The sequence below is a fragment of the Streptomyces sp. NPDC007983 genome (assembly GCF_042958345.1).
GTDB lineage: Bacteria > Actinomycetota > Actinomycetes > Streptomycetales > Streptomycetaceae > Streptomyces.
Map to the genome: position 1 here is coordinate 896,629 of NZ_JBIBJI010000001.1, position 54,453 is coordinate 951,081.

The following is a 54,453-nucleotide window of genomic DNA, read 5'->3' on the forward strand; positions in this document are numbered from 1 at the left end:
AATCTGCTGGACCGCATCTGCAAGCGGGGCTGACGGCGCCGCCGGGAGGGCGTGGGGGAGAATCGTGGTGGCTTGGACAGAACCACCAGGAGGAAGCGTGTCCGGATTCGTCGAAAAGCCCGAACCGGTGCAGGTTCCGGGCCTTGAGCACCTGCACACCGGCAAGGTGCGCGACCTCTACCGGACCGAGCGGGGCGAGCTCGTCATGGTCGCCAGCGACCGGATGTCCGCGTACGACTGGGTGCTGCCCACCGAGATCCCCGACAAGGGCCGGGTCCTCACCCAGCTCTCCCTGTGGTGGTTCGACCTGCTCGCGGACCTGGTCCCGCACCACGTCCTGTCCACCGAGCTGCCCCCCGGCGCTCCCGCCGACTGGCAGGGCCGCACCCTGGTGTGCCGGTCGCTGCGGATGATCCCGGTCGAGGCCGTGGCCCGCGGCTACCTCACCGGCTCCGGCCTCGCCGAGTACGAGCACAACCGCACCGTCTGCGGTCTCGCCCTGCCCGAGGGGCTGACCGACGGCTCCGAGCTGCCCACCCCGATCTTCACCCCGGCGACCAAGGCCGAGGTCGGCGAGCACGACGAGAACGTGAGCTACGAGGAGGTCGCCCGCCGGATCGGCGCCGAACCCGCCGCCAACCTGCGCCAGATCACCCTCGCGGTGTACGCCCGGGCCCGCGACATCGCCCGTGAGCGGGGCATCATCCTCGCCGACACCAAGTTCGAGTTCGGCTACGCGGAGGCGACCGCGGGCGCGGACGGCGCCGAGCTGGTCCTCGCCGACGAGGTGCTGACCCCCGACTCGTCCCGCTTCTGGCCCGCCGACACCTGGCAGCCGGGCCGCGCCCAGCCGTCCTTCGACAAGCAGTACGTCCGCGACTGGCTGACCTCCCCGGCCTCCGGCTGGGACCGGCACGGCGAGCAGCCCCCGCCGCCGCTCCCGGCGGAGGTCGTGGAGCGGACGCGGTCGAAGTACGTGGAGGCGTACGAGCGGCTGACCGGCATCAGCTGGTAAGACCCCGGGCACGACAAGGGCCCCGGTCGCATCGACCGGGGCCCTTGATCCGGAGCGGACGACGAGGCTCGAACTCGCGACCTCAACCTTGGCAAGGTTGCGCTCTACCAACTGAGCTACGTCCGCCTGCGCCACCGGTTTCCCGTTAGCGCGCCTCTACTATAACCAAACCTCCGGCCGCCGCCACCACCACCGGGAACAAACCCCCACATTCCCGCATGATCGGCCGCTACAGCCAGCCCCGCTCGCGCGCCCTGCGGACCGCCGCGTGGCGGTTCTCGGCGTGCAGCTTGGCCGCCGCCGCGGACAGATAGTTCCGCACCGTCCCCGGGGACAGCGCCGCCCGCCGGGCGATCTCCGCGATGGACGCCCCGTCCGCCGCCAGATCCAGCAGCTCCGTCTCGCGCGCGGTGAGCGGGGAGTCGCCCGCGCTGATCGCGTCGGCCGCCAGGTCCGGGTCCACGTACCGGCTGCCGCCGTGCACCGCCCGGATGATCTCGGCGAGCTGCCGCGCCGAGGCGGTCTTCGGCACGAACCCGCGCGCCCCCGCCTCCAGTGCCCGCTTGAGGTGCCCCGGTTTGCCATGGCTGGTCACGATCATGGACCGGCAGTCCGGCAGCTCGGACCGCAGCGCCGCCGCCACCCCGACCCCGTCCGTGACCGGCATCTGCAGGTCCAGCACGGCCACATCGGGCCGGTGCGCCCGCGCCATCGCCAGCGCCTCCGGACCGGAGGCGGCCTCGGCGACCACCAGCAGGTCGTCCTCCAGAGACAGCAGCGCGGCGAGCGCACCGCGGATCAGATGCTCGTCGTCGGCGAGCAGCACCCGGATCACCTCGCCGTCGTTCATACGGCGCCCTCCAGCGGGAGTTCGGCCCGCAGCCGGTACGTCCCGGCGCCGTCGCCGGGACCGGAGTCCAGCGTGCCGCCCAGCGCCGCGAGCCTCTCCCGCAGCCCCTTGAGCCCGCTGCCCTCCCCGGTCCCGGTCCCGGCTCCCGCCCCGGTGCCGGCTCCCGCCCCGGTGCCGGCCCCCGTTCCGGTCCGGAGTCCCGTGGGCACCCCGTCGTTCTCCATCTCCAGCACCGCCGTCCCCGCGTGCACCCGGACGCGGATCGCGCACCGTTCGGCGTCCGCGTGCCGCAGCACGTTCGTCGTCCCCTCCCGGACCACCCACCCCAGCGCGGACCGCACCTCCTCGGGCAGCGGCGTCCCGCCGCCGTCCTCGGGCGGGCCGTCGACGTGGCAGTCGACCCGGGCCGCGCGCAGCACCGAGCGCGCCCCGGCCAGCTCCACCTGCAGATCCGCCTCCCGGTAACCGCGCACCACGCCCCGGACCTCCATCTGGGTCTCGTGCGCGATCCGCTGCACCTCCACCATCTGGGCCACCGCCTCGGGCCGCTCCCGCCGGGCCAGTTGCACCGCCAGCTCGCTCTTGAGGGCGATCACCGCCAGGTTCCGTCCCATCACATCGTGCAGGTCCCGGCCGAAGCGCAGCCGTTCCTCCGCGACCGCCAGCCGCGCCTGCACCTCCCGGTTGGCGCCCACCTCGTACATCACCTGCACCATCCACCCCGAGCAGCGGACCGTGAACAGACACAGCGCCCCCGTCCCGGCGACCCCGAGGACGGCCCCCAGCGGGGCGGCGAGCCCCGGCCGGACCACCGCCTCCGCCACGGCCAGCGCCGCCGCGATCCAGATGTGCACGACGGCGAAGGTGCGCATCGGCAGCAGCAGCGCGTACGGGATGGCGAGCGGCAGCAGGGTGAGCGTGACGGTCCGGGCGGCCGTCCCCGGCTGGTGCAGCCCGCCGGTCGCCTGGAGCGCCAGCCCGGCCGCCAGCCCCGCGGCGGCCAGGACGGCGGCGAGTCCGGGCAGCCGGGGGTCCACCGGGCGGCCGTGCAGATAGTGGTCGAGGCCGCGCCGCAACAGCGGGAGGGCGAGCGCGCTCTGCACCATGGACAGGCCCAGCAGCGGCCACTTCAGCGCGGGTGGCGTGTCCCGTAGCGCCACCGCCAGCGGTCCACACATCCCGAGCTGGTAGAACCACGGCAGCGTGTACAGCATCCACCGGGTGAACAGCTCCACCCGTGTCAGCCGCGCGGCTCCGCGCCATCGCCGTATCACGAACCCGTTCCCCCTCGTCCGGTCAGCGCCGCGGTTCCCAGCGGAACCGCTTGCGCACGGCCCACCCTGCCAGCACCGTCCAGGCCAGCGCCGTCGCGAGGGTGCCCAGGACGTCGGCCACGCCCATGTCCCCGGTCCAGCCTGCCCGTACGAGATCGACCACCGAGGTCAGCGGCAACAGCTCGCACACCGACGCCACCTGGTCCGGCATCACGTCCAGCGGCACGAACAGACCGGAGCCGACCATCGACAGCATCATCATCGGCACCGGTGTCAGCTGGGCGGACTCCGCGGTCTTGGTGAACGCGGCGGTCGCGGCGGCCAGCATCACCATCTGCACCACGCCGACCGCGATCCCGACGACGGCCAGATACGGGGCCTTCGGCGCGGACACGTCGAGCGCGACGCTCACCCCGCCCACCAGCAGCACGCATTGGACGAGCCCGAGCAGGACGGCAGGGAGCGCGGACCCGGACAGGATCTCCGGATCGGTCAGCTCCCCGGCGCGCAGCCGCTTGAGGACCAGGCCCTCACGGCGGATCACATAGACGCCGACGAGGTTCATGTAGACGGCCAGCACCAGGGCCATGCCGATCGAACCGGGCACCAGCAGCGTGCCCAAATCCAGCCCGGTGCCCTTGAGGTCGACGCCCTCGACGCCCGTCTTCATGCTGTACGTGAGCATGCCGGGCAGTACCAGCGCGTACGCCAGCGCGGCCTTGTTGCGGGCCAGCAGGGTCAGTTCGCCGCGGGCCAGCGCGAACACCCGCCCCCGGGCGGCGGTCGGTGCCATCGTGCTCGTACCGCTCACTGTGCCACCCCCTGTGTCGTCTGTGCTGTCTGTGCCGTCTGTGCCGTGTCCGCCGTGTCCGCCGTGTCGACGGTGCTCGCGATGTGCAGGAACGCCTCTTCCAGCGAGGCCGACCGGGCGTCGAGCCCGCTGAGCCCGATCCGCCGCTCCCGCGCCCACAGCAGCACCTCGGTGGCGGTGTGCTGGAGGTCCCTGGTGCGCAGCCGTACGGCCCGGCCCACCGAGTCCCGTTCGAGGGCGCCCAGCGCGGCGGGCGGCGGGAGGTCGTCGGTGGAGGTGCCCTCGGGCAGGGTGAAGGAGAGGTGCGAGGGCCGTGCGGCCACGATGTCCGCGACCCGGCCGGAGGTGGCGATCCGTCCCGCGTGCATGATCGCGAGCCGGTCGGCCAGCGCCTCGGCCTCCTCCAGGTAGTGCGTGGTCAGCAGCACCGTGGTGCCCTGGTCGCGCAGCGTCCGCACCAGCTCCCAGGTGTCCCGCCGGCCCTCCGCGTCCAGTCCGGTGGTCGGCTCGTCGAGGAACAGCACCTCGGGGCGGCCGAGCAGGGCGAGCGCCAGGTCCAGCCGGCGCCGCTCGCCGCCGGAGAGCATCTTGACCCGTACGTCCGCCCGTCCGGCCAGCCCCACCAGCTCCAGGCCCTCCCGGACCGGCCGGGCGCCGCTGGTGCACCCCGCCCACATCCGCGCGGTCTCGGTGACGGTCAGCTCGGGCGGGAGCCCGCCTTCCTGGAGCATCATCCCGATCCGCGGCCGCACCTTCCCCCGCTCCCGGTACGGGTCGTGGCCGAGGACCCGCACCGTGCCGCCGGTCGGGGCGGCGAGCCCTTCCAGCAGTTCGACGGTGGAGGTCTTGCCCGCGCCGTTCGTGCCCAGCAGCGCGAACAGCTCACCGCGCGCCACCGAGAACGAGATGCCCCGCACCGCGTCGAACCCCCGGGCCCCGCTCGGCCCATATCGCCGCCGCAGTTCGTCGACCGCGATCGCGTTCTCTGTCACATCCATGACTCCAGGCTTTCGCCGCCCGGGGGAGCCTTGTAGTGCGGGCTGTCATCGGCCCCGATGACAAATGTCATCGAGAGGGTGAGCCGGACAACAGAAAGACCTGGGGCGCCAGTCGATTCGACTGGCGCCCCAGGTCTCCATGGAGCGGACGACGAGGTTCGAACTCGCGACCTCAACCTTGGCAAGGTTGCGCTCTACCAACTGAGCTACGTCCGCATGCCTCCGACCGGCTTTCACCGATCGGCGCGCGCATCACTCTACTGGATCTCCCGAAGGGGAACGAAGAGTGATGAGAGCGGGTGACAGGGATCGCACACTGCGCCTCCCCCTTGGAAAGGGGGCGCTCTACTACTGAGCTACACCCGCATGGTGTGTTCCTCGGGGCTTTGGCCTTCCGGCCTCGCCCCTCGGCGTGCTCCAGACTCTAGCGGACCACCCGGGGTGTTGTGCAACTCGGCTGAACGCCGCCTGAACGAGCGGTTCAGCGGGACTCGTTGAAGGCCTCGTAGACCTTCTTGGGGATGCGCCCGCGCGGCGGCACCTCCATGCCGTGCGACCGTGCCCAGGCGCGGACCGCGGCCGGGTCCGGGGCCACGGAGGTACGGCGGTAGGTCTTGCCGGAGCGGGACCGCTTGCGGCCCGCCTCCACGAACGGGGCGAGGGTGTCGCGGAGTTTCGATGCATTGGCGGCGGTGAGGTCGATCTCGTACGACTTGCCGTCCAGGCCGAACGTGACCGTCTCCTCGGCAGCCCCTCCGTCGATGTCGTCGGAGAGCGTGACTACTACGCGCTGTGCCACGGATATCGGTCCTTTCGGGCTGCATCGTTGCGTTGACGTGCAAAGATGTCAGCTGTCCAGTTGTTAGCGAACAATGCTTTTTCATTTGTACAGCGACCGGCATTGCATTGTGAAGCCCCGGTAATTCCGTCAGCGTGTCACATCACAATCCGGACCATGCGTTTTTGCTGGATCTTTCCCTGGTGGTTGTCGCGGATGGGTCGTGGCTGATGCGCGCGTGTGACCCCGAAGAGATATCTACTCGCGTAGATTTTTGCTCGGGGTAGGCTTGCGCCACCGCCTTACGCACCAGCACCACACCATCGGGAGTGCCAGTGGCACGCGTCGTAGTCGACGTCATGCTCAAGCCGGAGATCCTCGACCCCCAGGGCCAGGCGGTGCAGCGCGCACTGCCCCGCCTCGGTTTCGAGGGCATCGCCGACGTCCGTCAGGGCAAGCGCTTTGAACTCGAAGTGGAGGGCCCGGTCGATGACGCCGCCCTCGCCCGTATCCACGAGATCGCCGAAACCTTCCTCGCCAACACCGTGATCGAGGACTTCGATGTGAAGGTCGAGGCCGCCGGTGCCGACGCCACCGCAAAGGCGGAGTCGTGACCGCACGCGTCGGAGTCGTCACTTTCCCCGGAACCCTCGACGACCGCGACACCCAGCGCGCGGTCCGTACCGCCGGTCTCGAAGCCGTACCGCTGTGGCACCGTGACAAGGACCTCAAGCAGGTCGACGCGGTGATCCTGCCGGGCGGCTTCTCCTACGGCGACTATCTGCGAGCCGGAGCGATCTCCCGCTTCTCCCCGGTAATGGAGACCGTCATCGCCCAGGCGAAGGCGGGTATGCCGGTGCTTGGCATCTGCAATGGGTTCCAGGTTCTCACCGAGACCCATCTGCTGCCCGGTGCGATGCTGCGCAACAACCATCTGCACTTCATCTGCCGCGACCAGAAGTTGCGAGTGGAAAACGCGGAGACCGCCTGGACGCGCTCGTATGAGCAGGGCCAGGAGATCAACATCCCGCTGAAGAACATCGACGGCCGCTATGTCGCCGACGAGCGCGTCCTCGATGAACTCGAGGCCGAGGGGCGCGTCGTCTTCCGCTATCAGGAGCTGAACCCCAACGGCTCCCTGCGCGACATCGCCGGGATCTCCAATGCGGAGGGCAATGTCGTCGGCCTCATGCCGCACCCCGAGCACGCCGTCGAGCCGCTGATCGGCACCGGTCGCACCGACGGGCTCGGATTCTTCACCTCGATCCTCAAGAGGCTGGTCAGCGCATGACCCTGGACACCACCAAGCACGCCGCCCAGACCCCGGACACCGCGCAGCCCTGGGCCGAGCTGGGGCTGAAGCAGGACGAGTACGAGCGCATCCGCGCCATCCTGGGCCGCCGGCCCACCGGCGCCGAGCTGGCCATGTACTCCGTCATGTGGTCGGAGCACTGCTCGTACAAGTCGAGCAAGGTCCACTTGCGGCAGTTCGGCGAGAAGGCCCCCGAGACCGACGCGCTGCTCGTCGGCATAGGTGAGAACGCGGGCGTGGTCGACGTCGGCCAGGGGTACGCGGTCACCTTCAAGGTCGAGTCGCACAACCACCCCTCGTACGTCGAGCCCTACCAGGGCGCGGCCACCGGCGTCGGCGGCATCGTCCGCGACATCCTCGCCATGGGCGCCCGCCCGGTCGCCGTCATGGACCCGCTGCGCTTCGGCGCCGCCGACCACCCCGACACCAAGCGGGTGCTCCCCGGTGTCGTCGCGGGCATCGGCGGCTACGGCAACTGCCTGGGCCTGCCCAACATCGGCGGCGAGGTCGTCTTCGACCCCTGCTACCAGGGGAACCCGCTGGTCAACGCCCTGTGCGTGGGCGTCATGAAGCATGAGGACATCCACCTGGCCAAGGCGTCCGGCACGGGCAACAAGGTCATCCTCTACGGCGCCCGCACCGGCGGCGACGGCATCGGCGGCGTCTCCGTGCTCGCCTCCGAGACCTTCGACGCTGCGGGCGATAGTGCCTCCGGCACGGGCAAGCCCGCCAAGCGCCCCGCCGTCCAGGTCGGCGACCCGTTCCAGGAGAAGCTGCTCATCGAGTGCACCCTGGAGATCTTCAAGGAAGACCTGGTCGAGGGCATCCAGGACCTCGGCGGCGCCGGTCTGTCCTGCGCCACCAGCGAGCTGGCCAGCGCCGGCTCCGGCGGCATGCGCGTCGAACTCGACACCGTGCCGCTGCGCGACTCCTCGCTCTCCCCCGAGGAGATCCTGATGAGCGAGTCGCAGGAGCGCATGTGCGCGATCGTGACGCCGGAGAAGGCCGACCGCTTCCTGGAGATCTGCGAGAAGTGGGACGTCATCGCCACCGTGATCGGTGAGGTCACCGACGGCGAGCGGCTGGAGATCTTCTGGCACGGCGAGCAGATCGTGGACGTGCCGCCGCGCACCGTCGCCCACGAGGGCCCGGTGTACGAGCGCCCCTACGCCCGCCCCGACTGGCAGGACACCCTCCAGGCCGACGACGCGGGCAAGCTGCCCCGCCCGGCCACCGGGGACGAGCTGCGCGAGCAGGTGCTGCGCGTGATCTCCTCCCCGAACCAGGCGTCCAAGTCCTGGGTCACCGACCAGTACGACCGCTTCGTGCAGGGCAACACGGTCCTCGCCCAGCCCGAGGACTCCGGCATGGTCCGGGTCGACGAGGAGACCGGGCTCGGTGTCGCCGTCGCCACGGACGGCAACGGCCGGTACGCCAAGCTCGACCCGTACGCGGGCGCGCAGCTGGCCCTCGCCGAGTCGTACCGCAACGTCGCCGCGTCCGGCGCCAAGCCGCTCGCGATCTCCAACTGCCTCAACTTCGGCTCGCCGGAGGACCCCGCGGTCATGTGGCAGTTCGCGGAGGCCACCCGCGGCCTGGCCGACGGCTGCCAGACCCTGGGCACCCCGGTCACCGGCGGCAACGTCTCCCTGTACAACCAGACCGGGGAGACCGCCATCCACCCGACGCCGGTCGTCGCCGTCCTCGGCGTGATCGACGACGTCGCGCGGCGCACGCCGATGGCGTTCGCCGAGGAGGGCCAGTTGCTCTACCTGCTCGGCGACACTGCCGAGGAGCTGGGCGGCTCGGCGTGGTCGCAGGTCATCCACGACCACCTGGGCGGGCTGCCGCCCAAGGTGGACCTGGAGCGCGAGCGGCTGCTCGCGGAGATCCTGATCTCCGCCTCCCGCGACGGCATGGTGGACGCGGCCCACGACCTGTCCGACGGCGGTCTGATCCAGGCCGTGGCCGAGTCGTGCCTGCGCGGCGGCAAGGGCGCCCGGATCGTCGTCCCCGACGGCGTGGACCCCTTCGTGCTGCTGTTCTCCGAGTCCGCCGGGCGCGCCGTCGTGGCCGTCCCGCGCAGCGAGGAGATCCGCTTCAACGACATGTGCGGCGCCCGCGGGCTTCCCGCCACCCGGATCGGGGTCGTGGACGGCGAGACGATCGACGTCCAGGGCCAGTTCTCGATCCCGCTGGCGGAGCTGCGGGAGCCCTACGAGGCGACCATCCCCGGCCTGCTGGCCTGAGCGCCCGTCGTGTGGCCCCGCCCCGGTGGGCGGGGCCACACGCGCGCTCCGGGGTCACTTCCCCCAGAAGGCGTTGGCGGCGTCGATGTCCTCGACGCAGTAGTCGATGTCGCTGATCTTCCCGCCGACGATGGTGAAGAACAGCCCGGTCTTCATGTCCAGCGTGCGGTTGCCGCGCTCGGCGCGGCAGTGCTGGCCGAGGATCACATGCCCGCGCCCGTCGGGCAGCACCGTCTCCACCTCGACCCGCAGCGTGCCGCCGGTCTCCTCGTATTCGGTGCGGTACAACCGCATGCACGCGTCCCGGCCCTTGTGGTGCCCGGAGAGCATGTGGTCACCGGGCACATGCTGGACGACGTCCGCCGTCAGCAGCGTGCCGAGGGTGTCCAGGTCGCCTTGCTGGAACGCGGTGGCGGCGCGGCGCACCACGGCGGCATCGGGGTGCTCGCCCATGGCCATTCACACCTTTCGTATCGATAGATACCTCTCTATCCCCTTTCCTTCATCCTCCGTCGGGCCCGCCACCGTGTCGATACGCTCGGCGACATGCCGCCTCGCCCCCGCGCCCGTACGTACGACCCCGCCAAGACCCGCGCCGCCGTGACCGCGCAACTGCGGCACGTCCGGGACGCCGTGCGCGGGCTGGACGAGGAGCGGCTGGCCGCGCCCACCCGGGTCGGCGGCCGGTCGGTCCGCGAGCTGATCGCGCGGCTGCCGGCGGAGGCCGCGGCGGCCGACGAGGACGCCCGCACCCTCGCGGCCCGCTGCGCCGAGCTGGTCGTCCGCAGCGACGATCTGGCGGCGGCCACGGGCCTGGCCGTGCCGTACGACCGCCAGGCGCTGGCCACCGCCGTCCGGCTGCTGGCCGACGGCCTCGCGGCGAAGGCGCCCGGCGGGTCGGTCGAGCTGCGCATTCCACCGTTCGCCGTCGTGCAGTGCGTGGAGGGCCCCCGGCACACCCGCGGCACCCCGCCGAACGTGGTCGAGACGGACCCGCTGACCTGGGTCCGGCTGGCTGCCGGCCGGATCGGCTGGGCCGAGGCGCTGGAGGCCGGTGAGGTGACGGCGAGCGGCGAGCGCGCGGACCTCGCCGCACACCTCCCGGTGCTCGGCGGAAACCAGGGCGACACGGTGCCGCGCCAGGTGTGATCCATGCCCCAGCCACGGATGCCCGCCACCGGCCGGACAGGCCCGTCAGCAGGCCGGATCCGGGGTCGGGGCGGGCCGGGAGCGAGCCTTTCGCAGATGTGACATACGCCCCCCATCGGGTCCCTCGTTCGGCCGCACCGCGGAACTGGCCTAGACTCGATGCCGTGCCACGTGGTGACGGACGACTCAGCCACGACCTGCTCCCCGGTGAGAAGGGCCCCCAGGACGCTTGCGGCGTCTTCGGAGTCTGGGCGCCGGGTGAAGAGGTCGCCAAACTCACCTATTTCGGGCTGTACGCGCTGCAGCACCGCGGTCAGGAGTCCGCGGGCATCGCAGTGAGCAACGGCTCCCAGATCCTCGTCTTCAAGGACATGGGCCTGGTCTCGCAAGTCTTCGACGAGACCTCCCTCGGCTCCCTGCTGGGCCACATCGCGGTCGGTCATGCCCGCTACTCCACCACCGGTGCCTCGGTGTGGGAGAACGCGCAGCCGACGTTCAGGGCGACCGCCCACGGCTCGATCGCGCTGGGCCACAACGGGAATCTGGTCAACACCGCCGAGCTGGCGGAGCTGGTCGAGGCCCTGCCCAGAGACAAGGGCCGGGCCACCCAGGTCGCGGCCACCAACGACACCGACCTGGTCACCGCCCTCCTCGCGGGGCAGGTCGACGAGGACGGCAAGGCGCTGACCGTCGAGCAGGCCGCCCCGATCGTGCTGCCGAAGGTCAAGGGCGCTTTCAGCCTCTGCTTCATGGACGAGCACACGCTGTACGCCGCCCGGGACCCGCAGGGCATCCGCCCGCTGGTGCTCGGCCGCCTGGAGCGCGGCTGGGTGGTGGCGTCCGAGACGGCGGCCCTGGACATCGTGGGCGCGTCCTTCATCCGGGAGATCGAGCCCGGTGAGATGGTCGCGATCGACGAGAACGGCCTGCGGTCCACGACGTTCGCCGCCGCCCGCCCCAAGGGCTGCGTCTTCGAGTACGTGTACCTGGCGCGCCCCGACACCGACATCGCGGGCCGCAACGTCTACCTCTCGCGCGTCGAGATGGGCCGGCGGCTGGCCAAGGAGGCCCCGGCCGACGCCGACCTCGTCATAGCGACGCCGGAGTCCGGCACCCCGGCCGCCGTCGGGTACGCCGAGGCGAGCGGGATTCCGTACGGCTCCGGGCTGGTCAAGAACAGTTACGTCGGCCGGACCTTCATCCAGCCGTCGCAGACCATCCGGCAGCTCGGCATCCGGCTCAAGCTGAACCCCCTCAAGGAGGTCATCCGGGGCAAGCGGCTGGTGGTCGTGGACGACTCGATCGTCCGCGGCAACACCCAGCGCGCCCTGGTGCGGATGCTCCGCGAGGCCGGTGCGCTGGAAGTGCACATCCGGATCAGCAGCCCGCCCATCAAGTGGCCCTGCTTCTTCGGCATCGACTTCGCGACCCGCGCCGAGCTGATCGCCAACGGTCTGTCGACCGAGGAGATCGGCAAGTCGCTGGGCGCCGACTCGCTCGCGTACATCACCACCGACGGCATGATCGAGGCGACCACGATCGCCAAGCCGAATCTGTGCCGCGCCTGCTTCGACGGCGAGTACCCGATGGACCTGCCGGACCCGGGGCTGCTGGGGAAGCATCTGCTGGAGTCGGAGACGGAAGGCGGGAGCAGTGCCGACGCCGATGGCGTGCGGACGCTGACCGCCGGTGTCGGTGGCGCCGACGCGCTCCGCCGCCCCTGAGGCCCCGGCCCTCGTACGCGCTCTTCCGAAACGAAAGAACTCAAGGTCACATGTCTGAGTCCACTGGTGCCAGCTACGCCGCCGCGGGCGTCGACATCGAGGCGGGCGACCGCGCCGTCGAGCTGATGAAGGAGTGGGTCAAGAAGGCCTCCCGGCCCGAGGTCGTGGGCGGCCTCGGCGGCTTCGCGGGCCTCTTCGACGCCTCCGCGCTCGCCCGCTACCGGCGCCCGCTGCTGGCGTCCGCGACGGACGGCGTGGGCACCAAGGTGGACATCGCGCGCCGGATGGGCGTGTACGACACGGTCGGCCACGACCTGGTCGGCATGGTCGTGGACGACCTGGTGGTGTGCGGCGCCGAGCCGCTGTTCATGACCGACTACATCTGCGTCGGCAAGGTCCACCCGGAGCGGGTCGCCGCCCTCGTCAAGGGCATCGCCGAGGGCTGCGCCCTCGCGGGCTGCGCGCTGGTCGGCGGCGAGACCGCCGAGCACCCGGGGCTGCTGGGCGCCGATGACTTCGATGTCGCCGGGGCCGGTACGGGCGTCGTCGAGGCGGACGCGGTACTGGGCGCGGATCGCATCCGTACGGGGGACGCGGTGATCGCCATGGCCTCGTCCGGACTTCACTCGAACGGGTACTCACTCGTCCGCCATGTGCTCTTCGACCGGGCCGGCTGGGCGCTGGACCGCGAGGTGCCGGAGCTGGGCCGGACGCTGGGGGAGGAGCTGCTGGAGCCGACCCGGATCTACTCGCTGGACTGCCTGGCCCTCACCCGCACGACCGAGGTGCACGCCTTTTCGCACATCACCGGCGGCGGGCTCGCCAGCAACCTGGCCCGGGTCATCCCGGAGGGCTCGCGCGCGGTGGTGGACCGCTCGACCTGGACCCCCGGGCCGATCTTCGACCTGGTGGGGCGGCTCGGCTCGGTCGAGCGGCCGGAGCTGGAGAAGACCCTCAACATGGGCGTCGGCATGATGGCCGTCGTGCCGGGCGAGTCGGTGGACGTCGCGCTGGCCACCCTGGAGGACCGCGGGGTGCACGCCTGGGTCAGCGGAGAGATCACCGACCGCACGGCCGGTGACACGGAAGCGGTGACGCTGACCGGTGACTACGCGAGCTGAGCCGGCCGCGCCCGGCGCGCGGACAGCACAGAAGCCGGTCCGAGGCGGCTGCCCCGGACCGGCAGAGGTGCGGCGATTGCCGAGCGCCTGGAACGTGGTGGAAGGATCAACCCCGCTGCTGCGGGGACCACATTTCAGGCACGGCGACGTTGCACGGACGAGTCCGACCGGTCGTCGTCCTCGTCATCGTCGTCGTTGTACAGATCCGCGTACTGTGCGTACGGGTCATCGTCCAGCTCATCGTCCTCGAACGGCTCGCCATTCGGCGGCTGGCTCGATGTCGATGCGCCCAGCTCCTCGGCCAGGCGTGAGAGGTCCGTCCCACCGCTGTTGTACTTCAGCTGGCGGGCGACCTTCGTCTGCTTGGCCTTGGCCCGGCCGCGCCCCATGGCTCGACCCCCTCAACGACGGGGCTCGACGGCCCCAGAGTCTTGACACGCGTTCACGTTCATGAATCGGAGCGGACTCCCCAAAGAGAGACCGGTCCGTAGGGCTTCAACGGTACCTGCTTCTGTGGCCATACGGTACGTCGCCCACACGACGTGCCACGAGGCAGAACCCGCGAGGCGCCCCGTCCCCGCTGGTCAGCTGCGATTTTAACCTGTCTCGGGGGCCGACCCGCCGACGGGCCGTGAGGGATCTCTCGCCAGGGGGTCCCATACCGGTCGGTACGGCGTGCTCCGAGGGGCTTTACCCACTCCCCGCACGGCCTGTCGCGGCGGCTCATCGCGTCCGTCCAGCGGCGATCCGGCGGCGGTCGAGCGACGTCCGGGCGACGCCCAGGTGGCCCCCGGGCGGCGCTCAGACGGTGCTCAGGCGGTGCTCAGGTGTCCCTCAGGTGGCGCCGTGGCCCTCCGCCATACGGTGTTCGGCGAGCCGATCGGCGGCGGCCGCGGGCGGAATGCCATCGGCCCGGGCCCGATCAAAAATGGCCAAAGTCGTGTCAAAGATCTTTGACGCCTTGGCCTTGGCCCGCTCGAAGTCGAAGCCGTGCAGTTCGTCCGCGACCTGGATCACACCGCCCGCGTTCACCACGTAGTCCGGCGCGTAGAGGATCCCGCGGTCGGCGAGGTCCTTCTCGACGCCCGGGTGGGCGAGCTGGTTGTTGGCCGCGCCGCACACCACCTTCGCGGTCAGGGCGGGCACCGTGTCGTCGTCCAGCGCGCCACCGAGCGCACACGGCGCGTAGACGTCGAGATCGGCGCGGATCAGCGCACCGGTGTCCCGGACCGCCTCGATCCGGGGGTGGCGGGCCAGCACCCGGTCGACCGACTCGGCGCGCACATCGGTGACGACGACCTCGGCGCCGTCCTCCAGCAGATGCTCCACCAGGTGGTGGCCGACCTTGCCGACGCCCGCGATGCCGACCCGGCGGCCGCGCAGCGTGGGCGCGCCCCAGGAGGCCTGGGCGCTGGCCCGCATGCCCTGGAAGACGCCGTAGGCGGTCAGCACGGAGGAGTCGCCGGCTCCGCCGTTCTCCGGGGAGCGGCCGGTGGTCCAGGGGCACTCGCGGGCGATGACGTCCATGTCGGCGACGTAGGTGCCCACATCGCAGGCGGTCACGTAGCGGCCGCTCAAGGAGGCCACGAAACGGCCGTAGGCGAGCAGCAGCGCTTCGGTCTTGATCTCCTCGGGATCGCCGAGGATCACGGCCTTGCCGCCACCGTGGTCGAGCCCGGCCAGCGCGTTCTTGTAGGACATGCCGCGGGCGAGGTTGAGCGCGTCGAGGACCGCCGCTTCCTCGGGGTGCTCCTCGGCGCTGTAGGCGTGGAAGCGGGTGCCGCCGAGGGCGGGGCCCAGGGCGGTCGAGTGGATCGCGATGACGGCCTTCAGGCCGCTCTCCCGGTCCTGGCAGAGCAGGACCTGTTCATGGCCGCCCAGATCGGTCCGGAACAGTATCGACAGGGGCGAGAGAGGGTTCGGCACGCGACTCTCCGTCGGACCGTCGACGCTGACGGTGTGACGTACGTCGGTCACGGTGGTGACTCCCATAGGTCGGGTAAGGCGCCCTCCGTGCTGGTGGGGAGGGCCGGTGGGCACGAGGGTAAGCCCTGGAAGGGCGCGGGAGCGGCCATGTCCCCGCCGAGTCTGCATGGTGGTCGTGGGACGATGCGGTGAGCAGGGGGTAGGCAACTCCTGGCGGTGGTATCGGCCTTGAGGGAGCGCGTGTGACCTTGGCGTCTTCGGTGATTGTCCCGTATGCGGCGTATCTCCGCGTCTATGAGCCACTGGGCGCTTTTCCCGAACCGGAGCGCACGCACTGGGCGACCTACGCCAAGCGCGACGAGCTGCCCGGCGCCCAGGACGAGCTGCGGCGGTCGCTCGCCGACCTGCTGCCGGTGCCTCCGGTGCCGGTTCCGGTGCACGAGAGCGCGGACGCCTTTGTGGCGGTCGTGGACGGCGTCACATGCGTCTGTCCGTGGCGGACGCGGCTGCGTGGCTGGTTGGCCCTGGAAGAGCTGCCCGAGCGCCTTCCCGGCCCTCTCCTGGACGCCGCGCTGCCTCCCGTGGTGCGCCGGCAGGCCGCCTCGGACTACGAGCAGTGGCTGGAGCGCAACCCGGACGCCCGTCCGTGGATCCGCTCGGCGACCTGGCATGTCCCGGTCCGCTGGTTCGTGCTCTTCGCGGACGAGGAGCGCGAGTGCACCAAGGGTGACGACGGTCTCATCCTGCGTTACCGCACCCCGATGGTCCAGGCCAGGCGGCGAGTGGCGCGCGGGCTTAAGGTGCTCAAGGAGGCTCTTGGCGAGGGGCCGCTCATCGACGGCCTGGTCGACGTGGGCCGGTGGCTGGAGGAATTCCATCCGCGGTCGCTGGTCGAACTGGACTACGGCGGTCTGGTGCACGTGGTGCCCGCCGGGCAGCTGGAGGACGACCGTTCGGCGGCGGACGTGGCGGAAGGGCTTGCGGCACTGAGAGACGGGGACGGGGAGCGTGCGGGCAGCGCATATGAGCGGCTGACCGATCGGTGGAGCGAGATCCGGGGACGGCAGAACGCCAGCTAGGCGGGTCGGTCCGGGGAAAGCGGATCCAACGGGCGGCCGGGTGCGTCAGAGCCGGAGCGGGGGGACGTAGGTCCCGATCCGGGCCATTACGTCAATCGTGATCTAAAGCACTGACTTCGGGTCTTGCGGCAATCCCCCACCCTCGTGTCAAAATAGGACAAGGAGTCCGGGAAGTTCTCCTTCCGCCCAAGTATGGGCGGATTCATCGGTATTGCACTCCTTGGCGGATCTGATACCCCTGATCCTGTTGTGACTGATCGTCACGGCCACGTGACTGTCCGTTATGGCATGGTCCATCGGCTTCCGTCGAGGTTGGACACCTGAGAGGGCAATTCCATCGGTTTGGCCGACGGGGCTGGACAGATGGTGTAGTTGTAGTGCCGAGGACAAGCCGTTCGTCCTATAACCGACTCGGCCCGCGTCCGCCATTTCGGGCAACGTGGGTCAAGGTGCAGAATTTAGAGGAAAGAACCGTGATGGTTCGGTTCTCCCGAGGAGGCCGCTCATGACCGCTCGCACCCCTGATGCCGAGCCGCTGCTGACCCCGGCTGAGGTTGCCACCATGTTCCGTGTGGACCCGAAGACGGTCACGCGCTGGGCCAAGGCTGGCAAGCTCACGTCCATCCGCACGCTCGGAGGGCACCGGCGCTACCGCGAAGCGGAGGTCCGTGCGCTTCTGGCGGGCATCCCGCAGCAGCGCAGCGAGGCCTGAACAACCGCATAACCGGGCATATCCGGGCCCCCCAGCCCGGCTTTCGCCTGTATGGCTCCACCACGACGGGTGCCTGCCCCAACAGGCCATCACCGCTCGACATGGGTGCGTCGTCGATCGCGCTGGACTCCGCCGGGTCCAGCGCGATCTTTTTTATGCCCTCCCGGGCCCCCTCGCCGGGCGGCCGACGGCCGCTCCGGCAGGCATCGGGGCGCGGCCCGGACGACCCTCTGTGATGCCCTCCGGGGGGCCCGGACAGAGGGTGCAATTGCACATATTAAATTGACCTGTTGTGAGGCGGGTGTAAGTTCCCCCACTCACCAAAACTCATTCGGTGACTCCCGTCACACGGTTCGGCGCTTGTCGATTTCCGCAGAACCGCGGTAAGGGCTCACCGAGTTGACGAGTCGTCGGAGAGTGATCCCTCGGCGGGTGCCGGCTCCGCCGGTGGCGGCGACGGCTCCATCGCCAGCCGCAGCAGCCGATGGCAGACCGGGCAGTGCCGGGTGAAGTGGCGGTAGCCGGAGGCGGCCGCCAGATGGGCCCGCAGCAGGGCCCTGGTCTCATGTTTCGCGGTCGTCGTCATGTGCCGCACCTCCCGGCCACCCCCACGCCACCTTCTAGTCTGGGTACCGCCGGGCGCGGGCTGCCGTCAAGACGACCGGAGGCCCGGATCCTTGCGCGGATCCGGGCCTCCGGTGTATATGTGCGGTCCTGACGGGATTTGAACCCGCGGCCTCCACCTTGACAGGGTGGCGAGCACTCCAAACTGCTCCACAGGACCATCAGTGACGCCCCACAGCCTGTTGGCTGTGTGCTTCGCTGTGGTGCGTCACAGACTCTACAGCAGGTCAGGGGGTGCGGTCGAACTCGCGCCCGCCCGGCCCGTCGGGCGGCACCGGACGGGCCCTGGACCTACGGCGCCACCGCGTCGATCGCCTTCACGATGCGCTTGTCGGAGACCGGATAGGCCGTGCCCAGCGCGTGCGCGAAGTAGCTGACCCGCAGCTCCTCGATCATCCAGCGGATCTCCAGCGCCTCCGGGGGCACCGGGCGGCCCGCCGGGAACTGCTCCAGCAGCCAGGCGTACTCGTCCCGCATCTCCTTGACCTTCGCCATCCGGGTGCGGTCCCGCTCGGCGTTGGTGGGGAGCTGCTGGAGCCGGCGGTCCACGGCGACCAGATAGCGCATGAGGTCCGGCAGGCGGCGTACCCCGTGCGCGGTCACGAAGCCCGGCTTCATCAGCTCCGAGAGCTGTTCCCGGACGTCCGCGAGGGACGGCAGCAGCACCGGGCTCTTGATGCCCTTCAGCCGGCGCTCACACGCCTGCCAGGCCGCCAGTACCTCCTGGACCTTCCGGACGGTGTCCAGCGTGGCGTCCGCGATGTCGGCCCGTACCGCGTCGAAGAGCTTGCGGAACGACTCCTCGTCCCACGCCGGGCCGCCGCGGGCCGCGATGAGCCGGTCGGCGGACGCGGACACACAGTCCTCGAAGAGCGCCGCGATGCTGCCGTGCGGGCTGCTGGAGAGCGCCAGCTTGGCCTGGTTGGTCAGCTTCCCCTGCGCGAACTTCGCCGGGTTGGACGGCAGCTGGAGCAGGATCAGCCGCCGGGTGCCCCGCCACATCGCCTGCCGCTGCTCGGGCTCGGTGTCGAAGAGCCGCAGCGCCACCGACGCGCCCTCGTCCACCAGCGCCGGATACGCCTTGACCGGCTGGCCGCCGCGGCGGGTCTCGAAGGTGCGCGGCAGCGTGCCGACCGTCCACGTGGTCAGCCCGCCGCGCTGCTCGATGCCGACGGCCTCCTTCGAGGACTCGAACGCCTTGGAGATCGCGGCCCGGGTCTTCGGCTTCAGCCGCTGTTTGAGCGCTTCCAGGTCCTTGTCCTCGGCGAGCTTGCGGCGCCGCTCGTCGACCACCCGGAAGGTGATCTTCAGATGGTCGGGGACCCTGTCCGGGTCCCAGTCCTCCGGTTCGATCCGCACCCCCACCATCCGGTGCAGCTCCCGGCCCAGGGCGGCCGTCAGCGGCTCCTGGAGCGGCACCGCGCCGTCCAGGAAGCGCTTGGCGTAGTTCGGCGCCGGGACGTAGTGGCGGCGCACCGGCTTGGGCAGCGACCGGATCAGCTCGGTGACCAGGTCCTCGCGCAGCCCCGGGATCTGCCAGTCGAAGCCGTCCGGGGTGACCTGGTTGAGCACCTGGAGCGGGATGTGGACGGTCACGCCGTCCGCGTCCGCGCCCGGCTCGAACTGGTACGTCACCTTGAACTTGAGCTTCCCCTGGCGCCAGGAGTCCGGATAGGCGTCCTTGGAGACGTCCTGCGCCCGCTCGTTGATGAGCATCGACTTCTCGAAGTTGAGAAGCTCGGGTTCGTCGCGGCGCTTGTGCTTCCACCACGAGTCGAAGTGCGCCCCCGACACCACGTGTTCCGGGATCCGCTGGTCGTAGAAGTCGAACAGCGTCTCGTCGTCGACCAGGATGTCGCGGCGCCGGGCGCGGTGCTCCAGCTCCTCCACCTCGCCCAGCAGCTTCCGGTTGTCGTGGAAGAACTGGTGGTGGGTGCGCCAGTCGCCCTCGACCAGGGCGTTGCGGATGAACAGGTCGCGGCTGGTCTCCGGGTCGATCCGGCCGTAGTTGACCTTCCGCTGGGCGACGATCGGCACGCCGTACAGCGTGACCCGCTCGTACGCCATCACCGCCGCCTGCTTCTGCTCCCAGTGCGGCTCGCTGTAGGTGCGCTTGACCAGGTGCTGGGCCAGCGGCTCGATCCACTCCGGCTCGATCTTCGCGTTGACCCGCGCCCACAGCCGGGACGTCTCGACCAGCTCCGCCGACATCACCCAGCGCGGCGGCTTCTTGAACAGCGCGGAACCGGGGAAGACGGCGAACTTGGCGCTGCGCGCGCCCACGTACTCGTTCTTCTCGGTGTCTTTCAGCCCGACGTGCGACAGCAGCCCGGACAGCAGCGACGTGTGGATGTGGTCCGGTGCCGCGTCCTGCTCGGACAGCTGGATGTCCATGGTCTTCGCGACCGTGCGCAGCTGGCTGTAGATGTCCTGCCACTCGCGTATGCGCAGGTAGTTCAGGTACTCGTTGCGGCACATGCGGCGGAACGCGGACGAGGACAGCTCCTTCTGCCGCTCCCGGATGTATTTCCACAGGTTGAGGAAGGCCAGGAAGTCGCTCGACTCGTCCTTGAACCGGGCGTGCTGCTGATCCGCCTGCTGCTGCTTGTCGGAGGGGCGCTCGCGCGGGTCCTGGATGGACAGCGCCGCCGCGATCACCATGACCTCGCGGACGCAGCCGTTGCGGTCCGCCTCCAGCACCATCCGGGCCAGCCGCGGGTCCACCGGCAGCTGGGCCAGCTTCCGGCCGACCTGGGTGAGCCGCTTGCGCGGGTCCTTCTGCTTGCCGTCCAGCGCGTGCAGCTCCTCCAGGAGCTGGACGCCGTCCTTGATGTTGCGCCGGTCCGGCGGGTCGATGAACGGGAACTTCTCGATGTCGCCGAGCCCCGCCGCGGTCATCTGGAGGATGACGGAGGCCAGGTTGGTACGGAGGATCTCGGCGTCCGTGAACTCCGGGCGGGTGAGGAAGTCGTCCTCGGAGTACAGCCGGACGCAGATGCCGTCGCTGGTCCGGCCGCAGCGGCCCTTGCGCTGGTTGGCGCTGGCCTGGGAGACCGGCTCGATGGGCAGCCGCTGGACCTTGGTGCGATGGCTGTAGCGGGAGATCCTGGCCGTGCCCGGGTCGATCACGTACCGGATGCCGGGAACGGTCAGCGAGGTCTCCGCGACGTTCGTCGCCAGCACGATCCGGCGGCCGCTGTGTCTCTGGAAGACCCGGTGCTGCTCGGCGTGCGACAGCCGGGCGTACAGCGGCAGCACCTCGGTGGACCTCAGCTGCTTCTTGTTCAGCGCGTCGGCGGTGTCCCGGATCTCCCGCTCGCCGGAGAGGAAGACCAGGATGTCGCCGGGCCCCTCGGCCTGCAGTTCGTCCACCGCGTCGCAGATGGCGGTGATCTGGTCCCGGTCGCTGTCCTCGCCGCCCTCCTCCAGCAGCGGCCGGTAGCGCACCTCGACGGGGTACGTACGCCCGCTGACCTCGACGATCGGCGCGTCCCCGAAGTGGCGGGAGAAGCGCTCCGGGTCGATGGTCGCGGAGGTGATCACGACCTTGAGGTCGGGGCGGCGGGGGAGGAGCTGGGCCAGATAGCCGAGCAGGAAGTCGATGTTGAGGCTGCGCTCATGGGCCTCGTCGATGATGATCGTGTCGTACTGGCGCAGCTCACGGTCGGTCTGGATCTCGGCCAGCAGGATGCCGTCCGTCATCAGCTTGATGTGGGTGTCCGGGCTCACCTGGTCGGTGAAGCGGACCTTCCAGCCGACCGACTCGCCGAGCGGCGTCCCGATCTCGTCCGCGATGCGCTCGGCCACGGTGCGGGCGGCGATCCGGCGGGGCTGCGTATGACCGATGAGCCCTTTGACGCCCCGGCCCAGCTCCATGCAGATCTTGGGGATCTGCGTCGTCTTCCCGGAGCCGGTCTCGCCCGCGACGATCACCACCTGGTGATCGCGGACGGCCGCGAGGATGTCGTCCTTCTTCTGGCTGACCGGCAGCTCTTCCGGATAGGTGACGTCCGGCACGGCAGCGCGGCGGTTCGCGACCCGCGTTTCCGCCCGCTCGACGTCCTCGGCGATCTCGCCGAGCACGGCCGCACGGGCCTCGGGCTTGCGGATCCGGCGGGCGCCGTCGAGCCGGCGCCCCAGTCGCTGCTGGTCGCGCAGCATCAGCTCGGGGAGCCGCTCCAGGAGGGCGGGCAGGGCGGGGGCAGGAGTCGTGGACATACGGACCCCAGGATCTCACCTCGGCAAAACGACTGGCGAACCATTTCCGCCGGGTGTTGTCCGGGCCACGTCGTGCCCTATGCCGGGATGGTCCGTTCTAGCGTTACGCGCATGGCGGACGACGACTCCCCGCGGGCCCGGTCCCCGTGGGCCCGGTTCAAGCGCGGCCCGTATCTCCCGGCCTCGGTCATCGTGCTGATCATCTCGGCGGGCGCGGGGCTCTTCGCGGGCTCGTACACCTTCGCCTTCGCCAACCCCACCCCGCGCCGGATCCCCGTCGCCTTCGTGAGCACCGACCAGGGCGCCGGCCCGCCGCGGCGGTTCGTCGCCGGGATGGAGAAGGCCCTGGACGCCTCGCTGCGGCCGCGCCGGGAGCCTTCGTACGGCCGCGCCCGCTGGGCCGTCGAGGAGCAGCAGGTCTTCGGCATCCTGCGGACGCGCGGCCGCGGCGTCGAACTGGGCCTGTCCTCGGCGGCGGGCGCCGGCGTCGCCCAGGTGCTCGCCTCGGCCGGTACGAAGGTGGGCCGGGCGGTGGGCGTGCCCGTCGCCGTACGGGACCTGAAGCCGCTCCAGCCGGGCGATCCGCGGGGCCTGGCGGTCTTCTACATCTCACTGGCCGCGGTGATCATGGGCTTCCTCGGCGCCGTCCAGCTGAGCGTGAACGCGGCCGCTCTGAACCCGGCCGAGCGGATCGCCTTCACCGCCGCGTACGCGATGCTCGGCGCCTTCGTCATCGCCGCGATCGTCGACTGGGGGCTCGGCGCGCTGGATCTCCCCTTCGCCGGGTCCTGGGCGATCCTCGCCCTGACCATGTTCACCTCGGGGATGGTCTTCTCCATGTTCAACGTCCTGTTCGGACGCTGGGCGCTCATCCCCACCTGGGGGCTGATGGTCCTGCTCGGCAATCCCTCGTCGGGCGGCGCCGTCTCCTGGCCGCTGCTGCCGTCCCTGCTCGGCACGGTGGGCCGCTGGCTTCCGCCGGGTGCTTCCGTCAACGCCCAGCACACCGCCGTCTACTTCGGCGAGCACCAGCACGCCTTTCCGTTCCTGGTGCTGGCGGGCTGGTCGCTCGTCTCCGTCGTGGTCTTCTGGACCTGGCGCCACCGCCACCCGGGGGGCCGCCCGGGCCGGGCGACTCCGGCCTCCTGAGCGCCCTCGACCAGGGCGCGGACGCGAAGAGGCCCCTCCTGGAATCAGGAGGGGCCTCTTTCATGGAGCGCCGAGCAGGCCTTGCACCTACATCCCTCGTTTGGAGACGAGTATCTTTCCTTAGACGACCGACGCATCAACTTCAGCCCGTCAGGGCGGCGTTGCAAGATCTACTTTACCCCATCCGGTTCGTTGTTGATGCGCCGGGCCTCTTCGAGCTGATCTTCCAGAGCGACGATGCGGCATGCGGCGTCGATCGGGGTGCCCTGATCGACCAGCCGGCGGGCGCGGGCGGCGACCCGTAGCTGCTGGCGCGAGTAGCGGCGGTGGCCGCCCTCCGAGCGCAGCGGCGTGATCAGACCGGCTTCGCCGATGGCCCGCAGGAAGGCCGGTGTGGCGCCGAGCAGATCGGCGGCACGGCCCATGGTGAAGGCGGGATAGTCGTCATCGTCGAGCCGGCTGTGCTGTTTTTCTTCGGCCATCGACACCTCATCTTCCATGTCGTCGGTCACGTCACATCGGTCGCGCGTCGAGGGGCCCTGGAGCCGATTCGGCTCCAGGGCCCCGAGGGGTTCAACACCATTTTCCGCGGACCCGTCTGTAACGACAGGTGTGCGGGGATCGCGGATATCTGACCGGGGACCACCTTCCCTTCCGGGGCGTGCGGTACCCGAGCGGACTCAACTCCTCGCCCGGGCGATCCTGATGGTGTCCGCCTCCTTGCTGTCGGTGCCTGCCGCGCCCTCGTCGGGGCGCCGTGACTACGACAGGGAATCTACCCCCCGCGGGCTCCTCATGTCTACAGTCGCCGCGATAGATTTACGCCAGTGTTGAAGCCAGCCAAGCGTGCGGGGCGCAAGAGTGGGCACACGAGCCTCTGCAAAGCGGGATATCCGAGGTAACCAGGGGTGTACGCGCATGAACGGCACGAAGATCGCCAACACTCGGCCCACGGCCTCGACCGTGGTGCGGGGGGACAGTTTTGGCGGCATTCACCGCGCCCGCGCCGTCACCCGGGCCTTCACCAAGGGGCTCACCCCGCCACCGCAGCCGGACGTGGCCGACGCCATCCTTCTCGTGGTGTCCGAACTCGCCACCAACGCGCTGCGCCACGGGGGCGGCCAGTACACCCTCGAACTCTCCGCCGACTCCGACACGGTCACCGTCGCCGTCAGCGATCCGAATCCGGCGGCTCCCCGGGCCCGTCCGCCCGACCTGAACACCGGTACCGGCGGCTTCGGCTGGCACATGGTCCGCCGTCTGGCCCGCGAGGTGACCATCACTCACGGCCGCGGCAAGACGATCTACGCAAGCCTCTCCCGCTGAGCGCGCCGGCCGTACAGGGCCTCGCGCACGCGGCGCGCACACGCAGAAAATCCCTCCCCTGGATCAGGAGAGGGATCTTTCATGGAGCGCCGAGCAGGCCTTGCACCTACATCCCTCGTTTGGAGACGAGTATCTTTCCTTAGACGACCGACGCATCAACTTCCGCCCGTCAGGGCGGCGTTGCAAGATCTACTTTACCCCATCCCGGCACCTCGCCGTCACCCCGCGGCCTTCGCCGCCCGCGCCAGCCGTAACGGGGCGGGGTCGCCGTCCGTCGCGAGACGGTCATCCACCGCCTCCCGCAGGGCCGTGAGCAGCGCCTCCACCGCGGGGGCCCGCCGCGTCTCCGCCCTCAGCAGGGCGTGCACGCGGCGCGGCGGCCAGTCGCGGAGGGGACGGGCCACCACCCGTGGGTCGGGGTGCGGCGGCAGGGCCAGGCCCTCCGCGACGGCCGCGCCCACGCCGTGGGCCACCAGGTCGTGGGCGGTGGTGGGGTCGTTCGTGATGGCGACGGTACGGGGCTCGAAGCCCGCCCGGGCGCAGGCGGCGGTGAACTCGTCGCGGTCCTCGTCCAGCACCCAGGCCTCGTCGGCCAGCGCGCTGAGGGGGATCGTCCGCAGATCGGCCAGCGGGTGGTCGACCGGGAGCAGCACACAGCGCGGATCGCTGATCAGCGGCAGGTCCACCACCTCGGCCTCGGGCGCGACGGGCCGCGCCCCGGTGCCGGGGATATCGGAGTCGGGGTCGAGGTCCGGGTCGTCCGGGCGGCAGCCGTCGCGGACGCTCACCAGGGCCACGTCCGTCCGGCCGTCCCGCAGCGAGCGGTACGCGTCCGGGGAGGTGGCCCGCTCCAGGACGATCTGCACATCCGGCCGGGCGGACCGCAGCCGGGCCACCGTGCCGGGCAGCAGCGAGGCGCAGGCGCTGTGGGTCGCGGACACCCGCACCGTGCCACGCGCGTGGGCGGCGTACGTACGGAACTCGTCCTCGACGGCACCCAGCGCGGACAGCACCGCCTCGGCGTGCTGGGCCAGCCGGCGGCCCGCCGGGGTCAGTCGCACCCCGCGCCCCGACCGGACCGCGAGCTGGACGCCGATGGTCCGTTCCAGCGCGCGCATGCGGTAGCTGACGGCGGGTTGGGTGTAACCCAGTAATTCGGCCGCGGCGGTGTAGGAACCCGCGCGTGCCACGCCTGCTATGACCGCTAACTGATGGATGTCGAGCACATGAGCACTGTAAAAGGTGTTTATGGATGCCGGGAAGATCCTTATTGGACGTAGGTCCCGGAGCCCTCCACACTCAGGGAGACGGCCGAGTGACGGCCGCTGTCAACGGCTTGCTGGGCCTGTCGAGCTTATTTTCGTATTCGCCGCCGCCTCCACCACCGACCGCCCCCCATCATTCGGTGCGCTGCCGATCCAAACCTTGCGGGATTTCCCTAGAATTTCCGCGGATTGGAATGGAACATGTCTGACAAAGACGGCTGGAACAGAATGCAGCCGGTGCTCGCACAGGGCGCCGTACAGCATCAGATGTCGCTGAACGAGACCTGCCATCCACCCCTTCCCGCCGTCCTGCGGGCCGTATCGGAAACCGCCGCCGAAGCCCACCGCACCCTGGACGCGCTGGGCATGGGCCTGTCCCGGACGATCGCCGAGCACCTGGGGGTGCCGGCCGGGGACGTCGCCGTCGGGCCCGGTTCCGGCGCGCTGCTCCAGCTGCTGTTCTCCGCCCACACCGGACCGGACACCCACACCGTGCACGCCTGGCCGTCCTGGGAGGCGTACCCGATGATGGCGGCCAACGCCGCCTCCGGCACCGTGCGGGTGCCGCTGCGGGACGAGACGCACGACCTGGAGGCGATGGCGGCCGCCGTCACCGACGAAACGCGCCTGGTCATCGTCTGCAACCCCAACAACCCCACCGGCACCGCCGTCGGCGAGGCGGCCCTGCGGCGCTTCCTGGACCTGCTGCCCTCCCACGTCACCGTGCTGCTCGACGAGGCGTACATCGACTTCGCCGACGCGGACGCCGCCGCCGTCGCCCACGGCGTCGAGCTGTACCGGGAGGACGAGCGGGTGTGCGTGGTGCGCACCTTCTCCAAGTCGTACGGCCTGCTCAGCCTGCGCGTCGGCTACCTCGTGGGGCATGAGCGCGCCCTCGCGCCGCTGCGCGGCGCCCTGATGTTCTACCGGGTCGGCGCGGCCGCCCAGGCCGCGGCGGTCGCGGCGCTCGCCGAGTCCGCCGCGATCCGGCGCCAGTGCGAGGAGACCGCCCGCGAGCGGGAGCGGCTGTACGGCGTCCTGACCGAACAGGGCTGGCAGGTGACGCCCAGCCAGGCCAACTTCCTGTGGCTGCCGATGGAGGCCGGGGTCGAGCGCTTCACCCAGTTCTGCGCGGACCACGGCGTGGTGGTGTGCGGCAAGCCGGGCGAGGGCGTACGCGTGACCATTGCCGAGCCCGCGGCGAACGACGCGTTCGCGTTGCTGGCCGCGAAGCTGCGCGACGCGGACGGGCACACCGGCCCGGAGGCCCACGGTGGCGCGGACGGGCACACCGGAGGGGCGGCCCGCGGCGGCGAGGAGACCCCGTGACCGCCGCCCCGCACACCACGGCGACCGCCCCCGCGGATCCGCTCTCCGCCGCCCACCCCACCCTCGCCCGGCTGCTGCGCGACCTCGAGTCCCGCTGGCCCACCGACGGCGAGCGCGTCCACCGCATATCCCGCTACGCCCTGCTGCCCGCGGGCAAACTGCTGCGCCCGCTGCTGCTCGTGGAGTCGGCCAGGGCCGTGGGCGGCGGCTACGAGGAGAGCCTGCCCGCCGCGCTCGGCGTGGAGTACCTGCACGCCGGGTCGCTCGTCCACGACGACGTCATCGACGGCGACGCGCTGCGCCGCGGCCGCCCCACGGTCGTGGCCCGGTACGGCGTCGCGGACGCCGTCGTCACCGGCGACGCCCTGATCATGGGCATGTTCGCCGCCGTCGCCGAATGCGCCGACCAGGGCCTGCCCGCCGACCGGCTGCTGACCGCCGTACGGGTGCTGGCCCGCGCGGGGGTCGACCTGTGCCGCGGCCAGGCGATGGAGGCCGAACTGTGCGGGGACGTGGCGTGCGGGCTCGACCGCTACCTCACGATGATCTCGCTCAAGACCGGCGCCCTCTTCCGCGGCGCCTGCCAGGCCGGGGCCCTCCTCGGCGGCGGCGACGCCACCTGGCAACGGGCCCTCACCGGCTACGCCGAACACCTCGGGCTCGCCTTCCAGATGCACGACGACCTGCTGCCGTACACCAGCGAAACCGCGGCCACCGGCAAGTCCGCGCTGAGCGACACCGCCAACGGACGCCCCACCTTCCCCGTCCTCATGGCGTACGAGCGAGCCGACGCCGCCGAGCGCGAAGCCCTGCGGACCGCACTGCGCGGGACGCTGCCCGCTCGGGACGCCCACGACGCCGTACGCCGCGTCCTGGACTCCACCGGCGCGCTGCGGGCCGCGCGGGAACGCACCCGGGCGGAGGTGGCCCACGCCAAGGACCGCCTCGCGGAGCTTCCGCCGACCGAGGGCTCCGCCGTGCTCGCCGCCATCGCGGACTTCTCCGCCGACCGGGAGCGGTGACCGTGCCCGGGGCGCGTTTCGCCACCGGGTTCGGGGCGCACCTGCAGACCTGGCGGCCGTACACCCTGTCCTACCCCGGCCTGGTCGGCCTGGCCGGTGCCGCGCTCGCCGACGGCTCACCCCCGGCGGCGCACCTGTGGGCCGCCTGGGCCGTACCCACCCTGAGCTGGATCGCCGGGCACTACCTCGGCGACTACTTCGACCGCGACCTGGACGCCATCGGCAAACCCCAGCGCCCCATCCCCTCCGGGCGGCTGAGCCCCCGCGCGGCCGTCGCCTCCGGGATCCTGTGCGCCCTCGCGGCCGCCGTCGTCACCGCGCTGGCCGCCTGGACCGCGCTGCTGCTCGTCGCGGCGGGCATGGCGGGCATCGTCGCGTACAGCAAGGTGTTCAAGGGCCGCGGGCTGTCCGGCAACGCGGTGCGGGGCGCGCTGACGGCCCTCACCGTCGTCTTCGGGGCGATGACGGCCGGAACGGAGCCCCGCTGGCCCGCGGTCCTGCTGGTGGCCCTCGCCTTCTGGGCCCACGACACGGCGTCCAACCTGGTCGGCACCCTCCGCGACGTCGAGGGCGACCGCAGCGGCGGCTACCACACGCTCCCCGTCCTGCGCGGCGTCCGCTACGCGGCACGCACCGCCGCGCTGCTGTACGCGGCCGCGCTCGTCACCGCCGCGGCCTGCGTACCGCTCACCGCCCCCGGCGGCCGGGCCGCCTTCGGCGCCCTCCTGCTCGTCGCGGCGGCCTGCGGCCTCCACGCCTTCACCCCGCTGCTGCGCGGCGCGGCCCCGCTGACCCCCGTACGGGCGCTGCGGGCCCACGAGGTCCTGGTCGCCGAACGCCTCATCCTGGCGGCGGCGGTGCTCGCCGGTGGCCGGGGCCTGATCCCCGCCCTGGCGGTGCTGGTCCCGCTGCTCGCCCTCAGCGTCCTGACCCAGGCCAGGCTGCGCGCCCGCCACGAGTTCCCGCCGGACGACGGGGAGGCGGAGGGGAGCCCCGAAACCGCCCCGCGCCCGGCCCGGCACCTCCATCCGGTCCCGGACCCGCACCCGGGCCCGCACCCGGACCCGTCCCCGGAGCGCGCCGGTCCCGTCCCCGGGGAGGCGCCGCGCGGCCGATCCTCCGGTGCCGACGACCCGCCGCAGCCCGTTCGCGCCGTACTACGGAAGGACCGTCCGAGCCCATGGTGACCTCACCCTCGACATCCTTGACCGGCCGAGTCGACGCCGCCGTCACGGCCGGGGCCGAGGCGCTCTTCGCCCGGCGGCGCCCGGACGGGGTGTTCGCTCCCGACGCGGCGGAGGACCGGTTCTCCCCGGCGAACACCGCCCTCGCCCTCATCGCCCTCCACCTCGCCCAGGCGACGGGCCCCGACACCGCCCGCGGCGTCGACCGGCTGATCAAGGCGCAGCGCGACGGCGGCGGATGGGCCATGCGCGGGGTGCCCGACGAGGTGCTGACCACCGCCGTCGTCACCGACGCGCTCGACCTGGTCGCCCCGCGCGACGCGGCCGGCGCCGCCCACGCCGTACGCGCCGGACGGCGGCGGCTGGCCGAGCTGGGCGGGCCCGAGGCGCTGCCGGAGCCGGTGATGGCGGGGCTGATCCGGCAGTTCGACGTCCTCGCGGGCCGGCTGGACGAGGCGGCGCTGCCCCGCCTCCCGCTGGAGGCGCTGCTGCTGCGCGGGCCCGCCCGGCGGCTGCTCAGCCTGCGGCTGCCGATCCTCGCGAGCATGGCGCTCGGCCAGGCCACGGTGCGCCGCCGCACCCAGGGGCTGGTACGGCGGCGGCTCAACGCGCTGGCCCGGCCCGCCGCGCTGGCCGTCGTCCGCGAGGCGTACGAACGGGAGGGCGGGTGCGGGGCGTTCAGCACCGACCCCTGGCTGACCGGCCTCATCTGCGTCGGCACCACCCGCTCCGGCCTCGCCCCGGACATCGTGCGCGCCGCCACCGCGTGGCTGCGGTCGGCGGCCGGTGCGGACGGCGGGTGGGAGCTGATGCCGCTGGACGTCACCTGGTCGAGCTTCGCCGCCTCCGCCCTCCTGGAAGCGGGGTACGCACAGGACCCCCGGCTGACGCCGACCCGCGCGATGTTCCACGAGCGGCAGCAGAACACCCCCTTCGCCGCCCTCGCCTGCCCGCCCGGCTACTGGGGCTTCTCCAGCGCCCACAGCTGGCCCATGGCGCTGGAGACCGCGGAGATCAGCTCGGTGCTGCTGCGCCTCCCGGGCGGCGGTGACGATCCGCACGTACGGCGCGGCATCGACTGGCTGACCCGGATGCAGGACTCGGCGGGCTCCTGGAGCCTGGCCGTACGGAACAGCAAGCCGGGCGGGTTCGGCCCCTGCCCGCAGATGACGGCCAAGGCGGTCCGCGCGCTGCTGGACCACGGCGCGGGCGCCGACGACCGGCGCGTGGTGAAGGCCGTGCGCTGGCTCATCTCGCGGCAGCGGGCGGACGGTTCGTACGAGGCCCTGTGGTACCGGGGCCGTACGGCGGGCACCTCGGTGGTGCTGGAAACGCTGTGCCGCACGGTGGGCGCCGCGCATCCGGCGGCCGCACGGGCGGGCGCGTGGCTGCTGCGCCGCCAAGCCGACGACGGCTCCTGGGACGGCGGCGAACCAACCGAGGGCGACCCCGAGGATGCCGGCACCGTGGAGGACACCGCCTGGGCCCTGTACGCGCTGCTCGCCGCGGGCCACGACCCCGCATCGCGGCCCGTGACGGCCGCCGCCCGCTATCTGACGGACGCCCAGCGGCCGGACGGCGGCTGGGCCGGATCGCCGGTGAACGAGTACATCCGCTTCTGCTACCGCTACGCGGACGACACGATCGCCTCCGGCCTCGCCCTCCGCGCCCTGGCCAGGCTGCGCACGGCATCCCTTGGACCGGCGGAGGGCGCCGCATGAGCGGGACGGGCACGCGGTACGACGCCGTCGTCTGCGGCGCGGGCGCCGGAGGACTCGCCTCCGCGCACGCCCTGGGCGCGCTGGGCCTGCGCGTCCTCGTCGTCGACAAGCAGCCCAGGATGCGCCCGGTCGCCAAGGGCGAGGTGCTGCAGCCCGGCGCGCTGCGCGTGCTGCGCCGCTGGGGTACCGAGCGGCTGCTGGAGCAGCGGGCCGGGGTACGGCTGGGCCGCCTGGTGGTCCGGGACCCGGCCGGGGCGCCGCTGATGGCGCTGGACTACGGCAGGCTCCCCGAGGGCGACCGGTGGCTGCTCTCCCACGACCACCTGGCCATCCTGGACGCGCTGGCCGAGGGGCTCGGCCCGACCGTGGAGGTGCGCCGGGGCGCCCTGGTCGAGGAGGCCCTGCGCGACGGCTCGGGCCGCGTCGGCGGCGTGGCGATCACCGAGGGCGGACGGCGGTACGAGGTCCGCGCGCCGCTGACGGTCGCCGCGGACGGCATCTCGTCCCGGCTGCGCCGCGCCGCGGGCATCGACGCCCGGCGCGTGGACTACCCGCACCGCCTGGTGTCGTTCGACCTCGCGGGCGCGCCCCGCCCGGACGACTTCTCGGCGTACCTCAGCCCGCGCGGGCTGAGGCTGGTGTACGCGCTGCCCGGCGACCGGGTGCGGCTGTACGTACAGACCGCGCCCGACGAACTGCGCGGCGGCCGCGACCGGTCGGCCCTGGCCGCCTGGGCCGAGGGGGTGGTGGCGGAGGTACCCGCGCTGGAACCCCTGTCCGGGCCGCTGCTGGCCGGTCTGGACAGCAGGCAGATGCTGCCGGTGTCCCGTTTCCTCTCGCCCCGGCTGGCCGTCCCCGGGATGGCCTTCGTCGGCGAGGCCGCGTACGCCGTGCACCCGATGGCCGCCCAGGGCATGAACACCGCGATCACCTGCGCGGCCTCCCTGGCCGACCACCTCGGCCGCTTCGGCGTCGCCGACGGCGCGCCGTCACCCGCCACCGTGGACGCGGCCCTCCGCGCCTACCAGGCGGAACGGCGGCCGATCCTCGCCCAGGCCGCCACCACCAGCGACAACGCGGCCCGCATGGTCACCGACCTGACCTGGCGCGGCCGCGTCGTGGGGCGGCGGGCGGTCCGCTTCACCGGTCGCAATCCGCGGCTGCTGCACACCGTCACGTACAACATGTCCGGCCTGGGCCCCCGGCCGATGACGTTCCTGGACCGCCTCCACCAGCTCGGCGTCCTGCCCGACCCCCGCGCCCACCGCGTCCCCCAGACCTGAAAGGCCAGTGTTCATGCAGAAACAGGAAGCAGTCGTACGCCCGGTGTCCGGCGCCCTCGGCGCGGAGATCTTCGGGATGGACCTGACGGACATCAATGACGCCGACTTCGAGCGGATCCGGGAACTCCTGCTGCGCTACCTGGTGATCTTCTTCCCGGACCAGTCCCACCTCACCCCGGAGGCCCACATCGCCCTCGGCAAGCGCTTCGGCGAGGTGGAGGTGCACCCGTTCCTGCCGAAGGTCGAGGGCTATCCGGAGCTGGCGCTGATCGAGTCCGACAAGGGCGGCAAGGCCGATGAGTGGCACATCGACGTCACCTTCAGCCCCAACCCGCCGGTCGCCTCCATCCTGCACCTGGTCACCTGCCCGGAGTCCGGCGGCGACACGATGTGGAGCAACCAGTACCTGGCGTACGAGACGCTGTCCGAGCCGTACCGCGAAATGCTCGACGGGCTGACCGCCGTCCACGTCCTCAAGGCGCCCGAGGTCGGCGAGATGAAGGCCGAGCACCCGGTGGTGCGGATCCACCCGGAGACCGGGCGCCGCTCGCTGTACGTCACCCGCATGTGGACGTCGCACATCCCGCAGCTCAGCAGGCACGAGAGCGACACGGTCCTGCAGTTCCTCTTCGAACACTCCGAGCAGCCCATTTTCAACTGCCGCTACCGCTGGCAGCCGGGCGCGGTGGCCATGTGGGACAACAGGGCGACCCAGCACCTGGCCATCAACGACTACTCCGCCTACCGCAAGGGCCAGCGGGTCACCATCCTCGGCGACCACCCGACCGGCGACGCCCCCCGCTGGAAGAACTACGAGCGGCGCGGCGACGAGCGCTACTACCCGCGCCGCGTCAACGCCAGGGCGGGCTACTGACGCTGCCGCTGTACGGCCCCGGGCCGCCCCGGGGCCGTACAGCGAGGGCGACGCCTCCTACACTCCCAGCGCCCGCGTCCCCGCCGCGACGCTCTCCCGCAGCGCGGCCAGCTCCTCCGCCGGCAGCCGCTCGGCGCTGCCCCGCCGCCCGCCGTCCAGCAGCACCCGCGCCCCGGCCAGCCATCCGTCCAGCGGCTCGACGCCGAGGTGCTCCGCCAGGCGGATGAGTTCGGCGTCGGGGGCGTCGAGCAGTGCCTCGTACGACAGCGGCAGCACCAGCCCCCCGGGCAGCGCGTCGAGGTACCGCAGCCCCTCGATCACCGTGTCCGACCACAGCCGCCCGAAGGCGGCCAGCGGCACGGGCCGCGTCAACAGGGGCTTGACCTCGGCGCTTTCGTCGCCCATCAACGCGGCCAGCTCGCCGGGGACGTCGCCGCCCTCCCGTGTCAGCTGGATCATCCGGAAGCCGGGGTGGCGGCTCATCGACAGCGCGCAGTCGGCCCCGTCCCGGTACAGATGGACGAACCGCGCCTCGGGGAACACCTCCCGCAGCCGGGGCACCAGCCGCAGCGAGTACCCGGACCGCTCCACCACCGCCCGGCTGCCGAACCGCTCGGCCAGTGCGTCGAACAGCGCCCGGTGATGCTCCCCGACCGGCCCCCGGGGCCGCCCGCACACCACGGGCCGCAGCGCGTCGAACAGCGCGTCCGGATCGTCGCTCAGATGCGGCAGCGTCGTCATCGCCACCGCCGGAATCCCGACCCCCGCCGCCGAGAACCGGCCTCCCGAGCCGGGATACGTGTGCTCCGGCAGCCCGAAGCCCTCCCGGATGAGCCGATTGGCGAACGCGGGCGGGGTCGCCAGGATCTCCCAGAACTCCTCCCCGGACAGCGCCCCCTCGGGCAGTGCGCTCGGCTCCAGCGAGGCCATCAGCTCACTCAGGCTGAGGATGTGGGGGTGCAGACGCAGCACCTCCGACAGGGCGGTGGAACCGCACCGCCCGGTTCCGACGACGAAGGTCAACGGCCGTGCTGCCATGTCTCTCCCGGAGCGTTGAGGGGACGCCGGGACCAACTGTTTTCGGCCCCGGACTCCTGCGCGCCCCGTACCCACCCGCACCACCCGTACCCCTGCCCCCATCCCTTACCAGGGCGATCACCACACTGGCGGGTTGAGCCGGGCGAATCCTTCCTGCCGCTGGTAGGGGAAGTACGGGTAGGGGGCCGTCCTGCCGCTCGCCGCGTCGAGCTTCGCCACCTGGCCGGGCGTGAGTTCCCAGCCGACGGCACCGAGGTTCTGGCGGAGTTGTTCCTCGTTACGGGCGCCGACGATGACGGAGGAGACGGTCGGCCGCCGTAGCAGCCAGTTGATGGCGATCTGCGGTACGGCCCTCCCGGTCTCCTCCGCGATCTCGCCGAGGGCGTCGACCACGCGGTAGAGGTGTTCGTCGTCGACGGGCGGCCCGTAGTCGGCCGTCCGGTGCAGTCGGCTGTGCGCCGGTAGCGGCGCGCCCCGCCGGACCTTTCCGGTGAGCCGTCCCCAGCCCAGCGGGCTCCAGACGAGCGCCCCCAGCCCCTGGTCCAGCCCGAGGGGCATCAGCTCCCATTCGTAGTCGCGGCCGACGAGGGAGTAGTAGACCTGGTGCGCCACGTAGCGCTGGTGCCCGCGCTCCTCGGCGATGGCGAGGGACTTCATCGTCTGCCAGCCGGAGAAGTTGGAGATCCCGGTGTAGCGGATCTTTCCTGCCCGGACGAGGTCGTCGAGCGTGGACAGGACTTCCTCGATGGGCGTACCCGCGTCGAAGGCGTGCAGCTGGAACAGGTCGATGTAGTCGGTGCCGAGCCGGCGCAGGGCGTTCTCGCACGCGGTGATCAGACGCGAACGGGAGGTACCGGCGTCCCCCGGACCGTCGCCTGTCGGCAGGCCGGTCTTGGTGGACACGATCACCTGATCCCTGCGGCCCTTGATCGCTTCCCCCAGCACCTCCTCGGAGGCGCCGTCGGAGTAGACGTCGGCGGTGTCGAACATCGTGAGCCCCGCGTCGAGGCAGATGTCCACGAGCCGGCGTGCCTCGTGCGCGTCGGTGGTGCCCCAGGCGCCGAACAGCGGCCCCCGGCCGCCGAAGGTGCCGGCCCCGAAGCTCAGGACCGGGACCTGGAGCCCGGATGCGCCCAGCCGTCTGTATTCCATGACCAGCCCCTCTAATGGTTCTGTTGTTCCGTTAAGCTGAACCTAGCAGAGGGAAGACGGCTAACGGAACAGGAGTCCCGTTATGGGAGACGGTGAGGCGGATCCGGGGACGGTCCGCCCGGGAGGACGCACGGCCAGGGTCAGGGCGGCGGTCCTGCGGGCGACCGGGGACACCCTGGCCGAGCAGGGCTTCGCCCACCTGGACCTCGCGGACATTGCGCGCCGCGCCGAGGTGGGCAAGACGACCGTCTACCGCCGCTGGGGCACCGTGACCGCTCTGGTGGCCGACCTGCTGATGGACATGGCCGAGCAGTCGCTCCCGCGTACCGAGACCGGCTCGCTGCTCGGCGACCTGACGGCCAACGCCCGGCTCGTACGGCGGACCTTGACCGACCCGCGGCAGGGAGCGCTGTTCAAGGCGGTGATCGCGGCCGCCACCTGCGACCCGAAGACGGCCGAGGCCCTGCACCGCTTCTACGAGATCCGGGTCGAGGAGTGGGCGCCCTGCGTACGGCAGGCCATCGACCGCGGCGAGATCCCCGAGGGCACCGACGCCCACGAGGTGGTCCGGGCCGTCTCCGCCCCCCTCTACCACCGCCTCCTGACCAGCGGCCTCCCCCTGGACGAAGCGGCCGCCGACCGCGCCGCCGAGGCCGCAGCGGCCGCGGCGCGGGCCGGGGCGTACGCGTAGGCCTTCACCTCTCCACGGAGGGGCGAAGGCCTGCCAACCGCCGGTCAGACGGCCTCGGTTTCCGCCTCGGCCTGCCGCTCCCGCGCCGGGGCCTCCCGACCCTTGAGCACGTTCGGATTCGTCTCGGGAGCGGCAGCCACCGCGATCACGGTGACCGCGCCCATGCCGATCAGGAACAGCGCGATCGGCCAGGACGCCCCCGCCCAGGCCAGCAGCGCGGTGGCGACGATGGGGGAGAACCCGCCGACGATCATCGACGCGAGCTCGTGCCCGAGGGCGAGTCCGCTGTAGGCCACCCGGCTCGCGAAGAGTTCGGTGAAGAACGCGGGCTGGGTGCCGATCATCGCCCCGTGGCCGATCACGACCGCCACGAAGATGGCCACGAAGATCAGCACCGGATTCCGTGAGTCGAACATCGCGAAGAACGGGTAGGCCCACACGATCACCGCGACCGCGCCCCCGATGTACACCGGGCGGCGTCCGAGACGGTCGGAGAGCGCCCCGAACATCGGCATCGCGAACGACTCGGCCAGCATCCCCACCACGACCGCGGCCAGCACCACCCCGTTGCCCACGCCGATCTTGGCCGCGTAGGACAGGCTGAAGGTGAGGAACAGATAGCTCGCACCGGTCTCCGCGACCCGCGCCCCGAAGGCGATCAGCACGGACCTGGGATGCGTACGGAGGACGTCGAGGATCGGCGGCGCGGACTTCTCCGGCTTCGCCGCGGCCTTCCGGAACGCGGGGGTCTCCATGATCCGCAGCCGGATCAGCAGCCCGACGGCGGTGAGCAGGATGCCGACCATGAACGGAACGCGCCAACCCCAGGCAAGGAACGACTCCTTGGTGGTCACCCCCTGGGCCAGCGCGAACACCGAGGCCGAGAGGACGAACCCGAGCCCCACACCGGTCTGGCTCCAGGCCGAGTAGAACCCGCGTCGGTGGCTCGGCGCGTGTTCGCTGACGATCAGCACACCCCCGCCCCACTCGCCGCCGACCGCGATGCCCTGCACGACCCGCAGCACCACCAGCAGCACCGGCGCCCAGACGCCGATGGCGGCGTACGTGGGCAGCAGGCCGATCAGGAACGTCGCGACGCCCATGATCACCAGAGTGATCACCAGCATCGACTTACGCCCGAGCCGGTCACCGAAGTGCCCGAAAATGATGCCGCCGAGCGGCCTGGCGAGGAAGCCGACCGCGTTGGTGCCGAAGGCGGCGATCGTGCCCACGAGCGGGTCGAAGGTGGGGAAGAACAGGGTGTTGAACACGAGCGCGGCGGCCGTGCCGTAAAGGAAGAAGTCGTACCACTCCAACGCGCTGCCGAACAAGCTTGCGATTGCTGCCTTGCGTACCTCGCGCGGGGCGCCCGTCTCGTCTGCCATGCCGACTCTCCTCAGGTTGCGGCTCGGCTTTGGTCGGGGATTGTTCGCCGTGGCTTCCGCGGCGGGAACGAAGGCGTTCCGTTCACCGGGACGAGGTGCGCTCGGGATCTCGGGATCAGGACGGCGTCGTGGCGACCTTGACCCCGAACCCGATCAGGACGACACCGGTCACCCGGTCCAAGGCGCGCCGCACGGCGGGCCGTTCGAAGAAGCCGCGGGCCTTGGCCAGCAGCATCACATAGCCGCCGAGCCACACGGCGGTGATCGTCGCGTGCAGCAGCACCAGGATCGCCATCCCCAGGTGGGGAGAGAGCCCGGCCGGGGCGAGCGTCGGCAGCAGCCCCGTATAAAACACGGCGATCTTCGGATTGAACACATTGCTGACCAGCCCCGTCCGCCAGGGGTTCCCCGCCGGAGCGGCCGCGACCGCCGCCGGAGCACCGGCCCGGCCACGCAGGCTGCGCAGCAGCGACTGCACCCCGAGCACGATCAGATAGGCGGCTCCGGCCAGTTTGACCACGGTGTACGCCACGGCCGACGCGGCCAGCACCGCCGCCAGCCCGACCAGCGTGAGCACCCCCCACACCAGCAGCCCGGCAGTGATCCCACCGGCCGTCCGCAGGCCATCCCGCCAGCCACAGGAGACGGCCCGCTTCGTCACCACGGCCATGTCCGGCCCGGGAACCACGGTCAGGATGGCGAGCACCCCGGCGGCGGCGAAAAACTGTACGAACATGGCACGCATCATCGCACTGGTCTGGACCGTTGTACGGCGGCCACCAGCACCACAGTGACGCTGACCAGCAGAGCCCAGGCCCCGAACTTGTCCACCGCCACCGGCTGCCAGCCGTGCATCTGATTCGGGTAGCGCCACGCGCCGCATACAGAAACCCGCCGTACAGCGGCACCCCGGCGAACTTGAACACCGCGGGCTCCGGATAGCTCCACGACCCGAGCGAGACCTTCACCAGCTCGAAGGCCAGCCCGATCACATGGCACACGGCGATGATCGCCACGTCCCGCCCGGTCTCCCACCCACACAACCGGAAGACCGCCGTGAGCAGCAGCCCATACAGAAGCAGCAGGTCATACCGAGCCACCGGCAAGCGCGGCACCACCCCGGAGCCGCGACCCCGGCGAGCAGGGCCACGGCAAACGCACAGCTGCGCGTCTGCAACCGGGCGAAGCGCAGCAGCTGCTGGACAAGGGCAAAAGCAACGGCTATGGCCCCAAGGACGTCCCACCCCCGCCCCGGGTTGCCCCGTCAGTCAGCCGAGCTGCAGCCGCATCCGTACGTAGTCGACGCCCCGAGGCCCGCCCCGCCGCTCACCGTCCTCCCGCCAGCCCCGCCGGACGTAGAACCTCCGCCCCCGCGCGTTGGCCTCCCACGCCTCCAGCACCCCACCTCTGAACCCACCCGCCATCAGGTGCTCGGTGAACGCGTCGTGCAGGGCGCCGCCCGCCCCGCGTCCCCAGAAGTCCGGATGGACATGGATCTGGAACAACTGCCGGTAGAGCGCCCCATCGATGTCCGCGTCCTTAGGCGCCCCCATCGCCAGAACGCCGACCATCCCCTTGCCCCGGACCTCGGCGCACAGGCCGGTCAGGCCGGGCGACGCAATCACCCGCGCCCACGCGGCCTCCCGTTCGGCTAAGGCGGCCGGGTCGTCCGAAGCCTCTTCCGTCGCGCCTCCCGCCACGTAGTAGGCGGACCGAGCCCGAGTATGAATGCCAGCCATAGCCCCCGCCTCCCCGGCAGAAGCCCCGCGCACCCGAATGCTGTCGTCCATGGCCCGTATGACGCCGACCACCGGGGGATCCGGTTCCGCGGAGCCCAGGCGGCCGGTTCCCACGGCGGCGAGGGAGTGCCCGGATACGAGTTGGTCTCACTGCCCAACGAGAACGTCCCGAACTTCGAGCGGCGCACGGTGTACTGCCCCGACGGCAAGAAGGTCCTCGGCGGCGGCGCCGAGGCCCGCGGCAACACGGCCATCCTCGTCGGCAGCTTCCCCACCGATGACGGAACCGGCTGGATCGGCCTGGGTCGGCAGACCGACACCGACAACGTGGGCATCAGCGTCTTCGCCATCTGCGCCGACGTCTGATCGACGCATCCGCATCCGCATCCGCATCCGCATCCGCATCCGCGTCCACGGCCGCGCATCTGCGTGCACAAAAGGCCCCGATGGACGATGCCATCGGGGCCTCTGGGCCTGTCACTGTGCCGCTGTCACTGACTCCGCTGACCAAGGACACAGAACTCGTTACCTTCGGGGTCTGCCATGACAACCCACGGCTGGTCACCCTGGCCAATGTCGACACGCTTCGCGCCAAGAGCCTCAAGGCGAGCCACCTCGGCGTCCTGGTCATCAGGCACGAAGTCGAGATGCAGCCGGCTCTTGGCCTTCTTGCTCTCATCAAGCAGAACGAACTCCAACCCTGGCGAGCGATCCGGCTCCGGGCGGATGGCGAACTCCACATCAGAGGTGTGGACCACAACCCAACCAAGAGCCTCGGCCCACCACTGCCCCAGGGCCGCCGGATCCGCCGAGTGAACGATGACATTTCTCCATTCCAAGGCCATCAGCCGAGCATAGAGCGGCCAGGCCTTGGAGAGCAGGCGCTTTTCCGTATGAACCTGATCAGCGCTGCCGAGCGGAAGGCGGACGCCCTGGAGCCGTCGACGCGGGGCGGTACGAGCGCGCAGTACGCGGTGTTCGGAAATCTCCTCGTGGCCGCGGCCGCGGCCACGCCCGTCGCGCGACGGGACCGTAACAACTTCGCTGAGGCTGCGGCCGTACGGTCCGGCCGGTGCTCGTGTACGGGACGGCGTTCTCCTCGGCCGACGTGAAGACGCAGATCGTCAACGTCGCCATGGCGGGCGCCGCTGGCCTTCTTCGTTTCTGGAAGAACCATCCACGGGCATCGAGCCGGTGGATCCGGGGTCAGCGCACCAGGCAAGGGTGGCCCTCCCAGTACCTGTATCACCAGGGCCTCCCAGACGTCCAAAACGCCTGTCAACATGGATACGCACTGCGGCTTTACCCCCATCAGTTCAATTCAGCTGCCCCGAATGCGCGACCGTGCTCGGCGCATTCTTCCACGGCAGAAGGGACGGAGACCAATGGCGGACAACCAATTTACCACTCACACAGAACTTTTCGATCTGAGTGGGAAGTGCGCCCTTGTCACTGGCGGCACCAAGGGCATTGGGATGATGATAGCGCGCGGCCTTCTCCAGGCGGGCGCCCGCGTCGTCATCAGCTCACGCACGGCAGACACGTGCGCGGAGGCACAGCATCTGCTGTCCGAATTCGGCGACGTTCAAGCAATTCCCGCCGACCTGTCCAGGCACGACGAGTGTCAGCGCCTCGCTGATCTTGTCAAGGTCGAATCGGAACGCCTGGACATCCTTGTCAACAACGCGGGAGCGATGTGGCGCGAGCCGCTGGCGACGTTCCCGGACGAGGCCTGGGACGCAGTGATCGACCTCAACCTGAAGTCGCCGTTCTGGCTGGTGCAGGCGCTGCTCCCCGCACTTCGCAGGGCGGGCACCGCCGATGATCCCGCGCGGATCATCAACATCGGCAGTATCGCCGCCATCCACGTCGCCCAGTCGCCCAATTACTCGTACGCCAGCAGCAAAGCGGCACTCCATCAACTCACCAGAGTGCTTGCCAGAGAGCTGGGCCCACAGCACGTCACGGTGAACGCGGTAGCACCGGGACCGTTCCCGTCGCAGATGATGGCGTCCACGCTCGATGCCATCGGCGACACGATCGCGGAGGCGGCCCCTCTGCGCCGGCTCGGCCGCGACGACGACATGGCGGGTATCGCCGTGTTTCTCGCCAGCCGGGCCGGGTCCTACCTCACGGGCACCATCATCCCGGTGGACGGCGGCATCGCGACGACCGCATCGGGTACCCCCTAGACTGCGGGACGGGCTGACGGTGAGGGGATGGCCACGATGGATCTACGCACCGAGATCCGGGAGTTTCTCAGCTCGCGTCGCGACCGCATCGGACCCGAGCAGGCGGGCCTGCCCGCTTACGGCGGCAACCGTCGGGTCAAAGGTCTGCGCCGCGAAGAGGTAGCGCTACTGGCGGGGGTATCGGTCGACTACTACGTGCGCATGGAGCGCGGCAGCCTCGCCGGTGCCTCCGATGGCGTGCTCGACGCGTTGGCCTCTGCCTTGCAACTCGACGAGGCCGAGCGCGACCACCTGTTCCACCTCGCGCGCCAATCCAGGGCGCCCAGCGCCCCACGCCGGCGTAGGCCTGCCGTGACGGTGCGCTCGACGCTGCAGCAGGTGCTCGACGCGATCTCCGATGCGCCGGCCTGGATCGGTAACGGCCGTTATGACGTGCTCGCCATGAATCAACTCGCTCGCGCGCTGTATTCACCGGTGCTGGCCGATCCGCGACGGCCCGCGAACACAGCGCGGTTCGTCTATCTAGCTCCCGAGGCGGCCAGAGATTTCTTTGTCGACTACGACCAAATTGCCGGTGACGCGGCCGCGAAGCTACGCATGGCAGCCGGCCGTAATCCGCACGACGAGGAGCTGATCGCCCTAGTCGGCGAACTGTCAACGTGCAGTGAGCTATTTCGGCAGCGGTGGGCATCTCAGGACGTGCGGCTGCACCGGTCCGGACGTAAGCGTGTGCGCCATCCGATTGTGGGCCAGCTCGACTTGGACGTCGAGTCCCTGGAACTGCCCGCCGAACCCGGCCTGCACCTCAACGTCTACACCGCACCCGCGGGCACACCGACCGCTGACAATTTAGCGCTCCTGGCGTCGTGGGCGGCCACCCAACAGACGCTGGCGACCGAGTTCGAAGCACACAACGGATAGTCCAACCCCTTCAGCCGTACTAGTCAGCGGACCATGACGTGGGGCAACAATCTGCCGGAAAGTAAACACGGGAGTGAGACAAAAATCAGTGTGGACACGCGCGTGAACCGTTGAACTGAGTGTGCGGCCCGGACGGCGGCCGGGCTGGAGCGGGGCGGAGGCAGGAGCGCAGGCCCGGCCGGGGGCCGGGCCGCGCGCGGTGAGCGGAGCGAGCCGACTTGAACCTGTGGAGAACGTTGTAACTCACCTCTTGGGGCCGGGCTTGTCCTGTTTCGGTTGATGGTTGACACTGTGGCTTCACCTGATGCTTGACACCGTTTGCCCCGGTTCCGGTGAGCGCACAGGGATGGATGCAAGCCGACGCCCTCTCTTGCGCACACCTCGACCCCGCGAGGGTGCTCTTCGTGTGCGGCACCGCCCGATTCCGTTCGCCAGGCGTACCGTGGCTGAAAGACCGTCTGGTGGGGGTGTGCACCATGAGTGACAAGACCATTGGCGACCGCCTCGGCGAACTCCGTGGGTACCGTGATGTCACCCAAGAAGGGCTGGCAGAGCGGTCCGGGGTGCACGTCGACACCATCCGGAAGCTGGAGCAGAACATCCGGCAGTCGGCGCGCCTGTCCACGCTCCGGGCCTTGGCGAGGGCACTCGACACTGAGCTGGACCGACTCCTGGGGCAGCCCACCGTGACCACGGAACTCTCCGACGACGGCGGCCTGCTCGCTCTTCGCGACGCCATCCAGGACATCAGCGCGCTGCCCGGTGTCCCCGCTGACGGCCTCGAAGAGGACCCGCCCCCGCCGGAGGTGTGGATGGACCAGGTCCGCGCGGCCACATCGCTCTACTGGAAGGGCGGATACAGCAAGCTCGCCAGCTCGTTGCCGCTCATCCTTCGCGATGGGCGCGCGGTTGCCCGGGAGACGACCGGTTCGCTCGTGGAGCAGGTCTGGAAGCAACTCGCGCTCGCCTACCAGCTCGCGGCCGGCCTTGCCGCGCAGGCGGGCCACCCCGACTGGGCTTTTGAAGCTGTGGCGAAGCAACTGGACGCGGCGCAGCGGGCGTCCGATCCGCTGATGGAGGGCATGGGCGTGTCCACGCTCTCGTGGGTGCTGCTACGGCAGGGGCGCTGGGAGGATGCCCAGTCGGTCGCCGAACGGAAGGCGGACGCCTTGGAGCCGTCGATGCGGGGCGGCACGAGCGCCCAGTACGCGGTGTACGGAAATCTCCTCGTGGCTGCGGCCACGCCCGCCGCTCGCCGGGATCGTAGGGATGAGGCGGAGCAGTTCCTCAACTTCGCTGAGGCTGCAGCCGTACGGTCCGGTCCAGTGCGTGTGTATGGGACGGCGTTCTCCCCGGTTGATGTGAAGACGCAGATCGTCAACGTCGCCATGGCGGGGACTGAGCCGGACCCGGCGGGGGCGCTGGAGGCGTCGGAGGATGTGCGTCACGAGTTGATCAAGCGGCCGGTGCATTTGGCTGCTCACCGGCTCGACGTGGCCCAGGCGCAGTACCAGACCGGTGACAACGAGGGAGCGCTGGAGACGCTGCTGGAGGTGGAGGCCGATCAGCCTGAGTGGATCCGGTATCAGACGCTCGCGAGGGCCACTGTGTTGGAGATGCGCGAGGAGGAGAGGCGGCGCAACACCCGACTGCGCGGACTGGCTGCCCGACTCGGAGTCGAGCCTGCGCTCTGACCAGGACGTCACGTCCTAGCCGTTCCATATTGCCCTAGTATCTGGTGTACCACGTCACTGTTACGTGATCGTGCACACACTTAGCGTGAGTTGCACGATGGCGTCGCCGGCCTCATGCCCATAAGGGCATTGGTCTGCGATGCTCCGCGCAGACCGCAGGAGAGACCGACGTGACGACCCGAGCCTTGTCGTGGACACCGCCGAACAATGTGGACGTGGAGGCGTTACCGGTAGGCCGCTGGTGGGACGCCGTGCGTGCGACCATCGCCGTGGGAGACCGAGCCCTGGAGGTGCTCGGCGAGGCGTCCGGTGCCGTCATTCAGGACGATGGGTACGGCACCTTGTACTGGCTGATCGAGACGGGCAGCGCCAGGAGCTGGCATCTACGCCAAGTCCGCGTCCTCGCCGCACTGGCCGACGAAACCACCCTGCTGGGCGTGCCTCCAGCGCACTGGATCAACGGACACCGGACCTACTGGCGGGTGCCCCTCGCCGACGATCGGTGCCTGACCGACCCCGTGCGGCTGCACGAAGCGTTGGCGCAGGCGGTCATGGATGTCCTGGGTCCCATCGCGGGCGGTCGGCAACTCTGCTACCGCTGTCAGCTACCGACCGACGAGCCGGTCTTGGTGGCGATGGAGCACGGAGGCAGCGTCGGCGGGCCGCCGATTCATGCCTGTCCTCGGCATGCGTCCAGCTTCGCGCAACAGCGCGACCCATGGACCGGACGTGCCGCCATGAACCAGTCCCACGAGCGGGGGACGGCCTGATGCGGGCCTGGCGCCGTTTCCTTGACCACAGCGTGGCCTGCCCGGACTGCCTCGCCGACCGAGAGTGCCCCACGCAGGACGCGCTGCACCGCAGGTACCGCCTCGTCCGTTGCGGTCGGTCGCGCCGGCGTCAGCCGTAGGTGTCACCGGCAACGAAGAAGCCCCCTCCGGGCGAACCGGGAGGGGGCTTTCGGCGGTGGCCGGGGCCGGGGTCGAACCGGCGACCTTCCGCTTTTCAGGCGGGGTGCGGTGGCTGCCGGGGGCCGTTTCGCCTGGCTAGGCGGTCCGCTGACGTCCGCTGCTGGCGTCGGCGTACGCGGCCGTTGGCGTCACGGCTGGTGTCAAGCGACCGCTTGGTCTCGAAACTACGGACGGGACGGTCGCTAGTTCGGTGTCGTTGGAGTAGCAGGATATCGCCTTGGGGACGTGCGACACCTCGGACAACTGGCAAGTCCTATACGTCAGGCTCACAGGCGAGTTGGCCACTTGGGCTGTTGACGCAGACTGCATCGTCGGATGCGGCCGTGTACCACTCGCTGGAGTAGGACTTCGCTGTGGTGACGTAATGACGCCCTCGTGTTGGGGCATCTGGAGTGTTGTTGACGATCCACGCTTCGCAATACTTGGAGCCGCCGCGGGTATACCAGCGGATCTGGCTGTGGGCCTTCTGGGCGTAGATCCTACAGTCATCTACTTGCACGAGCCGTGAGCCGTCGCTACTGATAGTAGCGGGATCTCGGGGGCTGGCGGCGGAGCCCTGTCCATCGCGGGTCGTGTGGCCCGTGCTGGATGACGCGCCCTGCGTCTTCGGGGACTCGTCATGGGCGGTGCATGCCGTGAGGCAACAGGCCGCAACTGCCAGCGCTAACCAGCCGCGCCTATTTCGGAGGCTCATTGCAAGCATCGCTGTCCTTGAGGAGGGGGTGAAGACTTCCGGTCTTGAGTGTCTGGCGACCGATCAGGAAGGCGGCAATCCTAGCGTCACAATCGGCTGAGACGTTCGGGGTGCAAGGACTGTCCCTTGCACCCCGAAGCTAGCGAAATGTCTGATTCGCCTCAGTTGATCGGGCCGCAGTCCATCTGGCCGCTGTCGTTGTTCGCGCAGACCTGCATTCTGTGACCCGGGCCGTCATAGTACCAACTGCTGTAGTACGAGCCGGTGGTGGTTATGAAATGACGTCCACGGACAGTGCTGCCATCAACGATCCATGCCTCGCAGTACTGAGAACCGCCAGTGGTGTACCAGCGCATGTAGTCGTGCGCGGGGCTGCCCTGTAACTGCACCTGCTGCTTGATCTTGCAGCCGGAGACAGGCACGCTCCATGTCCCCTGAGCGGCCTGGGCCGGCATGCCGAGCGCTAGCACTGCAGCGCCCGTAAGGCCCGCAACCGTGGCAGCCTTGCGAATCGTCCTCATTTGACCCTCCTTGACTTGGTTAAACGGCATGCATACCCGGAGAGGGTGAATCTTCCGGGGGTGCAGTCTGATCATGATATGTAGCAACTGTGTGCGATTCCAGGGAGGTTGAGGGCATAATCAAGTCAAACTACCGACGGGTTACAGCACCTGCTCGCCCCGTAGCCGCTGGGTGTCGGCGGCCTCATCGACGGCGTACACGCCAGAAATACCGAAGGGCTCACGTTCGCAACGGATTCGTGGACAACGCCGGGCGCACGCCTCGCACCACCGGAGATCCGTCGTCTGCTGGCAATCGAACCCGTGTCATCGCGCTCGCCGCGACCACGCCGTGAACTCCTCACGACCGCGCAGTCTGGTCAAGCGGTCCGTCGAATTATCTACGCCTTGCGGTCGGTGCCGACTACCCACTTCGTGCGCCTGCTGGAAGTCGGTGGAACGGGTTTGGGCGGTGGCCTGCCCGGTTCGGGGTCGGGCATGGTCAGGGGGCCGTACGCTGGCCCGGCAACTCGGGCAGGCTTTGGACCTGCCCGGAATTAGCACGAGTGGCCCCCTGGCCTTGCCCGACGCGGGACCCGGACCGGGGAGGTGCCTAAAGCCGTGGAGCCGACCCCCAGCCACGACCTACCCCCTTCTCTGACGTCAGCGGCTGATTGCTGTGCGCGCGGCGCGGACGGCGGCCGGGCTGGAGCGGGGCGGAGACATGAGCGCAGGCCCGGCCGGGGGCCGGGCCGCGCGCGCCGCGCTTGCGCGGCGCCTTGAACCCGTAAAGAAGGTTGTAACTCAGTGCTTGCGCTTGGCGCGTTCGTGCTCGGCGATGCTGATGATGGTCTCGGCTCCGTCGAGTTGGTGGCGGAGCTTGTTGAGCACGTCGGTGCGGGCTGACTGGATGAGGTGGTCCGTCGTCGGGGCGGTGCCGGTGCTGGTACCGGTGGGGGTCCAGAAGGTCTTGTGGCTGCACTCGCGGATGATGTCTTGGCACGTGCGGATCACCCAGTTCATCGCCACGATTATCTCGTCGCGGTGGAGCTGGTCCAGGTCCCAGCCGTCGTTGCGTTCGGGGCGGTGGGTCATCGGTCCGCCTTCTGCTGGGCTACGAGCTGGGCGGTGACGGTGCGGCCGTGCTGGTTGCCGGTGATGTCCACGCGGCAGGCCAGGGCCATGACGATGCTTAATCCGCGGCCGTGGGTGTCGTACGGGTCGGCCTCGGTGGTGTGGGGTTCGGGGCTTCCGCCCGAATCGCTGACGGAGATCGCGACGGTCTGAGGTGACAGGGTCAGCGTGAGGTGGAACGTGCCGAAGTCGGCGCCGCTGGCGGTGTGGTTGAGGGCGTTGCTCCCCAGCTCGCCGACGATCAGTTCGGCGTCGTCCACGCAGGGGTGTCCGCTGAGGATGTCGCGGGTCCAGCGGCGGGCGCGAGTGACCTCCTCTCGGAAACCTGGGCACATCAGCCCCCAGACTCGTGGACTGCTCGTATACTCGTCCATACAAGTTCCTTCGTGCTGGTAGGGGCTATGGACCGTGGGTTAGTGCTAGACGAGTCGCACGCCGTCGTGGGCGCGGACGGCCGGCGGGCTGGAGTTGTCGATGGCGTCCAGGACGCGGATTGCGTATGCCTCGTCGGCAAGCTCGGTGACCTCGTCGCGGGTGACCCAGCGCAGGGCGCGGGTTTCCGCTCCGGTGGTCGGGACGCCGTCGATGGCCTCACAGCGGAAGACCATGGAGACGATCAGGCCGGTCATGTTCTTGTAGACGCCGGTGAGGGTCGCGGGAAGCGCGATCTTGATGCCGGTCTCTTCGAGGACTTCCCGCTGCAAGGCGTCCGGGATGGTTTCCTCGCGTTCGAGCACGCCGCCGGGTGGTTCCCACTTACCGTTGTCCCGTCGCTTGATCAGCAACGCACGGCCAGCGTCGTCAACGATGACTCCGGCGACGCTCACGGAGTGCGGGCGCTCAGCGCTCACGTTCCACGCACCTCTCGGCTGGCTAGGCTTTCCACCGTAGCAACACCGCTTAGCCGCTCGTCTAGATACCTAAAGGAGTATGTGCATATGCCTTCCCTGACCTCTGTTCTGGGTGTATTGGACCCCACGAGCGACCGGGCCGTGTTCCGGCAGATCGCCGACGCGCTGCGGGAAGCGATCGACAAGGGGCGCTTCCGGGAGGGTGACAAGCTGCCCTCGGAGACCGAGCTGGTGGAGCACTTCGCGGTGTCGCGAATGACCGTGCGCAACTCGTTGTCGCTGCTCCAGCAAGAGGGGCTGGTGGTCTCCGAGCATGGCAAGGGGGTCTTCGTCCGGCCACGACCTCCCGTTCGACGGCTGGCCTCGGACCGGTTCGCGCGACGCCATCGTGATCAGGGAAAGGCGGCCTTCACGGTGGAGGCCGAGGCTGCGGGGAGTCGTCCTGAGGTCGACGGCCTGGAGGTGAAGGAAGAGCGGCCGTCGCCGGACATCTCCGCCCGGCTGGGCTCACCGCGCAAGGTACTGGCCCGGCGGCGCCGGTATCTGCTGGACGGGCGGCCGGTGGAGTTCGCCACCTCGTACCTGCCACTCGACCTCGCGCGGAACACCCCGATCGCCCAGCCCAACCCCGGGCCCGGCGGCATCTACGCCCGGCTGGAGGAGCTGGGGCACCGCCTGGACCACTTCGATGAGGAGATCCGCGCCCGGATGCCCTCGCCCGCCGAGGTGCGCACGCTTCAGCTCGCCTCCGGCGTCCCGGTGATCTCGCTGATCCGTACCGCCTTCGACTCCGAGGGGCGCGCGGTCGAGGTCTGCGACACCGTCATGGCCGCTGACGCCTACGTCCTCGCCTACAAGCTTCCCGCTACCTGACGGACGGGCCGGATGGCGCGCTGTGCGGCCGTCGCGGGCCGCTTCTCTCGACTCGTACACACGCAGACACATACTCGTATAGACGAGTGGCCGAGTGGTGTGGCATGGTGGTGATCGTTCCCGGCGCGACCGGGTTCGACCACTGGTACTCATCTAGACAACTAGGTGGGCAATGTTGCGAGAGAAGGAGAAGTAATTGCGTTCCATCCGTGTCGAGACCTCCGGTGCCACGGTCCTGCTGACTGAGGCACCGGAACCCAAGGTCAGGGACCGGCAGACCGGTGAGATCGCCAAGGACGCTCAGAGCGGTGAGACGCTGATGCGCCTGGGCGTCGTCTACATCGACGGCGGTGAATCCTCCCTGCTTCAGGTCACCGTGCCGGAAAGCGGCGTGACGGAAGGGCTGGCGCTCGGCTCGCCGGTGACACTGCTTGGGCTGATCGCCCGGCCGTGGGAGACCGTCTTCAACGGGCAGCAGCGGCACGGCATCGCCTTCCGCGCTGACGCCATCGCTCCGGCCGCCATGCCGGTTGGTGCGGAGGCCTGAGCCTGATGAACGACGCGATGACGTTGATGGAGGTGGGTGGCCCGGTCGCCGGAATGGTCGGCGGGGCCGCCTACCTCCGGGCCCGGCACCCGGCCGCGTACTGGTCCACGCTCGGCATGCCCGTCTCCACGGTGAAGTTGCTGGGGTCGTACGGGTCGGTGATGGATGCGTGCGGGCTGACTGTTCCGCCGTCCCGGCTGCGGGCCTGGACGACACAGGCGCTCACCCACCGGGAGGTGCGGCCGGTGCCTCCTCGTCGGGGGCTCATACGGCCAACGTCGACCGGTCTGCGGGTCCGGTTGCGGCTGGCACCGGGGCAGGAGCCTGCCGACGTGGCGGCCTCGGCTGAACGGCTGCGGCATGCCTGGGGCGTTCACGGCGTGTACGTGGACGTGGTCAAGCCGGGTGTGGTCGAGCTGCGGCTGATCGGCTTCGACGTGCTGCGGAAGGTACGGATGCCCCGCAGGATGGCGGGCGACTTCCTCAAGGTGCCGGTGGCGCTGCGGGAGGACGCGACGCCGTTCGTACGGGACTACAAGGCCGTTCCGCACCAACTGACCTTGGGCGCGACGCTGTCGGGGAAGTCCATGTTCCTGCGGCACCTGGCCCGGCAGTCGGTCGCGCTGGTCGGGATCGACTGCAAGCGCGGGGTGGAGCTGGCGCCGTTCGCCCCGCGACTGTCGGCGCTGGCCACCGACCCTGTGCAAGCGGCTGAGCTGTTGCCCGTGCTGATTGAACTGATGGAGGACCGATACGACCTGATCAAGAAGCGGCAGGGCATCGCGCCCAGCACGCCGGATGAAGAGATCACCTCTGACATCTGGGGGCTTCCGGAGGATGAGCGGCCGGTGCCGGTGGTGCTGCTCGTGGACGAGGTCGCCGAGCTGTTCCTCGTCGCCACGCGGAAGGATGAGGAACGGCGGGACGAGATGGTTACCCAGCTCATCCGGCTCGCCCAACTCGGCCGCGCGGCAGGCATCTACCTGGAGGTGTGCGGGCAGCGGTTCGGCGCCGAGCTGGGCAAGGGCGCAACGATGCTCCGGGCTCAGCTCACCGGCCGGGTCTGCCACCGCGTGAATGATGAAGGCTCCGCCAAGATGGCGTTGGGCGACATCGCCCCCGAAGCGGTGGGTGCGGCCTGCGCCATCGCTCCCGAGCGGCCCGGCCTGGCCGTCGCCGGGGACACCTCCGGCGGCTGGTCCCGCATCCGCCCGCCGTTTCTTTCGCTGGGTGACGCTGCGGCTGTCTGCCGAGAACAGGCTCATTTGGTACCGGTGTTGCCCGCCCTCGAACCATTCCGGCCGGACGTGCCGGCCGTTCCGGTGAGCGCTCCGACGTCGCTCCTCAAACCGTCGCCGGTCACCGAGTAATCCGCCTCCAACCATCGGTCGGCGCGACCACATCGTGCCAAGCCCCTACCCCTCCCATGCCTGAAACCGAATGGAGTACCTGTGTCCCGTCCCTCGATCTCCGAGATCTCCACGCTCCTCGCCGACCTTTCCGACTTCCGCACGCTCGGAGACGGGAGCTACGCCGAGCTGATGCGGCGCAAAGCCGATCTGCTGGAGCGCATCGCTGCCGCTCAGCCCGATGACATCGAGGCCGCTGAGGTCGCGGCTACCGCCCGCGCCCGTGCCGACGAACTCACGGCAGACGGCTGACCCACTGGAAGGAGTGCCTACCCATGCGCGCTCACCTGGTGCGGGTTGACGCGGTGCTGGTGCAAGCGGTCATCGCCGCTGCGCTGTCCTTCGCCCACCTGCATGACCTGGCCTCGGCGGCCGGACAGGCGGGGTGGAAGGCGTGGGCCTACCCGGTCTCGGTGGACCTGCTGCTTGTCGCGGCCTGGAAGCGGCTGCGGTCGGGCTCGTCCAAGACTGCGGGCTGGTGCTGGTTCGTGGTCGCCCTGGCCGCGTCCCTCGGGGCGAACGTCGCCACCGCCGGGCTGCTCGACCTGACCGACGTACCGGCCTGGCTGCGCATCCTCGTCGCAGGATGGCCAGCCGTCGCCTTCCTCGGCGGAACGCTCCTCGCCCACACCGCACCAGCGGCCGAAACCGCATCGGCTCCGGCCGAACCGGAAAGCGCGGAGCCACCCGCCGAACCGGAGCCCGAGAAGCCGAAGACTCCCGCGCCGCACGTCCCGGCCGCGCTCGTCACCCACGCGCGCAAGCTCGCCGACGAACACCACACCCGTACCGGCTCACCCATCGACAACGACACCCTGCGCGCCCGCCTCGGCGTCCCCGCGCCGCTGGCCGACGCCATCGCCACCCACCTCAAGTGATCAAGGAGACGACACCTGTGCGCCCCTCGACCCTGCACGCCCTCCAGCGCGCTGCCGAACTCAACAGTCAAGGCCGGTTCATTGAGGCAGTGAGCATCGCCGAACCGGTCATCCTCGCCGCCGACTCCGAGGAATGCGCGGAAATCAGGAGCTGGCTGGCCGACCACCGCGGCGACTTCACCGGCCGAGGGGAGAACGGCTGATGCCCGCGCCTCGCCGCTTCCGCAGCGTCATCCGCATCGGCCCGGTACGCGTCGGCACCGCCAACGACCACCGGGGCCGTGAGAAGCACACCGCCGTGTGCACCGCTCCGCGCTGCGACTTCTCCGCCGACTACGACACCCGCGCCGCCGCCGAACTGGCTGCCCGTACCCACCGCTGTCCCGTCCGCTGAAAGGAGATCGCCCGTGACCGTCAGCCTGCCCCTGGTCTTCGTCCTCGGCGTCATCGCCTGGTTCGCGATCAAGTTCCTGGGCGTCCGCATGTGGGTCGCCGTCGTCATCGCGCTGTTCGGCTTCTGGCTCGCCCACACCGGCCTCGCGCCCTTCGTGGAGTCCGGTACGCGCTCCGGCGTCGACACAGTCAACCCTGAACATGACTAGACGAGTAGGTAAGAGAAGATCGCCGTGTTCCGACCGAAGTACCCCGAAGCCCCCACCCCATCGACGGTCCACACGCCCGCTCCGACGACCCAGCACAGCCACGCTCCGGCCTGCCCCTGCCAGCACGCCCCTGCGGCTGCGCCTGCTCAGCACACGCCGTGGCTCGGGCCCAGTGCCCGGACGGTCGGTGTCGTGCTCGCGGTCGGCGTCGTCCTGACCGCGCTCCTGGCCGCCGTCGTCGTCACGGCCATATCCGTCGCCGTGGCCGCCGTCGTCATGCGCTCGCTGCTCACCAGCCAGCGCCACCACTGACCCACAACGAACACGGCTGCCGGGGCGGCCTCGATACCGCCAAGCATCCGCCGCCCCGGCAGCCCAACCCCTCGAAAGAGGTGACCCCCATCATCACCCGCACCACCCCGCCGCCGCTGCCCCAACTCGGCAACCTGGCGGCCCTCGGCACCATGCCCGCACTGCTCCGCCAGCTGTCCGGCCTCGGCGGCTGCACCACCCCGATCCGCCTCGACGGCCACCGCATCGAACACCACGTCAACCGGGACACCGGCGAGATCGGACGCGTCCTCCGGCACCTGGACTCCACCGAACTGCCCGCCGGGCATCTGCTGGTCCGCTGCAACAACCGCCGCACCACTCGCTGTGCGGCCTGCGCCGAGACCTACCGCCGCGACACCTTCCACCTGATCACCGCCGGACTACGCGGCGGCAAAGGCACCTCGGAAGACGTCGCCACGCACCCGCGCGTCTTCGCCACCTTCACCGCACCCAGCTTCGGCCCGGTCCACAACCGGCTCACCGGTCCGGCTGGCACGGTCCGTCGGTGCCGGTGCGGCGTCCGCCACGACCAGGAGGACGACGCCCTTGGTACGCCGCTCGCGCCGCACAGGTACGACTACGAATCCGCGGTGCTCTGGAATGCCCACGCGGGCATGCTCTGGCGGCGCTTCTCGATCTACCTGCGGCGGGAGGTCGCCAAGCGGGCCGGGCTCTCACAGCGGGCTTTCCACGATCACGCCCGGCTGTCCTTCGCCAAGGTCGCCGAGTACCAGAAGCGAGGCGCCGTTCACTTCCATGCCGTGATCCGCATCGACGGTCCCGGCGGTGGCGACACCCCGCCTACGGCCTGGGCCACGGTCGAGCTGCTGACCGACGCCATTCAGGCGGCTACCCCCAAGGCGCAGGTTGCCGGGCCGGTCATCGACGGGCGGGCCCACACGTTCGTCTTCGGTAGCGAACTCGACGTGCGGCCCATCCGGGGCGCCGACCTCAACGGCGGCCAGGAGCTGACCGACCGGGCCGTGGCCGCGTACATCGCCAAGTACGCCACCAAGGGCGCTGAGACGGCGACCGGGGCCCTGGACCGTCCGATACGGCTCATCGCCGAAGTCGCTCACCTCGACATCAGCGAGCACGCTCGGCGGTTGATCCGCACGGCTTGGGCGCTCGGTGCGCGGAAGGACCTGGGACACCTCCGGCTCCGTGCCTGGGCTCACATGCTCGGCTTCCGGGGCCACTTCTCCACCAAGTCCCGCCGCTACTCCACCACCCTCGGCGCACTTCGCGACGCCCGCGCCGCCTGGCGACGTGCCCAAGCCGCCGCCGAGCTGGAGCAGGACGAGACCACGCTCGTCCTCGCCCACTGGACCTACGCCGGTACCGGCCTTACCCCCGCCGAGGAATGGCTCACCGCCACCATCGCCCCCGCCCCTGGAACGGAAGGAGAACCAACCCATGGCTGACGAACTGCTCACCGTGCCGGAGGTGATGGCCCGGCTCAAGATCGGCCGTTCCACGGTCTACGACCTGATCCGGTCCCGGCGCCTGCCCTCCATCACGATCGGCCGGGCCCGCCGCGTCCCGGCTGCCGCACTCCGCGACTTCATCGACCACCAGATTGCCGAGGCCGCCTGATGCCATCGCAGCGCAAGCGCAATCCCAATGGCGCCGGAACGATCACCAAGCGCAAGGACGGCCGCTACGAGGGTCGGGCCTACGTGATCACGGCCTCCGGCGTCCGGAAGCGCAAGTCCGTGTACGGCGCGACGTGGGAGGAGGTGCACCGCAGGGTGATTGACCTCCAGTCTCAAGATCAGAAGGGTGTGCCTCTGCCCGACACCGATTCCACGGTCGGCGATTACCTGGCCTACTGGCTTGCCGAGGAAGTGGCGCTC

At 70.3% G+C, this 54,453-nt stretch carries 57 protein-coding genes, 5 tRNA genes and 1 pseudogene (1 of these 63 only partly in view); 35 read left to right on the forward strand and 28 right to left on the reverse strand.

The window, feature by feature from the left end; all coding sequences use genetic code 11:
• The first annotated feature begins 97 nt into the window (after nt 1-97).
• Nucleotides 98-1,015: a phosphoribosylaminoimidazolesuccinocarboxamide synthase gene (locus ACFZCY_RS04185; protein ID WP_391169209.1), complete on the forward strand. Its 918-nt coding sequence runs from the start codon at nt 98-100 to the stop codon at nt 1,013-1,015.
• A 53-nt stretch (nt 1,016-1,068) separates the two neighbouring features.
• Here the strand turns inward: ACFZCY_RS04185 and ACFZCY_RS04190 are convergent.
• From ACFZCY_RS04190 to ACFZCY_RS04225, 8 genes are all read right to left on the reverse strand, one after another.
• A tRNA-Gly gene (locus ACFZCY_RS04190) sits at nt 1,069-1,141 on the reverse strand.
• A gap of 103 nt (nt 1,142-1,244) precedes the next feature.
• On the reverse strand, nt 1,245-1,865 hold the full coding sequence (locus ACFZCY_RS04195; RefSeq protein ID WP_391169210.1) for a response regulator: 621 nt from the start codon (nt 1,863-1,865) through the stop codon (nt 1,245-1,247).
• On the reverse strand, nt 1,862-3,139 hold the full coding sequence (locus ACFZCY_RS04200; protein WP_391169212.1) for a histidine kinase: 1,278 nt from the start codon (nt 3,137-3,139) through the stop codon (nt 1,862-1,864). The genes ACFZCY_RS04195 and ACFZCY_RS04200 overlap by 4 nt, the downstream gene beginning before the upstream one ends.
• A gap of 22 nt (nt 3,140-3,161) precedes the next feature.
• Nucleotides 3,162-3,932: an ABC transporter permease gene (locus ACFZCY_RS04205; protein WP_391169408.1), complete on the reverse strand. Its 771-nt coding sequence runs from the start codon at nt 3,930-3,932 to the stop codon at nt 3,162-3,164.
• A gap of 14 nt (nt 3,933-3,946) precedes the next feature.
• A complete protein-coding gene (locus ACFZCY_RS04210) occupies nt 3,947-4,948 on the reverse strand; it encodes an ATP-binding cassette domain-containing protein (protein ID WP_391169213.1) in 1,002 nt (333 codons plus the stop codon).
• A gap of 140 nt (nt 4,949-5,088) precedes the next feature.
• Nucleotides 5,089-5,164 (reverse strand) — tRNA-Gly (locus tag ACFZCY_RS04215).
• Between the two features lie 78 nt (nt 5,165-5,242).
• Nucleotides 5,243-5,314, reverse strand: a tRNA-Gly gene (locus ACFZCY_RS04220).
• A gap of 115 nt (nt 5,315-5,429) precedes the next feature.
• Nucleotides 5,430-5,747: a histone-like nucleoid-structuring protein Lsr2 gene (locus ACFZCY_RS04225; protein WP_391169215.1), complete on the reverse strand. Its 318-nt coding sequence runs from the start codon at nt 5,745-5,747 to the stop codon at nt 5,430-5,432.
• Between the two features lie 314 nt (nt 5,748-6,061).
• Between ACFZCY_RS04225 and purS the strand changes: the two genes are divergently transcribed.
• Genes purS through purL form a run of 3 tightly spaced genes read left to right on the forward strand, consistent with a single transcriptional unit; the run spans nt 6,062 to nt 9,287 of the window.
• The gene (purS, locus tag ACFZCY_RS04230; RefSeq protein WP_361484004.1) at nt 6,062-6,340 is read left to right on the forward strand and encodes a phosphoribosylformylglycinamidine synthase subunit PurS; all 279 of its coding nucleotides are present in this window, start codon (nt 6,062-6,064) and stop codon (nt 6,338-6,340) included.
• Nucleotides 6,337-7,017, forward strand: a complete 681-nt coding sequence (gene purQ, locus ACFZCY_RS04235) for a phosphoribosylformylglycinamidine synthase subunit PurQ (protein WP_055545550.1) — start codon at nt 6,337-6,339, stop codon at nt 7,015-7,017. The genes purS and purQ overlap by 4 nt, the downstream gene beginning before the upstream one ends.
• Complete coding sequence (purL, locus tag ACFZCY_RS04240) at nt 7,014-9,287, forward strand: phosphoribosylformylglycinamidine synthase subunit PurL (protein ID WP_391169218.1); 2,274 nt, start codon at nt 7,014-7,016, stop codon at nt 9,285-9,287. Before purQ ends, purL begins: the two co-directional genes overlap by 4 nt.
• 54 nt (nt 9,288-9,341) lie before the next feature.
• Here the strand turns inward: purL and ACFZCY_RS04245 are convergent, their stop codons facing one another.
• A complete protein-coding gene (locus ACFZCY_RS04245) occupies nt 9,342-9,740 on the reverse strand; it encodes a nuclear transport factor 2 family protein (RefSeq protein ID WP_391169219.1) in 399 nt (132 codons plus the stop codon).
• A gap of 93 nt (nt 9,741-9,833) precedes the next feature.
• Here ACFZCY_RS04245 and ACFZCY_RS04250 point away from each other — a divergent pair, with 93 nt between their 5' ends.
• The 3 genes from ACFZCY_RS04250 to purM all read left to right on the forward strand — a co-directional run bounded on the left by ACFZCY_RS04250 (nt 9,834) and on the right by purM (nt 13,281).
• Nucleotides 9,834-10,436, forward strand: coding sequence for a sterol carrier family protein (locus ACFZCY_RS04250; RefSeq protein WP_391169220.1), 603 nt, complete (start codon nt 9,834-9,836; stop codon nt 10,434-10,436).
• 164 nt (nt 10,437-10,600) lie between these two features.
• Nucleotides 10,601-12,160, forward strand: a complete 1,560-nt coding sequence (gene purF / locus ACFZCY_RS04255; RefSeq protein WP_391169222.1) for an amidophosphoribosyltransferase — start codon at nt 10,601-10,603, stop codon at nt 12,158-12,160.
• A gap of 50 nt (nt 12,161-12,210) precedes the next feature.
• Nucleotides 12,211-13,281, forward strand: coding sequence for a phosphoribosylformylglycinamidine cyclo-ligase (purM, locus tag ACFZCY_RS04260; RefSeq protein WP_391169223.1), 1,071 nt, complete (start codon nt 12,211-12,213; stop codon nt 13,279-13,281).
• A 134-nt stretch (nt 13,282-13,415) separates the two neighbouring features.
• Here the strand turns inward: purM and ACFZCY_RS04265 are convergent, their stop codons facing one another.
• Complete coding sequence (locus tag ACFZCY_RS04265) at nt 13,416-13,670, reverse strand: DUF3073 family protein (protein ID WP_391169224.1); 255 nt, start codon at nt 13,668-13,670, stop codon at nt 13,416-13,418.
• Nucleotides 13,671-14,115: 445 nt separating this feature from the next.
• Nucleotides 14,116-15,273, reverse strand: a complete 1,158-nt coding sequence (locus tag ACFZCY_RS04270; RefSeq protein ID WP_391169225.1) for a Glu/Leu/Phe/Val dehydrogenase dimerization domain-containing protein — start codon at nt 15,271-15,273, stop codon at nt 14,116-14,118.
• Between the two features lie 176 nt (nt 15,274-15,449).
• Between ACFZCY_RS04270 and ACFZCY_RS04275 the strand changes: the two genes are divergently transcribed.
• Both ACFZCY_RS04275 and bldC read left to right on the forward strand, forming a co-directional pair.
• Entirely contained in the window at nt 15,450-16,286 is an 837-nt protein-coding gene (locus ACFZCY_RS04275; RefSeq protein WP_391169226.1) for a hypothetical protein, read from the forward strand.
• A gap of 505 nt (nt 16,287-16,791) precedes the next feature.
• A complete protein-coding gene (bldC, locus tag ACFZCY_RS04280) occupies nt 16,792-16,998 on the forward strand; it encodes a developmental transcriptional regulator BldC (RefSeq protein ID WP_003949541.1) in 207 nt (68 codons plus the stop codon).
• 391 nt (nt 16,999-17,389) lie between these two features.
• Here the strand turns inward: bldC and ACFZCY_RS04285 are convergent, their stop codons facing one another.
• The 3 genes from ACFZCY_RS04285 to hrpA all read right to left on the reverse strand — a co-directional run bounded on the left by ACFZCY_RS04285 (nt 17,390) and on the right by hrpA (nt 21,840).
• The gene (locus tag ACFZCY_RS04285; RefSeq protein ID WP_391169228.1) at nt 17,390-17,584 is read right to left on the reverse strand and encodes a DUF6274 family protein; all 195 of its coding nucleotides are present in this window, start codon (nt 17,582-17,584) and stop codon (nt 17,390-17,392) included.
• A 123-nt stretch (nt 17,585-17,707) separates the two neighbouring features.
• Nucleotides 17,708-17,782: transfer RNA gene (locus ACFZCY_RS04290), tRNA-Asp, on the reverse strand.
• A gap of 131 nt (nt 17,783-17,913) precedes the next feature.
• Nucleotides 17,914-21,840 carry an ATP-dependent RNA helicase HrpA gene (hrpA, locus tag ACFZCY_RS04295; RefSeq protein ID WP_391169230.1) on the reverse strand — a complete coding sequence of 1,309 codons (3,927 nt, stop codon included), beginning with the start codon at nt 21,838-21,840 and terminating at the stop codon, nt 17,914-17,916.
• Between the two features lie 87 nt (nt 21,841-21,927).
• Here hrpA and ACFZCY_RS04300 point away from each other — a divergent pair, with 87 nt between their 5' ends.
• On the forward strand, nt 21,928-22,989 hold the full coding sequence (locus ACFZCY_RS04300) for an ABC transporter permease (RefSeq protein WP_391169231.1): 1,062 nt from the start codon (nt 21,928-21,930) through the stop codon (nt 22,987-22,989).
• 170 nt (nt 22,990-23,159) lie between these two features.
• On the opposite strand, the gene ACFZCY_RS04305 is transcribed toward ACFZCY_RS04300, so the two are convergent.
• Nucleotides 23,160-23,471: a MerR family transcriptional regulator gene (locus ACFZCY_RS04305; RefSeq protein WP_391169409.1), complete on the reverse strand. Its 312-nt coding sequence runs from the start codon at nt 23,469-23,471 to the stop codon at nt 23,160-23,162.
• Nucleotides 23,472-23,907: 436 nt separating this feature from the next.
• On the opposite strand from ACFZCY_RS04305, the gene ACFZCY_RS04310 reads away from it, so the two are divergent.
• Entirely contained in the window at nt 23,908-24,315 is a 408-nt protein-coding gene (locus ACFZCY_RS04310; protein ID WP_391169233.1) for an ATP-binding protein, read from the forward strand.
• Between the two features lie 82 nt (nt 24,316-24,397).
• Here the strand turns inward: ACFZCY_RS04310 and ACFZCY_RS04315 are convergent.
• Nucleotides 24,398-24,469: transfer RNA gene (locus tag ACFZCY_RS04315), tRNA-OTHER, on the reverse strand.
• A 64-nt stretch (nt 24,470-24,533) separates the two neighbouring features.
• Entirely contained in the window at nt 24,534-25,541 is a 1,008-nt protein-coding gene (locus ACFZCY_RS04320) for a LysR substrate-binding domain-containing protein (protein ID WP_391169235.1), read from the reverse strand.
• A gap of 240 nt (nt 25,542-25,781) precedes the next feature.
• Between ACFZCY_RS04320 and ACFZCY_RS04325 the strand changes: the two genes are divergently transcribed.
• From ACFZCY_RS04325 to ACFZCY_RS04350, 6 genes are read left to right on the forward strand one after another with little or no spacing between them, the layout of a single operon-like run.
• Nucleotides 25,782-26,909 (forward strand): aminotransferase class I/II-fold pyridoxal phosphate-dependent enzyme, encoded by a 1,128-nt coding sequence (locus tag ACFZCY_RS04325; protein WP_391169237.1) that lies wholly within the window; start codon nt 25,782-25,784, stop codon nt 26,907-26,909.
• Entirely contained in the window at nt 26,906-27,931 is a 1,026-nt protein-coding gene (locus ACFZCY_RS04330; RefSeq protein ID WP_391169239.1) for a polyprenyl synthetase family protein, read from the forward strand. The genes ACFZCY_RS04325 and ACFZCY_RS04330 overlap by 4 nt, the downstream gene beginning before the upstream one ends.
• A 2-nt stretch (nt 27,932-27,933) precedes the next feature.
• A complete protein-coding gene (locus ACFZCY_RS04335; protein WP_391169241.1) occupies nt 27,934-29,118 on the forward strand; it encodes a UbiA family prenyltransferase in 1,185 nt (394 codons plus the stop codon).
• Between the two features lie 17 nt (nt 29,119-29,135).
• The gene (locus ACFZCY_RS04340) at nt 29,136-30,836 is read left to right on the forward strand and encodes a prenyltransferase/squalene oxidase repeat-containing protein (RefSeq protein ID WP_391169243.1); all 1,701 of its coding nucleotides are present in this window, start codon (nt 29,136-29,138) and stop codon (nt 30,834-30,836) included.
• Nucleotides 30,833-32,119 carry an FAD-dependent monooxygenase gene (locus tag ACFZCY_RS04345; protein WP_391169245.1) on the forward strand — a complete coding sequence of 429 codons (1,287 nt, stop codon included), beginning with the start codon at nt 30,833-30,835 and terminating at the stop codon, nt 32,117-32,119. The genes ACFZCY_RS04340 and ACFZCY_RS04345 overlap by 4 nt, the downstream gene beginning before the upstream one ends.
• 13 nt (nt 32,120-32,132) lie before the next feature.
• Nucleotides 32,133-32,993 (forward strand): TauD/TfdA family dioxygenase, encoded by an 861-nt coding sequence (locus ACFZCY_RS04350; RefSeq protein WP_391169246.1) that lies wholly within the window; start codon nt 32,133-32,135, stop codon nt 32,991-32,993.
• Between the two features lie 57 nt (nt 32,994-33,050).
• Here the strand turns inward: ACFZCY_RS04350 and ACFZCY_RS04355 are convergent, their stop codons facing one another.
• On the reverse strand, nt 33,051-34,031 hold the full coding sequence (locus ACFZCY_RS04355) for a sulfotransferase family protein (RefSeq protein ID WP_391169248.1): 981 nt from the start codon (nt 34,029-34,031) through the stop codon (nt 33,051-33,053).
• Nucleotides 34,032-34,148: 117 nt separating this feature from the next.
• The gene (locus tag ACFZCY_RS04360) at nt 34,149-35,183 is read right to left on the reverse strand and encodes an aldo/keto reductase (protein ID WP_391169250.1); all 1,035 of its coding nucleotides are present in this window, start codon (nt 35,181-35,183) and stop codon (nt 34,149-34,151) included.
• Between the two features lie 82 nt (nt 35,184-35,265).
• Between ACFZCY_RS04360 and ACFZCY_RS04365 the strand changes: the two genes are divergently transcribed.
• Entirely contained in the window at nt 35,266-35,874 is a 609-nt protein-coding gene (locus ACFZCY_RS04365) for a TetR/AcrR family transcriptional regulator C-terminal ligand-binding domain-containing protein (RefSeq protein ID WP_391169251.1), read from the forward strand.
• Nucleotides 35,875-35,918: 44 nt separating this feature from the next.
• On the opposite strand, the gene ACFZCY_RS04370 is transcribed toward ACFZCY_RS04365, so the two are convergent.
• From ACFZCY_RS04370 to ACFZCY_RS04385, 4 genes and pseudogenes are all read right to left on the reverse strand, one after another.
• Entirely contained in the window at nt 35,919-37,259 is a 1,341-nt protein-coding gene (locus ACFZCY_RS04370; RefSeq protein ID WP_391169252.1) for an MFS transporter, read from the reverse strand.
• A 115-nt stretch (nt 37,260-37,374) separates the two neighbouring features.
• Entirely contained in the window at nt 37,375-37,995 is a 621-nt protein-coding gene (locus ACFZCY_RS04375) for a LysE family transporter (RefSeq protein WP_391169254.1), read from the reverse strand.
• An 8-nt stretch (nt 37,996-38,003) separates the two neighbouring features.
• A pseudogene (locus ACFZCY_RS04380) lies at nt 38,004-38,484 on the reverse strand (DUF817 family protein).
• 43 nt (nt 38,485-38,527) lie between these two features.
• Nucleotides 38,528-38,998, reverse strand: a complete 471-nt coding sequence (locus ACFZCY_RS04385) for a GNAT family N-acetyltransferase (RefSeq protein WP_391169255.1) — start codon at nt 38,996-38,998, stop codon at nt 38,528-38,530.
• Between the two features lie 141 nt (nt 38,999-39,139).
• Between ACFZCY_RS04385 and ACFZCY_RS04390 the strand changes: the two genes are divergently transcribed.
• Nucleotides 39,140-39,364: a hypothetical protein gene (locus ACFZCY_RS04390; RefSeq protein WP_391169257.1), complete on the forward strand. Its 225-nt coding sequence runs from the start codon at nt 39,140-39,142 to the stop codon at nt 39,362-39,364.
• A 125-nt stretch (nt 39,365-39,489) separates the two neighbouring features.
• On the opposite strand, the gene ACFZCY_RS04395 is transcribed toward ACFZCY_RS04390, so the two are convergent.
• Entirely contained in the window at nt 39,490-39,843 is a 354-nt protein-coding gene (locus ACFZCY_RS04395; protein WP_391169258.1) for a VOC family protein, read from the reverse strand.
• Between the two features lie 540 nt (nt 39,844-40,383).
• Here ACFZCY_RS04395 and ACFZCY_RS04400 point away from each other — a divergent pair.
• The 4 genes from ACFZCY_RS04400 (at nt 40,384) to ACFZCY_RS04415 (ending at nt 44,575) form a co-directional block, all read left to right on the forward strand.
• Nucleotides 40,384-41,190 carry an SDR family oxidoreductase gene (locus tag ACFZCY_RS04400; RefSeq protein WP_391169259.1) on the forward strand — a complete coding sequence of 269 codons (807 nt, stop codon included), beginning with the start codon at nt 40,384-40,386 and terminating at the stop codon, nt 41,188-41,190.
• Nucleotides 41,191-41,217: 27 nt separating this feature from the next.
• Nucleotides 41,218-42,111: a helix-turn-helix domain-containing protein gene (locus ACFZCY_RS04405; protein ID WP_391169261.1), complete on the forward strand. Its 894-nt coding sequence runs from the start codon at nt 41,218-41,220 to the stop codon at nt 42,109-42,111.
• 476 nt (nt 42,112-42,587) lie between these two features.
• Nucleotides 42,588-43,805, forward strand: coding sequence for a helix-turn-helix domain-containing protein (locus ACFZCY_RS04410; protein ID WP_391169262.1), 1,218 nt, complete (start codon nt 42,588-42,590; stop codon nt 43,803-43,805).
• 170 nt (nt 43,806-43,975) lie between these two features.
• On the forward strand, nt 43,976-44,575 hold the full coding sequence (locus ACFZCY_RS04415; protein ID WP_391169263.1) for a hypothetical protein: 600 nt from the start codon (nt 43,976-43,978) through the stop codon (nt 44,573-44,575).
• Nucleotides 44,576-45,631: 1,056 nt separating this feature from the next.
• Here the strand turns inward: ACFZCY_RS04415 and ACFZCY_RS04420 are convergent.
• From ACFZCY_RS04420 to ACFZCY_RS04435, 4 genes are all read right to left on the reverse strand, one after another.
• A complete protein-coding gene (locus tag ACFZCY_RS04420; protein WP_391169264.1) occupies nt 45,632-45,991 on the reverse strand; it encodes a hypothetical protein in 360 nt (119 codons plus the stop codon).
• A 783-nt stretch (nt 45,992-46,774) separates the two neighbouring features.
• The gene (locus tag ACFZCY_RS04425) at nt 46,775-47,065 is read right to left on the reverse strand and encodes a hypothetical protein (protein ID WP_391169266.1); all 291 of its coding nucleotides are present in this window, start codon (nt 47,063-47,065) and stop codon (nt 46,775-46,777) included.
• On the reverse strand, nt 47,062-47,478 hold the full coding sequence (locus tag ACFZCY_RS04430; RefSeq protein WP_391169268.1) for an ATP-binding protein: 417 nt from the start codon (nt 47,476-47,478) through the stop codon (nt 47,062-47,064). Before ACFZCY_RS04430 ends, ACFZCY_RS04425 begins: the two co-directional genes overlap by 4 nt.
• A gap of 45 nt (nt 47,479-47,523) precedes the next feature.
• Nucleotides 47,524-47,931 (reverse strand): NUDIX domain-containing protein, encoded by a 408-nt coding sequence (locus tag ACFZCY_RS04435; RefSeq protein ID WP_391169411.1) that lies wholly within the window; start codon nt 47,929-47,931, stop codon nt 47,524-47,526.
• Between the two features lie 111 nt (nt 47,932-48,042).
• Between ACFZCY_RS04435 and ACFZCY_RS04440 the strand changes: the two genes are divergently transcribed.
• The 12 genes from ACFZCY_RS04440 to ACFZCY_RS04495 all read left to right on the forward strand — a co-directional run.
• On the forward strand, nt 48,043-48,828 hold the full coding sequence (locus ACFZCY_RS04440; RefSeq protein WP_391169269.1) for a UTRA domain-containing protein: 786 nt from the start codon (nt 48,043-48,045) through the stop codon (nt 48,826-48,828).
• A 196-nt stretch (nt 48,829-49,024) separates the two neighbouring features.
• Nucleotides 49,025-49,375, forward strand: a complete 351-nt coding sequence (locus ACFZCY_RS04445) for a hypothetical protein (protein ID WP_391169271.1) — start codon at nt 49,025-49,027, stop codon at nt 49,373-49,375.
• Nucleotides 49,376-49,380: 5 nt separating this feature from the next.
• Nucleotides 49,381-50,745: an FtsK/SpoIIIE domain-containing protein gene (locus ACFZCY_RS04450; RefSeq protein ID WP_391169272.1), complete on the forward strand. Its 1,365-nt coding sequence runs from the start codon at nt 49,381-49,383 to the stop codon at nt 50,743-50,745.
• A gap of 81 nt (nt 50,746-50,826) precedes the next feature.
• Complete coding sequence (locus tag ACFZCY_RS04455; protein WP_391169273.1) at nt 50,827-51,036, forward strand: hypothetical protein; 210 nt, start codon at nt 50,827-50,829, stop codon at nt 51,034-51,036.
• A gap of 23 nt (nt 51,037-51,059) precedes the next feature.
• Entirely contained in the window at nt 51,060-51,662 is a 603-nt protein-coding gene (locus ACFZCY_RS04460; RefSeq protein WP_391169275.1) for a DUF2637 domain-containing protein, read from the forward strand.
• 17 nt (nt 51,663-51,679) lie between these two features.
• Nucleotides 51,680-51,865, forward strand: coding sequence for a hypothetical protein (locus ACFZCY_RS04465; RefSeq protein WP_391169277.1), 186 nt, complete (start codon nt 51,680-51,682; stop codon nt 51,863-51,865).
• The gene (locus tag ACFZCY_RS04470; RefSeq protein ID WP_179935637.1) at nt 51,865-52,056 is read left to right on the forward strand and encodes a mobile element transfer protein; all 192 of its coding nucleotides are present in this window, start codon (nt 51,865-51,867) and stop codon (nt 52,054-52,056) included. Before ACFZCY_RS04465 ends, ACFZCY_RS04470 begins: the two co-directional genes overlap by 1 nt.
• A gap of 13 nt (nt 52,057-52,069) precedes the next feature.
• Entirely contained in the window at nt 52,070-52,264 is a 195-nt protein-coding gene (locus ACFZCY_RS04475) for a hypothetical protein (protein ID WP_391169279.1), read from the forward strand.
• A 24-nt stretch (nt 52,265-52,288) separates the two neighbouring features.
• Nucleotides 52,289-52,576, forward strand: coding sequence for a hypothetical protein (locus ACFZCY_RS04480; RefSeq protein WP_391169281.1), 288 nt, complete (start codon nt 52,289-52,291; stop codon nt 52,574-52,576).
• Between the two features lie 152 nt (nt 52,577-52,728).
• Nucleotides 52,729-54,021 (forward strand): replication initiator, encoded by a 1,293-nt coding sequence (locus ACFZCY_RS04485; RefSeq protein WP_391169413.1) that lies wholly within the window; start codon nt 52,729-52,731, stop codon nt 54,019-54,021.
• Nucleotides 54,014-54,193, forward strand: coding sequence for a helix-turn-helix domain-containing protein (locus tag ACFZCY_RS04490; RefSeq protein WP_093463518.1), 180 nt, complete (start codon nt 54,014-54,016; stop codon nt 54,191-54,193). The genes ACFZCY_RS04485 and ACFZCY_RS04490 overlap by 8 nt, the downstream gene beginning before the upstream one ends.
• On the forward strand, nt 54,193-54,453 hold the 5' portion of the coding sequence (locus ACFZCY_RS04495; RefSeq protein ID WP_391169282.1) for a tyrosine-type recombinase/integrase. It continues 954 nt past the right edge of the window; the window shows 261 of its 1,215 coding nt (coding positions 1-261); the start codon lies at nt 54,193-54,195; the stop codon falls past the right edge of the window. The genes ACFZCY_RS04490 and ACFZCY_RS04495 overlap by 1 nt, the downstream gene beginning before the upstream one ends.

Coding starts and splice junctions, on each gene's coding strand:
- ACFZCY_RS04195 (WP_391169210.1), bottom strand. CDS start 1,865: ATGAACGACGGCGAGGTGATCCGGGTGCTGCTCGCCGACGACGAGCAT.
- ACFZCY_RS04205 (WP_391169408.1), bottom strand. CDS start 3,932: ATGGCACCGACCGCCGCCCGGGGGCGGGTGTTCGCGCTGGCCCGCGGC.
- ACFZCY_RS04210 (WP_391169213.1), bottom strand. CDS start 4,948: ATGGATGTGACAGAGAACGCGATCGCGGTCGACGAACTGCGGCGGCGA.
- purL (WP_391169218.1), top strand. CDS start 7,014: ATGACCCTGGACACCACCAAGCACGCCGCCCAGACCCCGGACACCGCG.
- ACFZCY_RS04245 (WP_391169219.1), bottom strand. CDS start 9,740: ATGGGCGAGCACCCCGATGCCGCCGTGGTGCGCCGCGCCGCCACCGCG.
- ACFZCY_RS04250 (WP_391169220.1), top strand. CDS start 9,834: ATGCCGCCTCGCCCCCGCGCCCGTACGTACGACCCCGCCAAGACCCGC.
- purM (WP_391169223.1), top strand. CDS start 12,211: ATGTCTGAGTCCACTGGTGCCAGCTACGCCGCCGCGGGCGTCGACATC.
- ACFZCY_RS04265 (WP_391169224.1), bottom strand. CDS start 13,670: ATGGGGCGCGGCCGGGCCAAGGCCAAGCAGACGAAGGTCGCCCGCCAG.
- ACFZCY_RS04270 (WP_391169225.1), bottom strand. CDS start 15,273: ATGGGAGTCACCACCGTGACCGACGTACGTCACACCGTCAGCGTCGAC.
- bldC (WP_003949541.1), top strand. CDS start 16,792: ATGACCGCTCGCACCCCTGATGCCGAGCCGCTGCTGACCCCGGCTGAG.
- ACFZCY_RS04285 (WP_391169228.1), bottom strand. CDS start 17,584: ATGACGACGACCGCGAAACATGAGACCAGGGCCCTGCTGCGGGCCCAT.
- hrpA (WP_391169230.1), bottom strand. CDS start 21,840: ATGTCCACGACTCCTGCCCCCGCCCTGCCCGCCCTCCTGGAGCGGCTC.
- ACFZCY_RS04300 (WP_391169231.1), top strand. CDS start 21,928: ATGGTCCGTTCTAGCGTTACGCGCATGGCGGACGACGACTCCCCGCGG.
- ACFZCY_RS04305 (WP_391169409.1), bottom strand. CDS start 23,471: ATGGCCGAAGAAAAACAGCACAGCCGGCTCGACGATGACGACTATCCC.
- ACFZCY_RS04310 (WP_391169233.1), top strand. CDS start 23,908: ATGAACGGCACGAAGATCGCCAACACTCGGCCCACGGCCTCGACCGTG.
- ACFZCY_RS04325 (WP_391169237.1), top strand. CDS start 25,782: ATGTCTGACAAAGACGGCTGGAACAGAATGCAGCCGGTGCTCGCACAG.
- ACFZCY_RS04345 (WP_391169245.1), top strand. CDS start 30,833: ATGAGCGGGACGGGCACGCGGTACGACGCCGTCGTCTGCGGCGCGGGC.
- ACFZCY_RS04350 (WP_391169246.1), top strand. CDS start 32,133: ATGCAGAAACAGGAAGCAGTCGTACGCCCGGTGTCCGGCGCCCTCGGC.
- ACFZCY_RS04355 (WP_391169248.1), bottom strand. CDS start 34,031: ATGGCAGCACGGCCGTTGACCTTCGTCGTCGGAACCGGGCGGTGCGGT.
- ACFZCY_RS04360 (WP_391169250.1), bottom strand. CDS start 35,183: ATGGAATACAGACGGCTGGGCGCATCCGGGCTCCAGGTCCCGGTCCTG.
- ACFZCY_RS04365 (WP_391169251.1), top strand. CDS start 35,266: ATGGGAGACGGTGAGGCGGATCCGGGGACGGTCCGCCCGGGAGGACGC.
- ACFZCY_RS04370 (WP_391169252.1), bottom strand. CDS start 37,259: ATGGCAGACGAGACGGGCGCCCCGCGCGAGGTACGCAAGGCAGCAATC.
- ACFZCY_RS04375 (WP_391169254.1), bottom strand. CDS start 37,995: ATGTTCGTACAGTTTTTCGCCGCCGCCGGGGTGCTCGCCATCCTGACC.
- ACFZCY_RS04385 (WP_391169255.1), bottom strand. CDS start 38,998: ATGGCTGGCATTCATACTCGGGCTCGGTCCGCCTACTACGTGGCGGGA.
- ACFZCY_RS04395 (WP_391169258.1), bottom strand. CDS start 39,843: ATGGCCTTGGAATGGAGAAATGTCATCGTTCACTCGGCGGATCCGGCG.
- ACFZCY_RS04400 (WP_391169259.1), top strand. CDS start 40,384: ATGGCGGACAACCAATTTACCACTCACACAGAACTTTTCGATCTGAGT.
- ACFZCY_RS04405 (WP_391169261.1), top strand. CDS start 41,218: ATGGCCACGATGGATCTACGCACCGAGATCCGGGAGTTTCTCAGCTCG.
- ACFZCY_RS04410 (WP_391169262.1), top strand. CDS start 42,588: ATGAGTGACAAGACCATTGGCGACCGCCTCGGCGAACTCCGTGGGTAC.
- ACFZCY_RS04420 (WP_391169264.1), bottom strand. CDS start 45,991: ATGAGGACGATTCGCAAGGCTGCCACGGTTGCGGGCCTTACGGGCGCT.
- ACFZCY_RS04425 (WP_391169266.1), bottom strand. CDS start 47,065: ATGACCCACCGCCCCGAACGCAACGACGGCTGGGACCTGGACCAGCTC.
- ACFZCY_RS04430 (WP_391169268.1), bottom strand. CDS start 47,478: ATGGACGAGTATACGAGCAGTCCACGAGTCTGGGGGCTGATGTGCCCA.
- ACFZCY_RS04440 (WP_391169269.1), top strand. CDS start 48,043: ATGCCTTCCCTGACCTCTGTTCTGGGTGTATTGGACCCCACGAGCGAC.
- ACFZCY_RS04450 (WP_391169272.1), top strand. CDS start 49,381: ATGAACGACGCGATGACGTTGATGGAGGTGGGTGGCCCGGTCGCCGGA.
- ACFZCY_RS04460 (WP_391169275.1), top strand. CDS start 51,060: ATGCGCGCTCACCTGGTGCGGGTTGACGCGGTGCTGGTGCAAGCGGTC.
- ACFZCY_RS04470 (WP_179935637.1), top strand. CDS start 51,865: ATGCCCGCGCCTCGCCGCTTCCGCAGCGTCATCCGCATCGGCCCGGTA.
- ACFZCY_RS04485 (WP_391169413.1), top strand. CDS start 52,729: ATGCCCGCACTGCTCCGCCAGCTGTCCGGCCTCGGCGGCTGCACCACC.
- ACFZCY_RS04490 (WP_093463518.1), top strand. CDS start 54,014: ATGGCTGACGAACTGCTCACCGTGCCGGAGGTGATGGCCCGGCTCAAG.